This window comes from Streptomyces sp. ACA25 (genome assembly GCF_028200735.1).
In the GTDB taxonomy this organism is placed as follows: domain Bacteria; phylum Actinomycetota; class Actinomycetes; order Streptomycetales; family Streptomycetaceae; genus Streptomyces.
The window spans coordinates 227800-284069 of sequence record NZ_JAQKPV010000007.1 but is presented as its reverse complement, the minus strand read 5'-3'; the positions used below and the strand labels follow the sequence as shown (position 1 = coordinate 284069).

55 protein-coding genes (2 of these 55 only partly in view) are annotated in these 56270 nt (G+C 71.5%); 36 read left to right on the top strand and 19 right to left on the bottom strand.

The genetic code is table 11. From position 1 onward, the window contains the following. Positions 1–1816: the 3' portion of a DNA polymerase III subunit alpha gene (dnaE, locus tag PJ985_RS13860; protein WP_271684021.1), read on the top strand. 1721 nt of this gene lie to the left of the window's left edge; 1816 of the gene's 3537 nt are visible here — the last part of the coding sequence; its start codon lies beyond the left edge, outside the window; it ends in the stop codon at positions 1814–1816. A gap of 90 nt (positions 1817–1906) precedes the next feature. Here the strand turns inward: dnaE and PJ985_RS13855 are convergent, their stop codons facing one another. Further along, positions 1907–2080, bottom strand: coding sequence for a hypothetical protein (locus PJ985_RS13855; RefSeq protein ID WP_271684020.1), 174 nt, complete (start codon positions 2078–2080; stop codon positions 1907–1909). A gap of 170 nt (positions 2081–2250) precedes the next feature. On the opposite strand from PJ985_RS13855, the gene PJ985_RS13850 reads away from it, so the two are divergent. From PJ985_RS13850 to PJ985_RS13835, 4 genes are all read left to right on the top strand, one after another. Then, a complete protein-coding gene (locus PJ985_RS13850; protein WP_271684019.1) occupies positions 2251–3483 on the top strand; it encodes an NYN domain-containing protein in 1233 nt (410 codons plus the stop codon). 144 nt (positions 3484–3627) lie between these two features. After that, positions 3628–4599 carry an ABC transporter ATP-binding protein gene (locus PJ985_RS13845; protein WP_271684049.1) on the top strand — a complete coding sequence of 324 codons (972 nt, stop codon included), beginning with the start codon at positions 3628–3630 and terminating at the stop codon, positions 4597–4599. Further along, positions 4596–5411 carry an ABC transporter permease gene (locus tag PJ985_RS13840; RefSeq protein ID WP_271684018.1) on the top strand — a complete coding sequence of 272 codons (816 nt, stop codon included), beginning with the start codon at positions 4596–4598 and terminating at the stop codon, positions 5409–5411. The genes PJ985_RS13845 and PJ985_RS13840 overlap by 4 nt, the downstream gene beginning before the upstream one ends. Before the next feature lie 71 nt (positions 5412–5482). Continuing rightward, positions 5483–6178 carry an ABC transporter permease gene (locus PJ985_RS13835; RefSeq protein ID WP_271684017.1) on the top strand — a complete coding sequence of 232 codons (696 nt, stop codon included), beginning with the start codon at positions 5483–5485 and terminating at the stop codon, positions 6176–6178. Here PJ985_RS13835 and ybaK read toward each other — a convergent pair. Together ybaK and PJ985_RS13825 are read right to left on the bottom strand one after the other, a co-directional pair. Next, complete coding sequence (gene ybaK, locus PJ985_RS13830) at positions 6156–6656, bottom strand: Cys-tRNA(Pro) deacylase (RefSeq protein WP_271684016.1); 501 nt, start codon at positions 6654–6656, stop codon at positions 6156–6158. The two genes, PJ985_RS13835 and ybaK, sit on opposite strands and share 23 nt — an antisense overlap. Before the next feature lie 68 nt (positions 6657–6724). Continuing rightward, complete coding sequence (locus PJ985_RS13825) at positions 6725–7471, bottom strand: LON peptidase substrate-binding domain-containing protein (RefSeq protein WP_271684015.1); 747 nt, start codon at positions 7469–7471, stop codon at positions 6725–6727. 92 nt (positions 7472–7563) lie between these two features. Here PJ985_RS13825 and hisD point away from each other — a divergent pair, with 92 nt between their 5' ends. The 8 genes from hisD to hisF all read left to right on the top strand — a co-directional run bounded on the left by hisD (position 7564) and on the right by hisF (position 13529). Further along, complete coding sequence (gene hisD / locus PJ985_RS13820) at positions 7564–8886, top strand: histidinol dehydrogenase (protein WP_271684014.1); 1323 nt, start codon at positions 7564–7566, stop codon at positions 8884–8886. Next, entirely contained in the window at positions 8883–10007 is a 1125-nt protein-coding gene (locus PJ985_RS13815; protein ID WP_271684013.1) for a histidinol-phosphate transaminase, read from the top strand. The genes hisD and PJ985_RS13815 overlap by 4 nt, the downstream gene beginning before the upstream one ends. Next, entirely contained in the window at positions 10004–10594 is a 591-nt protein-coding gene (gene hisB / locus PJ985_RS13810; RefSeq protein ID WP_271684012.1) for an imidazoleglycerol-phosphate dehydratase HisB, read from the top strand. The genes PJ985_RS13815 and hisB overlap by 4 nt, the downstream gene beginning before the upstream one ends. 152 nt (positions 10595–10746) lie before the next feature. Next, positions 10747–10911: a hypothetical protein gene (locus PJ985_RS13805; protein WP_271684011.1), complete on the top strand. Its 165-nt coding sequence runs from the start codon at positions 10747–10749 to the stop codon at positions 10909–10911. Next, complete coding sequence (gene hisH / locus PJ985_RS13800) at positions 10908–11555, top strand: imidazole glycerol phosphate synthase subunit HisH (RefSeq protein WP_271684010.1); 648 nt, start codon at positions 10908–10910, stop codon at positions 11553–11555. The genes PJ985_RS13805 and hisH overlap by 4 nt, the downstream gene beginning before the upstream one ends. Further along, positions 11555–12277 carry a bifunctional 1-(5-phosphoribosyl)-5-((5-phosphoribosylamino)methylideneamino)imidazole-4-carboxamide isomerase/phosphoribosylanthranilate isomerase PriA gene (gene priA, locus PJ985_RS13795; protein ID WP_271684009.1) on the top strand — a complete coding sequence of 241 codons (723 nt, stop codon included), beginning with the start codon at positions 11555–11557 and terminating at the stop codon, positions 12275–12277. The genes hisH and priA overlap by 1 nt, the downstream gene beginning before the upstream one ends. A gap of 35 nt (positions 12278–12312) precedes the next feature. Next, positions 12313–12762: a Rid family hydrolase gene (locus PJ985_RS13790; RefSeq protein WP_271684008.1), complete on the top strand. Its 450-nt coding sequence runs from the start codon at positions 12313–12315 to the stop codon at positions 12760–12762. Next, complete coding sequence (hisF, locus tag PJ985_RS13785; RefSeq protein ID WP_271684007.1) at positions 12759–13529, top strand: imidazole glycerol phosphate synthase subunit HisF; 771 nt, start codon at positions 12759–12761, stop codon at positions 13527–13529. Before PJ985_RS13790 ends, hisF begins: the two co-directional genes overlap by 4 nt. Positions 13530–13545: 16 nt before the next feature. On the opposite strand, the gene PJ985_RS13780 is transcribed toward hisF, so the two are convergent. From PJ985_RS13780 to PJ985_RS13770, 3 genes are read right to left on the bottom strand one after another with little or no spacing between them, the layout of a single operon-like run. Then, positions 13546–14304: a succinate dehydrogenase/fumarate reductase iron-sulfur subunit gene (locus tag PJ985_RS13780; RefSeq protein WP_271684006.1), complete on the bottom strand. Its 759-nt coding sequence runs from the start codon at positions 14302–14304 to the stop codon at positions 13546–13548. Then, positions 14301–16283 (bottom strand): fumarate reductase/succinate dehydrogenase flavoprotein subunit, encoded by a 1983-nt coding sequence (locus PJ985_RS13775; protein ID WP_443033481.1) that lies wholly within the window; start codon positions 16281–16283, stop codon positions 14301–14303. The genes PJ985_RS13780 and PJ985_RS13775 overlap by 4 nt, the downstream gene beginning before the upstream one ends. A gap of 1 nt (position 16284) precedes the next feature. After that, on the bottom strand, positions 16285–16992 hold the full coding sequence (locus PJ985_RS13770) for a succinate dehydrogenase cytochrome b subunit (protein WP_271684005.1): 708 nt from the start codon (positions 16990–16992) through the stop codon (positions 16285–16287). Between the two features lie 84 nt (positions 16993–17076). Between PJ985_RS13770 and PJ985_RS13765 the strand changes: the two genes are divergently transcribed. Beyond that, on the top strand, positions 17077–17958 hold the full coding sequence (locus tag PJ985_RS13765; protein ID WP_271684004.1) for a LysR family transcriptional regulator: 882 nt from the start codon (positions 17077–17079) through the stop codon (positions 17956–17958). A gap of 34 nt (positions 17959–17992) precedes the next feature. Here the strand turns inward: PJ985_RS13765 and PJ985_RS13760 are convergent, their stop codons facing one another. From PJ985_RS13760 to PJ985_RS13735, 6 genes are all read right to left on the bottom strand, one after another. Continuing rightward, positions 17993–18556, bottom strand: a complete 564-nt coding sequence (locus tag PJ985_RS13760; protein ID WP_271684003.1) for a hypothetical protein — start codon at positions 18554–18556, stop codon at positions 17993–17995. Between the two features lie 5 nt (positions 18557–18561). After that, positions 18562–19467, bottom strand: coding sequence for a carbohydrate ABC transporter permease (locus PJ985_RS13755; RefSeq protein ID WP_271684002.1), 906 nt, complete (start codon positions 19465–19467; stop codon positions 18562–18564). Then, positions 19464–20426 carry a carbohydrate ABC transporter permease gene (locus PJ985_RS13750; RefSeq protein ID WP_271684001.1) on the bottom strand — a complete coding sequence of 321 codons (963 nt, stop codon included), beginning with the start codon at positions 20424–20426 and terminating at the stop codon, positions 19464–19466. The genes PJ985_RS13755 and PJ985_RS13750 overlap by 4 nt, the downstream gene beginning before the upstream one ends. Positions 20427–20467: 41 nt before the next feature. Next, positions 20468–21781, bottom strand: a complete 1314-nt coding sequence (locus PJ985_RS13745; protein ID WP_271684000.1) for an ABC transporter substrate-binding protein — start codon at positions 21779–21781, stop codon at positions 20468–20470. 523 nt (positions 21782–22304) lie between these two features. Beyond that, positions 22305–23495, bottom strand: coding sequence for an epoxide hydrolase family protein (locus PJ985_RS13740; protein ID WP_271683999.1), 1191 nt, complete (start codon positions 23493–23495; stop codon positions 22305–22307). 213 nt (positions 23496–23708) lie between these two features. After that, positions 23709–24686 (bottom strand): phosphotransferase family protein, encoded by a 978-nt coding sequence (locus tag PJ985_RS13735; protein ID WP_271683998.1) that lies wholly within the window; start codon positions 24684–24686, stop codon positions 23709–23711. Positions 24687–24798: 112 nt separating this feature from the next. Between PJ985_RS13735 and PJ985_RS13730 the strand changes: the two genes are divergently transcribed. Further along, on the top strand, positions 24799–25389 hold the full coding sequence (locus PJ985_RS13730; RefSeq protein WP_271683997.1) for an ArsR/SmtB family transcription factor: 591 nt from the start codon (positions 24799–24801) through the stop codon (positions 25387–25389). After that, positions 25386–26666: an MFS transporter gene (locus PJ985_RS13725; RefSeq protein ID WP_271683996.1), complete on the top strand. Its 1281-nt coding sequence runs from the start codon at positions 25386–25388 to the stop codon at positions 26664–26666. The genes PJ985_RS13730 and PJ985_RS13725 overlap by 4 nt, the downstream gene beginning before the upstream one ends. Positions 26667–26699: 33 nt before the next feature. On the opposite strand, the gene PJ985_RS13720 is transcribed toward PJ985_RS13725, so the two are convergent. Next, positions 26700–27335: a TIGR03085 family metal-binding protein gene (locus PJ985_RS13720; RefSeq protein ID WP_271683995.1), complete on the bottom strand. Its 636-nt coding sequence runs from the start codon at positions 27333–27335 to the stop codon at positions 26700–26702. A 101-nt stretch (positions 27336–27436) separates the two neighbouring features. Here PJ985_RS13720 and hisI point away from each other — a divergent pair, with 101 nt between their 5' ends. The 10 genes from hisI to PJ985_RS13675 all read left to right on the top strand — a co-directional run bounded on the left by hisI (position 27437) and on the right by PJ985_RS13675 (position 35400). Continuing rightward, positions 27437–27820, top strand: a complete 384-nt coding sequence (gene hisI / locus PJ985_RS13715; RefSeq protein ID WP_271683994.1) for a phosphoribosyl-AMP cyclohydrolase — start codon at positions 27437–27439, stop codon at positions 27818–27820. Positions 27821–27831: 11 nt separating this feature from the next. After that, on the top strand, positions 27832–29358 hold the full coding sequence (locus tag PJ985_RS13710) for an anthranilate synthase component I (RefSeq protein WP_271683993.1): 1527 nt from the start codon (positions 27832–27834) through the stop codon (positions 29356–29358). Beyond that, positions 29355–29957, top strand: a complete 603-nt coding sequence (locus tag PJ985_RS13705) for a TIGR02234 family membrane protein (protein WP_271683992.1) — start codon at positions 29355–29357, stop codon at positions 29955–29957. The genes PJ985_RS13710 and PJ985_RS13705 overlap by 4 nt, the downstream gene beginning before the upstream one ends. A gap of 98 nt (positions 29958–30055) precedes the next feature. After that, positions 30056–30337: an HGxxPAAW family protein gene (locus PJ985_RS13700; RefSeq protein WP_271683991.1), complete on the top strand. Its 282-nt coding sequence runs from the start codon at positions 30056–30058 to the stop codon at positions 30335–30337. Positions 30338–30435: 98 nt separating this feature from the next. After that, positions 30436–30849, top strand: coding sequence for a DUF2752 domain-containing protein (locus PJ985_RS13695; RefSeq protein ID WP_271683990.1), 414 nt, complete (start codon positions 30436–30438; stop codon positions 30847–30849). Positions 30850–31075: 226 nt separating this feature from the next. After that, positions 31076–31882 (top strand): indole-3-glycerol phosphate synthase TrpC, encoded by an 807-nt coding sequence (trpC, locus tag PJ985_RS13690; RefSeq protein WP_271683989.1) that lies wholly within the window; start codon positions 31076–31078, stop codon positions 31880–31882. A gap of 2 nt (positions 31883–31884) precedes the next feature. Next, positions 31885–32046 (top strand): tryptophan biosynthesis modulator TrpM, encoded by a 162-nt coding sequence (trpM, locus tag PJ985_RS23465; RefSeq protein WP_443033480.1) that lies wholly within the window; start codon positions 31885–31887, stop codon positions 32044–32046. 63 nt (positions 32047–32109) lie between these two features. Further along, the gene (gene trpB, locus PJ985_RS13685; protein ID WP_271683988.1) at positions 32110–33351 is read left to right on the top strand and encodes a tryptophan synthase subunit beta; all 1242 of its coding nucleotides are present in this window, start codon (positions 32110–32112) and stop codon (positions 33349–33351) included. After that, positions 33348–34172, top strand: a complete 825-nt coding sequence (gene trpA, locus PJ985_RS13680; protein ID WP_271683987.1) for a tryptophan synthase subunit alpha — start codon at positions 33348–33350, stop codon at positions 34170–34172. The genes trpB and trpA overlap by 4 nt, the downstream gene beginning before the upstream one ends. Positions 34173–34335: 163 nt before the next feature. After that, positions 34336–35400 carry an NAD-dependent epimerase/dehydratase family protein gene (locus tag PJ985_RS13675; RefSeq protein WP_271683986.1) on the top strand — a complete coding sequence of 355 codons (1065 nt, stop codon included), beginning with the start codon at positions 34336–34338 and terminating at the stop codon, positions 35398–35400. A gap of 67 nt (positions 35401–35467) precedes the next feature. Here PJ985_RS13675 and PJ985_RS13670 read toward each other — a convergent pair whose 3' ends face one another. Together PJ985_RS13670 and PJ985_RS13665 are read right to left on the bottom strand one after the other, a co-directional pair. Then, a complete protein-coding gene (locus PJ985_RS13670; protein ID WP_271683985.1) occupies positions 35468–36610 on the bottom strand; it encodes a sensor histidine kinase in 1143 nt (380 codons plus the stop codon). 92 nt (positions 36611–36702) lie between these two features. Next, positions 36703–37395: a response regulator transcription factor gene (locus tag PJ985_RS13665; protein WP_271683984.1), complete on the bottom strand. Its 693-nt coding sequence runs from the start codon at positions 37393–37395 to the stop codon at positions 36703–36705. A 123-nt stretch (positions 37396–37518) separates the two neighbouring features. Here PJ985_RS13665 and PJ985_RS13660 point away from each other — a divergent pair, with 123 nt between their 5' ends. Genes PJ985_RS13660 through PJ985_RS13650 form a run of 3 tightly spaced genes read left to right on the top strand, consistent with a single transcriptional unit; the run spans position 37519 to position 39520 of the window. Continuing rightward, positions 37519–38193 carry a glycosyltransferase family 2 protein gene (locus tag PJ985_RS13660; RefSeq protein WP_271683983.1) on the top strand — a complete coding sequence of 225 codons (675 nt, stop codon included), beginning with the start codon at positions 37519–37521 and terminating at the stop codon, positions 38191–38193. A gap of 5 nt (positions 38194–38198) precedes the next feature. Further along, on the top strand, positions 38199–38849 hold the full coding sequence (locus tag PJ985_RS13655; RefSeq protein ID WP_271683982.1) for a TIGR04282 family arsenosugar biosynthesis glycosyltransferase: 651 nt from the start codon (positions 38199–38201) through the stop codon (positions 38847–38849). Then, positions 38846–39520 carry a class I SAM-dependent methyltransferase gene (locus tag PJ985_RS13650; protein ID WP_271683981.1) on the top strand — a complete coding sequence of 225 codons (675 nt, stop codon included), beginning with the start codon at positions 38846–38848 and terminating at the stop codon, positions 39518–39520. Before PJ985_RS13655 ends, PJ985_RS13650 begins: the two co-directional genes overlap by 4 nt. Here the strand turns inward: PJ985_RS13650 and PJ985_RS13645 are convergent. From PJ985_RS13645 to PJ985_RS13635, 3 genes are read right to left on the bottom strand one after another with little or no spacing between them, the layout of a single operon-like run. Next, positions 39481–39915 (bottom strand): hypothetical protein, encoded by a 435-nt coding sequence (locus PJ985_RS13645; protein WP_271683980.1) that lies wholly within the window; start codon positions 39913–39915, stop codon positions 39481–39483. The two genes, PJ985_RS13650 and PJ985_RS13645, sit on opposite strands and share 40 nt — an antisense overlap. Continuing rightward, positions 39912–41057, bottom strand: coding sequence for a molybdopterin-dependent oxidoreductase (locus tag PJ985_RS13640; protein WP_271683979.1), 1146 nt, complete (start codon positions 41055–41057; stop codon positions 39912–39914). The genes PJ985_RS13645 and PJ985_RS13640 overlap by 4 nt, the downstream gene beginning before the upstream one ends. 7 nt (positions 41058–41064) lie before the next feature. Then, positions 41065–42480, bottom strand: coding sequence for a hypothetical protein (locus PJ985_RS13635; RefSeq protein ID WP_271683978.1), 1416 nt, complete (start codon positions 42478–42480; stop codon positions 41065–41067). 110 nt (positions 42481–42590) lie between these two features. Here PJ985_RS13635 and PJ985_RS13630 point away from each other — a divergent pair, with 110 nt between their 5' ends. From PJ985_RS13630 to PJ985_RS13605, 6 genes are all read left to right on the top strand, one after another. Continuing rightward, positions 42591–43346: a DsbA family protein gene (locus PJ985_RS13630; protein ID WP_271683977.1), complete on the top strand. Its 756-nt coding sequence runs from the start codon at positions 42591–42593 to the stop codon at positions 43344–43346. Positions 43347–43461: 115 nt separating this feature from the next. Then, complete coding sequence (lgt, locus tag PJ985_RS13625; RefSeq protein ID WP_271683976.1) at positions 43462–44577, top strand: prolipoprotein diacylglyceryl transferase; 1116 nt, start codon at positions 43462–43464, stop codon at positions 44575–44577. Positions 44578–44942: 365 nt separating this feature from the next. Further along, complete coding sequence (gltB, locus tag PJ985_RS13620) at positions 44943–49478, top strand: glutamate synthase large subunit (RefSeq protein ID WP_271684047.1); 4536 nt, start codon at positions 44943–44945, stop codon at positions 49476–49478. Beyond that, complete coding sequence (locus PJ985_RS13615; protein ID WP_271683975.1) at positions 49471–50931, top strand: glutamate synthase subunit beta; 1461 nt, start codon at positions 49471–49473, stop codon at positions 50929–50931. Before gltB ends, PJ985_RS13615 begins: the two co-directional genes overlap by 8 nt. 262 nt (positions 50932–51193) lie before the next feature. Then, positions 51194–52462, top strand: coding sequence for an ATP-grasp domain-containing protein (locus PJ985_RS13610; protein ID WP_271683974.1), 1269 nt, complete (start codon positions 51194–51196; stop codon positions 52460–52462). A 105-nt stretch (positions 52463–52567) separates the two neighbouring features. Beyond that, a complete protein-coding gene (locus PJ985_RS13605) occupies positions 52568–54592 on the top strand; it encodes a CocE/NonD family hydrolase (protein WP_271683973.1) in 2025 nt (674 codons plus the stop codon). A gap of 104 nt (positions 54593–54696) precedes the next feature. Here PJ985_RS13605 and PJ985_RS13600 read toward each other — a convergent pair whose 3' ends face one another. Beyond that, positions 54697–55224 (bottom strand): hypothetical protein, encoded by a 528-nt coding sequence (locus PJ985_RS13600; RefSeq protein WP_271683972.1) that lies wholly within the window; start codon positions 55222–55224, stop codon positions 54697–54699. Positions 55225–55425: 201 nt separating this feature from the next. Here PJ985_RS13600 and PJ985_RS13595 point away from each other — a divergent pair, with 201 nt between their 5' ends. Further along, positions 55426–56270: the 5' portion of a sugar ABC transporter substrate-binding protein gene (locus PJ985_RS13595; protein WP_271683971.1), read on the top strand. The gene runs 442 nt beyond the window's last position; only the first 845 of its 1287 coding nucleotides appear in the window; its start codon is at positions 55426–55428; its stop codon lies off the right edge, out of view.

Genomic DNA, 56270 nt, shown 5'->3' with positions numbered 1-56270 from the left:
GGGCCTGCTGAAGATGGACTTCCTGGGGCTGCGCAACCTCACGATCATGGATGACGCGCAACGGGCCATCAAGCAGAACAAGGGCATCGACACCAAGCTGCTCGACCTGCCGCTGGACGACCCGCCGACCTACGAACTGCTGTGCCGCGGCGACACCCTCGGCGTCTTCCAGTTCGACGGCGGTCCGATGCGGTCGCTGCTGCGGCTGATGAAGCCCGACAACTTCGAGGACATCTCCGCCGTCTCGGCCCTCTACCGGCCGGGCCCTATGGGCATGAACTCGCACATCAACTACGCGCTGAGGAAGAACGGCCAGCAGGAGATCACTCCGATCCACCCGGAGCTGGAGGAGCCGCTCAGGGAGGTGCTGGGCATCACCCACGGCCTCATCGTGTACCAGGAGCAGGTGCAGAAGGCCGCCCAGGTGCTGGCCGGGTACACGCTGGGCCAGGCCGACCTGCTGCGCCGGGCGATGGGCAAGAAGAAGCAGGAAGTACTCGACAAGGAGTTCATCCCCTTCCAGCAGGGCATGCGGGAGAAGGGGTACTCCGACGAGGCCGTCAAGGCGGTGTGGGACGTGCTGGTCCCGTTCGCCGGCTACGCCTTCAACAAGGCGCACTCCTCCGCCTACGGCCTGATCACCTACTGGACGGCCTACCTCAAGGCCAACTATCCGGCCGAGTACATGTCGGCCCTGCTCACCTCGGTGCGCGACGACAAGGACAAGTCGGCCGTCTACCTCAACGAGTGCCGGCGGATGGGCATCAAGGTGCTGCCGCCCGACGTCAACGAGTCCGAGGCGAACTTCACCCCGCGCGGTGACGACACGATCGTCTTCGGCCTCACGGCCGTGCGCAACGTGGGGCAGAACGTCGTCGACTCGATCGTCCGGTGCCGCAAGTCCAAGGGGAAGTACAGCTCGTTCCCGGACTTCCTCGACAAGGTCGAGGCGGTGGTCTGCAACAAGCGCACTGTCGAGTCGCTGATCAAGGCGGGTGCCTTCGACCAGCTCGGCCACACCCGCAAGGCGCTCACCGCGCACTTCGAGCCGATGATCGACAACGTGGTGCAGGTCAAGCGCAAGGAGGCCGAGGGCCAGTTCGACCTGTTCGGCGGCGGTGACGACACCGGGGACGACGGCCCCGGCTTCGGAATGGACGTCGAGTTCACGGAGGAGGAGTGGGACAAGAGCTATCTGCTCGCCCAGGAGCGGGAGATGCTCGGCCTGTACGTGTCGGACCACCCGCTGTTCGGTATCGAGCACGTGCTGAGCGAAAAGTCCGACGCCTCGATCTCCCAGCTCACCGGGGGAGACTACGGAGACGGCTCGGTCGTCACCATCGGCGGCATCATCTCCGGGCTCCAGCGGAAGATGACCAAGCAGGGCAACGCCTGGGCGATCGCCACGGTCGAGGATCTGGCCGGCTCCCTGGACTGCATGTTCTTCCCCGCGAGCTACCAGCTGGTCTCCACCCAGCTCGTCGAGGACGCCGTGGTCTTCGTCAAGGGCAGGCTCGACAAGCGGGAGGACGTACCGCGGCTGGTCGCCATGGAGCTGATGGTGCCCGACCTGTCGGAGGCCTCGGCCAACGCACCGGTGACCATCGTCATCCCGACCGTGAAGGTCACCCCGCCGCTGGTGGAGCAGCTCGGCGAGGTGCTCGGGCAGCACCGCGGCAGCACCGAGGTCCGGGTGAAGCTGCAGGGCGCGCGCAGCACGACGGTGCTGCGTCTGGACCGGCACCGGGTGCAGCCCGACCCGGCGCTCTTCGGCGACCTCAAGGCTCTGCTGGGCCCCACCTGCCTGGCCGGCTGACACCGCCGCACGCCCCGCCGCCGGGCGGACCGGTCCTGCCGGCCCGCCCGGCGGCGGCGCGTCCACTGCGGGAGGGCTGCCGGGGCCCGGTCAGTTGTGGCCGAAGCGCTTCTGCCGCTTCTTGTGGGCCATCCGGGGCATCGAGGCCGGGCCGTCCGGGCCGTCCGGCGCGCTGGTCGCTGTCTCGTCCTGCGGTCCGGGCTGCTCCCCCGCGGTGGCCCGGCCGTTCTGCGCCTTCTGTTGGGAATTCTTCGCTTTGCCCATGATGCCTCCTGGATTCGTGGAACTCAGGACGGAATCAGCGTGGCATATCCTAGCAAAAGGTGCATTTCGGGCAGTGGTTGGCACCGCCACGCCGATGATCGACATCGGGCCCGATAAGAACCGCGGCGTCGGGCAGACTCAGGGGAAAGCTCCGGTGAAAGAGGTGCAACGTGGACCGCTGCGTCGTCCTGGTGGACGCCGGATACCTGCTGGGCGCCGCCGCGAGCCTCCTGGCAGGTGATCCGGCCCGCTCCAGGATCAGCGTCGACCACACCGCGCTCATTCAGGGTCTGCGGGAGCGCGCCGAGGAGGACACCGGGTGCCATCTGCTGCGCATCTACTGGTTCGACGGCGCTCCGGACCGGGTGCCCCAGCCCGAGCATCGCCGACTGCGGGTGATGCCACGGGTCACCGTCCGGCTGGGAGCGCTCACTCGCAGCGACGGACGCTGGGCGCAGAAGGGCGTGGACGCCGCCATGCACGCCGAGCTCACCGAACTCGCGCGGAACCGCGCCTGCGCCGACATCGTGCTGGTCACCGGTGACGGGGACCTGCTGCCCGGACTGATGTCCGCCAAGGAGCACGGCGTCGCGGTCCATCTGTGGGCCGTCCAGGCGGCGGACGGCGACTACAACCAGTCCGAGGACCTGGTCGCGGAGGCCGACGAGCGGCGGGTGCTGGACCGTGCCTGGATCACCCGCGCGATGCGGGTCCGCGAGATCCCGGCATCCGATGCGCCGCAGCCCGTCCCCCGCCCCGAGATCGCGGCGATCCTCTCCGCCCCGCTGCCCGATCCGGCAGGCGAGCACCCGGAGGGCACCGACCGCGCGGCCCAGAACGGTTCCGCACCGCGGAGCGAACCGGAGATCCAGGCCGAGCCCGAGCGCCCGGCCGAGGAGCCCGCGGAGGACGGCGGTGCGGCCAGAGGGGTGCCCACGCCCAAGGACCTGGCCTCGCTCGGGCGGCCCGCGCAGCCGCCGTCTCCGGCCACGCTGCGCTGGTCCTCCGACAAGGGCTGGATCGAGCGCGCCGGCCCTGCGGAGTCCGCGGAGTCCGCCGCACTGCCGATGCTCTCCCAGCTCACCACCGCCGAGCAGCGCTGGGCGGACCGCGAGGAGGACATCACCGCCGTGAGCGGCGACCCCTTCGAGGTGGGGCAGGTGTTCGCCCGCCGTTGGGTCGAACGGCTCATTCCGCCGGCCAGCCTCGAGCTGTTGTCCAAGGAGTACCCCCGTATTCCGCACCGCATCGACGGCGAGCTGCTGCGTTACGCGGCTCGCTTCGGTCTGCTGACCCACAAGGACGACCAGATCGACGAGCACGACCGGTACGCCATCAGGGCCGGTTTCTGGCGGGAGATCGACCACCGCACCTCGGCGGGTATGACGTCCTCGGACAGCTGAGCTCCACCTTTCCGGTGCCCCGGGGCCCCGGTAACCCCATCGCGCCGCGTACCCTCGTGAACCGTGCCACTGCCAACCGCGCGGGCCGGATGCCGGGCCGCCCCCACCCAGCAAGCAGCGACCGGCGAGTCCGCCGGGCCCGCTGTGCTGGTCGTCGACGACCTGGTCAAGACCTATCCGGCCCCGCGGGCCCGCCGCGGTAGCGCCCCGACCGCCCCGGTCCGGGCCAGCGACTCCCTCACCCTGCGGGTCGGCCGTGGAGAGATATTCGGTCTGCTCGGGCCCAACGGCGCGGGGAAGACCACTCTCGTCCGTCAGCTCACCGGGCTCCTGCGGCCGGACTCCGGCCGTATCTCCCTGCTCGGCCACGACCTCGTCCGGCACCCGCGCCGCGCCGCCCGGCTGCTGGCCTATCTCGGGCAGGAATCCAGTGCCCTGGACGAGCTGACCATCTCCCTGGCCGTCGAGACCACCGCCCGGCTGCGCGGTCTGACCGCGGCAACGGCCCGCCGGGAAGGCGAGGCCGTCCTGGAGGAGCTCGGGCTCGCCGCGCTGGCGGACCGGCCGCTCATCAAGCTGTCCGGCGGCCAGCGCCGCATGGCGTGCGTGGCCGCCGCACTCGTCGGTTTCCGCCCGGTACTGGTACTGGACGAGCCGACCGCCGGCATGGACCCGGTCGCCAGGCGGGCGGTATGGGCCGCCCTGGACCGGCGCCGGACCGAGCACGGCGTCACCGTCCTGCTCGTCACCCACAACGTGCTCGAAGCCGAGACGGTCATGGACCGGGTCGCTGTCCTCGACAGCGGGCGGGTCATCGCCTGTGACACGCCCGGTGGGCTGAAATCCCTGGTCGGTGACGATGTCCGGCTCGACCTCGTCTGGCGGGACACCCCGCCTCTCGAGGTGCCCGAGATCGCCGCCCTGCGGCCCGGCGCCACGGTCTCGGGCCGGCGCTGGACCCTCCGGCTGCCCCCCGAGGCCGCCCGCGCGGCGGTCACCGCGGTCACCTCCGGCCCGGCGTTCACCGCGCTCGACGACTTCACGCTGGCCACGCCGAGCCTGGAGGACGTCTGCCTCGCTCTGGGCGGCAGCGGGGAAGGGCTGGTCAAGTCATGACGACCACGACCACCGCCTCCGGAACCGACGGAGCCGCCACCCCCGAGACCCCGGCTGCTCTTGCGCCGTCGGCCCGGCTGTGGCCCGCCCTGGGTGCCGTCTACCGCGCCCAGCTCTCCCGGGCCCGGGTCGCCCGCATCCCGCTGCTCTTCGTCGCCACCTTCCAGTCCATCGGCATCATGGTCCTCATGCGCGGGGTCGTGGACGGCGGCACCGGGGAAGAGGCCCGGGCCGTCGTCGCGGGATCCACCGTGCTCATCGTGGCCTTCGTCGGACTCAACACGCTCGCGCAGTATTTCGGCCGGCTCCGGGCCGACGGCGGCCTGGACCACTACGCCACGCTTCCGGTGCCGCCGGCCGCGGTGGCGCTCGGCACCGCCGCCGCCTACGCCTCGTTCACCGTCCCCGGAGTGCTGGTCACCGCCGTCACCGGCTGCCTGCTCTACCAGCTGCCGGTGAGCGGCCTGTGGGTGCTGTTCGCGCTGCTGCCGGTGGCCGGAGCCGCGCTCGCCGGGCTCGGCGCGGCTCTCGGCCTGCTCGCGCCCCGTCCCGAGCTTGCCACCCTTCTCGGCCAGCTCGGCATGTCGGCCGCGCTGCTGCTCGGGGTGCTGCCCCCCTCGCGGCTCCCCGAGCCGGTGCAGTGGCTGCGTGACCTGCTGCCCTCCACCTACGCGGTCGACGCCCTCGCGGAAGCCCTCGGTCCCGGCCCCTCCTGGAGCTCGGTGGCCGCCAACCTGGCCGTCTGCACGGTGGTCGGTGCCGTCGCGCTGGTACTTGCCACCTGGGCCTACCGGCGGGCCGCCGTCCGCTGAGCCGGATCCGACGCGCCCGAGCGGTTGTCCCCGGGGCCCGGGCAGGGTCCCGGTGCTGGCAGGATGGCGGGGTGACCGCACCCCAGCCCTCCCCGTACAACAGCGGACCCGCCATGGGCGGGCACGATCCGTGGGGCGCCCCGCCCCGGACGGCCGGCGGCTCGCCCGGCCGGGCTGAGCCGGGAGGCCACCGGGCACCGGACCGGGAGCTGCGCGCCGGAGCTGTCCTGGTGCTGCCGGTGGCCGCGCTCACCGGCCTGCTGCTCGGGCTGCTGTGGCCGTGGCTGGCTCCCCGGGTGCCCCTGGTCTCGGACGGGGAGGCCGTCTACCTGGAGAACTCCGAGAGCCAGGAGGCCATCGCCGCCGACGGGACCTTCCTCCTCCTGGGCCTTGCGGTGGGCGCGATCGCCGGGGTCCTGGTGTTCCTCCTGCGCCGCCGCGGCGGCGTGCCCGTGGTGCTCGGTCTGGCCCTGGGAGCGCTCCTCGGCGCACTGGCGGCCTGGCGGCTCGGCGTGTGGCTCGATTTCCCGCAGGACGTGGCGGAGCAGGCCCGTTCGGTGGGTGAAGGAGTGGTCTTCGACGCCCCGCTGGAGCTGAGCGCCAAGGTGGCGCTGCTGGGACTGCCCTTCGGGGCGGTAGCCGGGTACCTGGCCTGCACGGCCCTGTGGGGCCCGAGGGACCCCGAAGCGCCACCCGCCCCCGTCCTGCCGTGGAGCCAGGACGGGAACGGGCGGGCCGGCGGCTTCAGCGGGCGATCGGGGCGATGAGCGCACCGGTGAGCGCCACCAGATCGGCGGGGGCCAGCTCGATCTCCAGTCCTCGCCGGCCGGCCGACACCCACACGGTCGGATGCTCCGTGGCCGAGGCGTCCAGCACCGTGGGCAGCAGCTTGCGCTGCCCGAGCGGAGAGATGCCGCCCCGCACGTAGCCCGTCACCCGCTCCGCGGCTGCCGGGTCCGCCATCACCGCCCGCTTCCCGCCGACCGCCGAGGCCAGGGCCTTGAGCCCCAGGGAGGACGGGACAGGCACGACGGCCACCGTCAGCACCCCGTCCACCTCGGCCACCAGGGTCTTCAGGACCCGGGCCGGGTCCGCGCCGAGGGCGTGCACCGCCTCCTCGCCGTACCGCCCGGCGGCCGGGTCGTGGACGTACGCGTGCAACCGGTGGGTCACCCCCGCCGCCGAGGCGGCCACGGTGGCCGGCGTTCCCCCGGTACCGGGACCGGACCGCTTCTTCTTCCCCATCCGCCGCTCCGCTCAGCTGCACCACCGGCGGGCTCCGCCGCCCGCCGTGCGCGGCGCCCGCGAAGGCCTCAGTTCAGGCTGACCGGCCGGAGCAGGTGGTCCGCCGCAGGCACCGACGGCAGCTTACTGATCAGCGTTGTCTCCCGCCGGAGCAGGGCAAGCTCCTTCAGCAGCCGGGTCACCGCGTCCGGCGCCTCCAGCAACCGCTGGCGGTCCGAGGTGGCCAGCACAGTCGCGGCCGCCACCAGATAGGAGACCACCAGCGGCTCGTCCGGGAGCTCCTGCTCCGAGGTCATGGTGCGCTCATGGGCCTCGGCGAGCCCTTTCTGATAGGCGCGGAACGCCCGCAGCACGCCGGTGGCCACAGCGCCCGCGCCCTCGCCCGCCTCCTCGGGAAGCTCCTCGATCTCGCCGATGAGGTACGGCCCGCCGGTGTCCACCGAGAGGAGGCGGAACCTGCTGGTTCCGGTGGCCAGCACCTCGTAGCCCCGGTCGGTGCCGCTGCGCTCCCGAACGGTCGAGGCATCGGCGATGCAGCCCACGTGGTGGAGGGTCCGCATCGGGTCGGGCCCGAAGCCGTCCGTGGGACCGGCGTCCGGCGGGGGGGTGCCGTCCGGAAGTCCGAGTCCGGTCCGCGCCACCTCGCGGCCCTCCCGGATGGCCACCACCCCGAACGGACGCAGCCCGTCCTCGGGCAGCTCCAGCAGGTCCCGCAGCAGAGCCCGGTAACGTGCCTCGAAGACGTTCAGCGGCAGCACGAGCCCGGGAAACAGCACGGTGTTGAGAGGGAAGAGCGGCAGGCGCGTGGTCGTCACAGTGCGGGAGCCTATCGGCTGGCACCCCGGTACCCGTTTCACGCAGTGAAACAGTGACCGGGGGCGCGGTGGCGGTCTGAGAGACTGGAGTGGTGCTGAACCGAATCGACCTGCGGGGTTCCTCCCTCACCGGGGGCGTAATCGACCGCGACCTGCTGCCGCGTGCCGAACTCGACGTGGAGGCCGCCCTGGAAAAGGTGCGGCCCATCTGTGAGGACGTGCATCATCGGGGCACCGCGGCGCTGATCGACCTGGCCGAGCGCTTCGAGGGAGTGCGGCTGGAGCGCATCCGGGTTCCCGCCGAGGCGCTGAGCACGGCCCTGGCGGAGCTGGACCCGGCGGTGCGCGCCGCCCTGGAGGAGTCCATCCGGCGGGCCCGCCTCGTGCACCGCGCACAGCGCCGTACCGACTCCGTCGTCGGTGTCGTGCCCGGCGGCACCGTCACCGAACGCTGGGTGCCGGTGGACCGGGTGGGGCTCTATGTTCCGGGCGGCAAGGCCGTCTATCCGTCCTCCGTGGTGATGAACGTGGTCCCGGCACAGGAGGCCGGTGTCGCCTCGCTGGCTGTCTCCTCGCCGCCGCAGCGGGACTTCGGCGGACTGCCGCACCCCACGGTCCTCGCCGCCTGCGCGCTGCTCGACGTGGACGAGGTCTACGCCGCCGGCGGTGCCCAGGCCGTCGCCATGTTCGCCTACGGCACCGACGAGTGCCGGCCCGCCCAACTGGTCACCGGCCCCGGCAACATCTGGGTCGCGGCAGCCAAGCGGCTGCTCAAGGGGCGGATCGGCATCGACGCGGAGGCCGGCCCGACCGAGATCGCGATCCTCGCCGACGACACCGCAGACCCGGCGCACGTCGCCGCCGACCTGATCAGCCAGGCCGAGCACGACACGCTCGCCGCAGCGGTGCTGGTCACCCCCTCCGAGCAGCTGGCCGCGGCGGTCGACGCCGAGCTGAAGGTACAGGTGGCCGCGACCCGCCACCTGGAGCGCATCACCGAGGCGCTCACCGGCCGGCAGTCCGGCACGGTCCTCGTGGACGACCTGGACCAGGGCCTGGCCGTCGTCGACGCCTACGCCGCCGAGCACCTGGAGATCCAGACGGCGGACGCGGCGGCTGTGGCCGCCCGGGTCCGCAACGCCGGAGCGGTGTTCGTCGGTCCGTACGCCCCCGTCTCGCTGGGGGACTACTGCGCCGGCTCCAACCACGTCCTGCCCACCGGTGGCTGCGCCTGCCACTCCTCCGGGCTCTCCGTGCAGTCCTTCCTGCGCGGCATCCACGTCGTCGACTACAGCCGCGACGCCCTCGCCGAGGTCGCGCACCACGTCGTCACGCTCGCGGAGGCGGAGGACCTTCCCGCACACGGCGTGGCGGTGAAGGCGCGGTTCGACGGGAAGGTGCCGAACGCCTCGTGACCGGAATCGACGACCTCTCCCTCCGGGACGAGCTGCGCGGAAAGTCCCCGTACGGAGCCCCTCAGCTCGAGGTGCCTGTGCGGCTCAACACCAACGAGAACCCGTACCCGCTGCCCGATGAGCTGGTCGCACGGATCGCCGAGCGGGTCGCCGAGGCGGCCCGCACCCTGAACCGCTACCCCGACCGCGACGCGGTCGAGCTGCGTGCCGGGCTCGCCGGATATCTCACGGCGAGCACCGGTCACCGGGTGGACACCGCCCAGGTGTGGGCGGCCAACGGATCCAACGAGATCCTGCAGCAGCTGCTCCAGGCGTTCGGCGGTCCGGGGCGCAGCGCGATCGGTTTCGACCCGTCCTACTCCATGCACGCCCTCATCGCGCGCGGCACCGGCACCGGCTGGGTCTCCGGCCCGCGCCGGGAGGACTTCACGATCGACGTGGCGGCAGCCGAGCACGTCATCGGGGAGCAGGCGCCGGACGTGGTCTTCCTGTGCTCCCCGAACAACCCGACCGGCACGGCGCTGGCGGCGGGCACCGTCCTCGCCCTGTACGACGCCGCGCAGCGGGCGGCCCGTGACCGGGGCAGGCGGGGCGCGCTGGTGGTGATCGACGAGGCGTACGCCGAGTTCAGCCACCGCCCGTCGCTGCTGCCGCTCCTGGAAGGGCGGCCTCACCTGGTGCTCTCCCGCACCATGTCCAAGGCGTTCGGCGCGGCCGGGCTCCGGCTGGGCTACCTCGCGGCCGACGCCGCGGTGGTCGATGCGGTGCAGCTGGTGCGCCTGCCCTATCACCTGTCCGCGGTCACGCAGGCCACCGCGCTCGCGGCCCTGGAGCACACCGATACGCTGCTGGGGTACGTCCAGCAGCTCAAGGGCGAGCGGGACCGGCTCGTCGCCGAGCTGACGGCGCTGGGTTGCGAGGTGACGGAGTCCGACGCCAACTTCGTGCAGTTCGGCCGCTTCGCCGACGCCCGTGCGGCGTGGCAGACCCTGCTGGACCGGGGTGTGCTGGTGCGGGACAACGGCGTACCGGGCCGGCTTCGGGTGACCACGGGCACCCCGGAAGAGAACGACGCGTTCCTCGATGCGGTGCGCGAGCTGATGAAGGAGAACGAGCGATGAGCCGCGTGGGCCGTGTGGAACGCACCACCAAGGAGACCGCCGTCGTCGTCGAGATCAACCTCGACGGCACCGGCAAGGTCGAGGTGTCGACCGGGGTCGGCTTTTACGACCACATGCTCGACCAGCTGGGCCGGCACGGTCTCTTCGACCTCACCGTGAAGACCGACGGCGACCTGCACATCGACAGTCACCACACCATCGAGGACACCTCCCTCGCCCTGGGCGCGGCCTTCCGGGAGGCGCTCGGCGACAAGCGGAGCATCGTCCGGTTCGCCCACGCGTCGGTGCCGCTGGACGAGTCCCTGGCCCAGGTGACCGTCGACCTCTCCGGCCGTCCGTACCTGGTGCACACCGAGCCCGAGGGCATGGCCCCGATGATCGGCTCCTACGACACCACGATGACCCGGCACATCCTGGAGTCGTTCGTGGCCCAGGCGCAGATCGCGCTGCACGTGCACGTCCCGTACGGACGCAACGCGCACCACATCGTGGAGTGCCAGTTCAAGGCCCTTGCCCGGGCGCTGCGCTCCGCCAGCGAGATCGACCCCCGTCAGCCGGGCATCCCCTCCACGAAGGGCGCCCTCTGAGGCTGCCGGGCGGTTGCCCGGTATGAGGCCGGTGCGTCGCCGCGGGGCGGAGAAGCGAACGGAAGGACGCGGTGAGCGACGCGGGCTGCCGGGCGGTTGCCCGGTGTGAGGCCGGTGCGTCGCCGCGGCGGAGAAGCGAACGGAAGGATGCTGTGAACATCGCCTTTACCCTGTGGGTCGCGGCCGGTCTCTTCCTGGCGGGAGGTGCTTACTCCTGCTGGAAGCAGAAGCTGCCCAGCGGTGTGGTCACGCTCCTGGGCATCTGCAGCGCGGTCCTGCTGACCGCCGGCGTTCTGCGGCTGGAGATGTGGCAATGAGCAGTGGTGCGGGGAAGTCCGTCGTCGTCTTCGACTACGGCTTCGGCAACATCCGGTCCGCCGAGCGGGCGGTCGCCCGGGCCGGGGCCCGGGTGGAGATCACCCGGGACTACGACCGGGCAATGGCCGCGGACGGCCTGCTGGTACCCGGCGTGGGGGCGTTCGCCTCCTGCATGCAGGGCCTGCGGGAAGCCCGCGGCGACTGGGTGGTGAGCCGCAGGCTGGCCGGGGGCCGCCCGGTGCTCGGCATCTGTGTCGGCATGCAGATCCTGTTCAGCCGGGGCATCGAGCACGGCGTGGAGGCCGAGGGCATGGACGAGTGGCCCGGCACGGTCGGACCGCTGCGAGCCGAAGTCGTCCCGCACATGGGCTGGAACACCGTCCGGGCCCCTGCCGGGTCCCAGCTGTTCGCCGGTCTGCCGCCCGAGGAGCGCTACTACTTCGTGCACTCCTACGCGGCGCACGACTGGGAGCTCGCGGACACCAGCCCCCGGATGCGGCCACCGCAGGTCACCTGGTCCACGCACGGTGAGCCGTTCATCGCCGCCGTGGAGAACGGCCCGCTGTGGGCCACCCAGTTCCACCCCGAGAAGTCCGGCGACGCCGGTGCCCACCTCCTCTCCAACTGGATCGAGACGCTCTGATGACCACGCTGGAACTTCTGCCCGCTGTCGATGTCCGGGACGGTCAGGCCGTCCGGCTGGTACATGGGGAGTCCGGTTCCGAGACCTCGTACGGCGACCCGCTGCAGGCCGCCCTCGCCTGGCAGCGGTCCGGCGCCGAGTGGCTGCACCTGGTGGACCTCGACGCCGCGTTCGGCACGGGTGACAACCGGGACCGGATCACCGAGGTCGTCGGGGCCATGGACATCAAGGTGGAGCTCTCCGGGGGCATCCGTGACGACGACTCCCTCGCCGCCGCGCTGGCCACCGGGTGCACCCGGGTCAACCTCGGCACCGCGGCCCTGGAGAGCCCGGAGTGGGTCGCCAGGATCATCGCCGAACACGGTGACCGCATCGCGGTGGGCCTCGATGTGCGCGGGACGACGCTGCGCGGCCGGGGCTGGACCCGGGACGGCGGCGATCTCTACGAGACCCTGGACCGGCTGAACGGCGAGGGCTGCGCCCGCTACGTCGTCACCGACATCGCCAAGGACGGGACCTTGCAGGGCCCGAACCTGGAACTGCTGGGCAACGTCTGCGCCGCAACCGACCGGCCGGTCGTGGCCTCCGGCGGAGTCTCCTCGCTCGACGATCTGCGGGCGATTGCCGCGCTGGTGCCGCAGGGCGTCGAGGGCGCGATCGTGGGCAAGGCCCTGTACGCCGGGGCCTTCACCCTCGAAGCCGCCCTGGAAGCGGTGTCCTGACCCTGAGACCGTCCGACGAGAGAGGACCCGGTGCCATGCCGATCGAGCGTGTGCGGGGCGACAGCCCCTGGGAAGAGGCGATCGGTTTCGCCGGCGCGGTCGCGGCCGGGGACCGGGTCCTGGTGGCCGGGACGATGCCGATGGCCGACGGGCATCCGCCCGCGCCCGCCGACCCCTATGAGCAGGCCAGGTCCGCCCTGGTCAACGCCGTGGCGGCGCTGAAGCCCTTCGGGCTGGGCGCGGAGTCCGTGATCCGCACCCGCCTGTACGTGGTGCACGCCCGCGACGTGGACGACGTGGCGCGTGCGCACAAGGAGGTGTTCGGCACCATCCGGCCGGCCGCCACTCTGCTCGTGGTGTCGGGCTTCGTCGACTCCCGGGTGCTGGTCGAAGTCGAGCTGGAAGCCTACCGGGACCCGAGCGCCTCCCCGGATGCCGCAGAACTCGGCACCGGCCCGTCCCGTTCTACCGAAGGAGCCCCGTGACCCTCGCCGTACGAGTCATTCCCTGTCTTGACGTGGACGCCGGACGGGTCGTCAAAGGCATCAACTTCCAGAACCTGAGGGACGCCGGTGACCCGGTGGAGCTGGCCAAGACATACGACGCGGAGGGCGCCGACGAGCTGGTCTTCCTCGACATCACCGCCTCCTCCGGCAACCGTGAGACCACGTACGAGGTGGTGCGCCGCACCGCCGAGCAGGTCTTCATCCCGCTCACCGTGGGCGGCGGGGTCCGCTCCACGGAGGACGTGAACCTGCTGCTCCGCGCGGGCGCCGACAAGGTCGGCGTCAACACCGCGGCCGTCGCCAGACCGGAGCTCATCCAGGAGATCGCCGAGCGCTTCGGCCGGCAGGTCCTGGTGCTTTCGGTCGACGCCCGCCGGTGCGCCGAGGGCACCGGCACGCCGTCCGGCTTCGAGGTCACCACGCACGGCGGCCGCCGCGGTACCGGCATCGACGCGGTCGAGTGGGCGCACCGGGCGGCAGAACTCGGGGCGGGGGAAATCCTGCTGAATTCGATGGACGCCGACGGCACCAAGGACGGCTACGACACGGCCATGATCGAAGCGGTCCGTGCCCGGGTCACCGTCCCGCTGATCGCCTCCGGCGGCGCGGGCGAACCCGCGGACTTCCCGCCCGCCGTCGCGGCGGGTGCCGACGCCGTTCTCGCCGCCTCGGTGTTCCACTTCGGCGACCTGCGGATCGGCGAGGTCAAGGACACTCTGCGCGCGGCGGGCCACCCCGTTCGCTGATCCGCCCGCCGGTCGTTCAGCCCTCGCCGCGTCCCGGCCCGCCGCGTGCCGCGCGCAGGAACTCCCGGTTCATCCGGGCGATGCTGAGCAGCGGGATGCCCTTCGGGCAAGCGGTGGCACATTCCCCGGCGTTGGTGCAGCCACCGAAGCCCTCGGCGTCCATCGTGCCGACCATGTCCAGGACCCGGGCCTCGCGCTCCGGCGCGCCCTGCGGGAGGGCGTTCAGATGGGTGACCTTGGCGGCGGTGAACAGCATGGCCGAGCCGTTGGGGCAGGCGGCCACGCAGGCGCCGCAGCCGATGCAGGCGGCGTTCTCGAAGGCCGCGTCCGCCGTGGGCTTGGCGACGGCGGTGGAGTGGGCTTCGGGGGCGCTGCCGGTGGGGGCCGTGACGTAGCCTCCGGCGCCGATGATCCGGTCGAACGCCGAGCGGTCCACCACCAGGTCCTTGATCACCGGGAACGCGGCTGCCCGCCAGGGCTCGACGTCGACCGTGTCACCGTCGGCGAAGTGCCGCAGGTGCAGTTGGCAGGCGGTGGTCGGCTCCGGGCCGTGCGCCTGCCCGTTGATGACCATTCCGCAGGCTCCGCAGATGCCCTCCCGGCAGTCGTGGTCGAAGGCCACGGGCTCCTCGTCGTCCCCGGCGAGCCGCTCGTTGAGGGTGTCGAGCATTTCCAGGAAGGACATGTCGGGGGAGAGACCGTCGAGGTCGTACGCCGTCATGGTGCCTTCGGCGTCGGGGCCGGGCTGCCGCCAGACGCGCAGGGTGAGTCTCATGCGTAACTCCGCTTGGTGGGATGGACGTGTTCGAAGGCCAGCGTTTCCCGGTGCAGCACGGGGGAGCGGCCGGAGCCGGCGAACTCCCAGGCAGCGACGTAGGAGTACTCCTCGTCGCGGCGCTCGGCCTCCCCGTCCGGGGTCCGGCTCTCCTCGCGGAAGTGCCCGCCGCAGGACTCGGCGCGGTGCAGCGCGTCGCGGCACATCAGCTCCGCGAGCTCCAGGTGGTCGGCCACCCGGTTCGCCTGTTCCAGGTACTGGTTGAGCTGCTCGCCGCCGCCCGGCACCCGGATGCGCCGCCAGAACTCCGCCCGCAGCTCGGGTATGCGGTCCAGGGCCTTGCGCAGCCCTGTCTCGTTGCGGGACATTCCGCACTCCTCCCACAGCAGTTCACCCAGCTCCCGGTGGAACGAGTCCGGCGTGCGGTCACCGTCGTTGCCGAGCAGCGTGTCCAGCCGGTCCGTGACCGAGCGGACGGTGTCGGTGACCGCGGGGTGACCGGTGGCGATCTCCTCGTGCGGATGCCGTGCCAGGAAGTCCCCGAGCGTGACCGGCAGCACGAAGTAGCCGTCCGCCAGGCCCTGCATCAGCGCGGACGCACCGAGCCGGTTGGCGCCGTGGTCGGAGAAGTTGGCCTCCCCGATGGCGAACAGCCCCGGCACGGTGGTCTGCAGGTCGTAGTCGACCCACAGCCCGCCCATGGTGTAGTGAATGGCCGGGTAGATCCGCATCGGCACCCGGTAGGGGTCCTCAGCGGTGATCCGCTCGTACATCTCGAAGAGGTTGCCGTACTTCTCGGCCACGGCCCTGCGGCCCAGCCGGGCGATGGCGTCCGCGAAGTCCAGGTGGACGCCCTGTCCACCGGGCCCGACGCCGCGGCCCTCGTCGCACACCTGCTTGGCCGCCCGGGAGGCGATGTCCCGGGGCACGAGGTTGCCGTAGGCCGGGTAACGCCGCTCCAGGTAGTAGTCCCGCTCGTCCTCCGGGATGTCTCCGGGGGGCCGGGTGTCACCCGCCGCGGCCGGCACCCAGATCCGGCCGTCGTTGCGCAGCGACTCGCTCATCAGCGTCAGCTTCGACTGGTGGTCACCGGAGCGCGGGATGCAGGTGGGGTGGATCTGCGTGAAACACGGATTGGCGAAGTACGCGCCGCGGCGGTGCGCCCGCCACACCGCGGTGGCGTTGGAGTTCTTGGCGTTCGTGGAGAGCCGGAAGACGTTGCCGTAGCCGCCGGTGGCCAGCACCACGGCATCACCGACATAGGTGCCGACCCGGCCGGTGACCAGATCGCGGGCAACGATGCCCCTGGCCCGGCCGTCCACCACCAGGAGGTCCAGCATCTCGGTGCGCGGGTGCATCTCCACGTTTCCGGCGGCGATCTGCCGGGAGAGCGCCTGGTAGGCGCCGAGCAGCAGTTGCTGGCCGGTCTGCCCGCGGGCGTAGAAGGTCCGAGACACCTGGACACCGCCGAACGAGCGGGTGTCCAGCAGTCCGCCGTACTCGCGGGCGAACGGCACTCCCTGGGCCACGCACTGGTCGATGATCGCCCCGGACACCTCGGCCAGCCGGTGCACGTTGGACTCGCGGGCCCGGAAGTCCCCGCCCTTGACTGTGTCGTGGAACAGCCGTCGCACGGAATCGCCGTCGTTGCGGTAGTTCTTCGCGGCGTTGATGCCGCCCTGGGCGGCGATGGAGTGCGCCCTGCGCGGTGAGTCCTGGTAACAGAACTGCACGACCCGGTAGCCCTGTTCGGCCAGCGTCGCGCCGGCGGCGCCGCCGGCCAGCCCGGTGCCGACGACAAGCACGGTGTGCTTGCGCCGGTTGGCCGGGTTCACCAGCTTCGCCTCGAAGCGGCGCCGGTCCCAGCGTTCCTCCACCGGCCCGCCGGGGGCCCGGGTGTCAGCCAGCGGCTCGCCGACGCGGTAATCGTCGTCCGGGCCGGCGGGGTGGTCCGGGTGGTGGGTGTGGTGCGAGGTCACGTCAGCTCACGACTCCTGTCATGACGGCGAGGGGGACGGCGAGGAAGCCGGCGGTCAGGACGAGCGCCAGCACGTTCGCCGTGGCCCGCAGCGTGGCGTTGCGGCGCGGATGGTTCAGCCCGAGCGTCTGGGCGGCGCTCCAGAAGCCGTGCCGGATGTGCAGGCCGACGGCGAGCACGGCCGTGATGTAGATCACGTTGCTGTACCAGGTGCTGAAGCTCGCCACGACGTTCTCGTACGGCCGCCCGGCCTCGAACTCCGGGTTCACCGTGCCCGTCGTCAGGTCCAGGAGATGCCATACGACGAACAGGGCGATGATCACCCCGCCCCAGCGCATCGTCCGGGTCGCGTAGCTGCTGCGAGCCCTGCGGTGCGCGTACCGCACCGGTCGGGCGGTACCGGCCAGCCGGCTGAGCCGGTACGCGGACACCCCGTGCAGGATCACCGCACCGAGCAGCACCACCCGGGTCAGCCACAGAAGCCACTCGTGGCGCAGCACGGGCTCCCCGACGGTGCGCAGCCAGTGCGCGTAGCCGTTGAACTCCTCGGGGCCGAAGAAGATCTTCAGGTTCCCCAGCATGTGCACCACCAGGTACAGCAGCAGAATCCCGCCGGTGACCGCCATGACCGTCTTCTGACCGATGGTCGACCGCCACAGCGTGCCCGGCAGGGACGGCCGCCGGTCCGTAACTACTGTCCGCAGCGCCATGGGGCCCGAGGCTAGGGACGCTGCCCCCCATCAGTCCAAGACATGATGCGGCTGCATTCCATAGGCACTGTCTATGCTGGGTTCATGCAGCTGCAGCAGCTCCGGTACTTCGCGGCAGTCGCCGAGACCCGGCACTTCACCCGGGCAGCGCACCGCGAACACGTCTCCCAGCCCTCCCTCTCCCAGCAGATCCGGGCACTGGAACGGGAGCTGGGTGCCGACCTCTTCCACCGGGCCCGGGGCCACATCGCCCTCACCGACGCGGGGGAGGTCCTCCTGCCGCTCGCCCACCGGATCCTCGCCGACACCGAGAGCGCCCGCCGGGAGGTCCAGGAGGTGGCCGGGCTGCGCAGCGGCCGGATACGGCTCGGCGCGCCGCCCAGCCTGTGCACCAGCCTGGTTCCCGATGTCCTGCGGATCTTCCGTGACCGCTACCCGGGGGTGGAGCTGCTCGTGCGGGAGGACGGTTCGCAGGACCTGGTGCGGGTTCTGGCAGCCGGGGAGCTGGACCTCGCTCTGGTGATCACCCCGCTGTCCGGTCAGGCACCCGCCCTGACCACGACGGAGCTGCTGCGTGAGGAGCTCGTGGTGGTCTCACCTCCTTCCGAGCCCTCTCCCGTGGCACGGGACCGGATCCGGGTGCACGAGCTGCGGGACCGGCCGCTGGCCATGTTCCGCCGCGGCTACGACCTGCGGGAGTTCACTGTCGCGGCGTGCCGGGAGGCGGGCTTCGAACCGGTCTTCGCGGTGGAGGGCGGGGAGCTGGACGCGGTGCTGGGCTTCGTCCGTGCGGGGCTGGGTCTGGCGGTGGTGCCGGCCATGGTCGCGGCCCGGTCCGGGCTGCGGACGACTCCGTTCGCGGAGCCCGGCATGCACCGGACGGTGTCGGTCGCGCACCGCGGCGACGTCACCCCGCCGCGGGCGGCCCGTGAGCTGCGGCGCATCCTCGCCGAGCGGGTGGCCTGAGCTCCCGCGCCCCGCACCGCCCCCCGGGGGCGGGTCAGGCCGGGCGGCGGTGCTCCACGGCCACGACGGCCAGCACCAGCAGACCGCCGGCCAGCAGGAGAAGGGGCAGCAGCATCCAGCCGAAGACCAGGCACATGCCGGCCGCCAGCACCAGCAGCACCGACCCGGAGGGATCGCGCCAGGTACGTGCGGCGGCCGTCCGGACCGCGCCCACGGGGCCGCAGCCGGGACGCCAGGCACCGGCCGTGCGCAGCATCAGCACGGAGAGGAGGGCGAGCAGCCCGGCGCTGCCTGCCAGCACGCCCGCCGAGCCGGGGATCACCCCGGCCTCGGCGAGCGTCAGGTTCCACAACAGGAGCAGGCCCAGGCCGGTGCCCACGAGCGCGGCCGGCCACAGCCCGCGCCAGGCGGCGGTGAAGTCCCGCAGCAGGTCGCCGGTCCGCGCGCTCTCGCCGGAGACATGGCGCCGCATGTGGGTGCTGCCTGCCGCCAGAGCCGGGAGCGCCGTCACCAGGGGGACGGAGAGCAGGGCTACGAGCACTCCGACGATCACGGTCTCGCCGAACAGGGCGAACCCCGCGCCCTTCGTGCCGCGCATCCGTATCAGCCCTTCAGCCCTTGGGTGGCCACTCCGTCGACGATATAGCGCTGGAAGAGGATGAAGAACAGCAGTACGGGCAGCAGGGCCAGCACGGCGGTGGCCATCTGTGCGCCGTAGTCGGAGATCGACGTCTGGTCCACGTACTGGCGCAGTGCGATCGGCAGGGAGTAGTTCTCCGGGCTGCGCAGGTAGATGAGCGGGGCGAGGAAGTCGTTCCAGCTCCAGATGAACGCGAAGATCGACGCGGTGGCCAGCACCGGACGCATCAGCGGCATCATGATCGACCAGTAGATCCGGAGGTGCCCGGCGCCGTCGATCCGGGCCGACTCGTCCAGCTCCCGGGGCAGATTGCGCATGAACTGCACCATGAGGAACACGAAGAATCCCTCGACCGCCAGGAACTTGCCGATCAGCAGCGGGAAGAACGTGTCGACCAGCCCCAGTTCGTTGAACATGATGAACTGCGGAATGATCACCACGTGGAACGGCAGCAGCAGCGTCGCCACCATGATGGCGAAGTAGATTCTGCGGCCCGGGAATTCGATGCGCGCGAACGCGTAGGCGGACAGGGACGAGGAAAGCGCGATCCCCACCACTGCCCCGACGGCGAGGATCATCGAATTCATGAAGAAGGTCCAGAACGGAACTCCGCCGATACCGTCGAAGGACCGCAGGAAGTTGTCCAGCGTGGTGTTGTCGGGAATCAGGCCCGTCTCACCGATGATCTGGTTGGAAGGGCGGAAGGACGACAGCAGCATCCAGGCGCCGGGATAGAGGATCACAAAGCCCATGGCCCAGATCGAGCCGTGGAACAGCACGGTCCGCAGCCGCCGGCGCTGCCTGTCCCGCTGTCGTGCCCGGCGGGCCTCGGCGGGCAGGTCCTGTACTTCAGGGGCGGTGGTACTCATGCGCGCTCCCCGTTGTAGTGCACCCAGTACTTGGACGTCTTGAAGAAGACCAGCGTGATGATGCCGACCACGACGACCAGCACCCAGGCCATGGCTGCCGCGTAGCCCAGCTGACCGTCACCGAAGCCGCGCAGGTACAGGTACAGCGTGTAGAACATCGTGGAGTCCGCCGGCCCGCCGGTGCCGCGCGAGATGATGAAGGCGGAGGCGAAGACCTGGAAGGAGTTGATGGTCTCCAGCACCAGGTTGAAGAAGAGCACCGGTGAGAGCATCGGCAGGGTGATCTTCAGGAACTTCCGTACCGGACCGGCCCCGTCGACCTCGGCGGCCTCGTAGAGCTCGCTCGGGATCTGCTTGAGGCCGGCCAGGAAGATGACCATGGGGGCGCCGAACTGCCACACGGCCAGGAGGATCATCATCGGCATCGTCATGGACGGGTCCCCGACCCAGCCGCCGGGCGGCAGCCCGAAGAACTGGCCGACGTCGTCGACAACGCCCTGGTCGTTGAACATCGCCCGCCAGACGATGGCGATCGACACGCTGGCCCCGATCAGCGAGGGTGCGTAGAAGAGCGAGCGGTAGACGCCCTGGCCGCGGCGCCGGCTGTTCAGCAGCATGGCCACGGCCAGCGCGGCGGCCAGCTTGATCGGTGTGCCGACGACCACGTAGGTGACCGTTACCTCCACCGACTTCAGGAACCGGTCGTCGGAGAACATCCGGGTGAAGTTGTCCCAGCCGATCCAGTCGGAGCCGCGGACCGGGTGGTAGTTGGTGAAGGCCAGATAGAGCGAGGCCACCATGGGCCCCGCGGTCAGCGCGATGAAGCCCAGCAGCCAGGGGGCGAGGAAGGCGTAACCGGCCCGGGTCTCGGAGGACCTCCGCGACGGCCGCTTGGGATGCGGCCGTCGCGTGGGCCCGCCGGCCTCAGGAGCCTTGGACGCCTCACGGGTGAGTGTCACGGGGAGCTTCCGTTCGGTGCGTCAGCGGTGGTGCGCGAGGATCACTGCTCGAGGTGGTAGGGCGCCTCGCTGAACCAGCGGTCGACGAAGGAGTCGACATCGATCTGACCGTGCGAGAACTCGTCACCCAGGTTGTTGGAGTACTCGTTCTCCACGGACCCGAAGCCCGGCACCGGCCTCGGCACGACCGCCGTCATGTAGCCCGCCTCGGAGACCGCCTCCTCGTACGCGATGACCCGGGCGTCGACGCTGCCCTCCTCGAGGTCGAGGGAGTCCCGCTGACTCTGGGAGGACGGCACGCCCATGTCGGTGCCGAAGATGGCACCGGCCTCCGGGTCGTTGATCAGGAAGTCGATGAGGAGCGCGGCCTCCTCGGGGTGGTCGCTGTTCGCCCCCATCGCCAGCTGCATGGTGGGCTTGAAGAACATGTTCTTCTGCCCGTCCGCGCCGCCGGGCACCGGCATCAGGCCGAGGTCGTCGACTCCGAGCTCGTTGGTGTAGCCCGCGAGGAAGTTGTCCCAGTGGAACTCGACGGCTGCCTCACCGGCGGTGAATCCGCTCAGCGGATCCAGCTGCTCTGCCCGGGTGATCGGGAAGGTGAGGTTCACCGGTTCGCGGATGTCCTCGGCGCTCGCGAGCCAGTCCCGCATGTCGTCCTCGGAGAAGTTCATCTCACCGTCCTCACCGAACGGCTCGATACCCTCTTGGACCAGCCCCTGCATGAACAGCCACCAGACGGTCGTGTAGTCGTCGCCGCCGTGGACCGCCGGGCTGCGGTCGGCTCCCGCCTCGGAGACCTCCGCGAGGAAGCTCCGGTAGTCCTCCCAGGTGTAGTCCCAGTCGGGCAGGTCGACGCCGAGGTCTTCGAGCAGGCCGGGGTTGTACAGCAGCGCCAGGGTGTTGGTGCCGGTGGGAATGGCGAACAGCCCGCCGTCGACTTCGCCGGAGGACACCAGCTCCTCGTCGAGTCCGGACAGGTCGATCCGGTCTTCGGTGTGGTCACCGAGATCGGCGAGCAGGCCGTTGCCGGCGAAGTCCCACAGGTAGGACAGGTCCATCTGCAGCACATCCGGCAGACCGCCACTGGTGGCGTCGGTGTTCCGCAGATTCCAGTAGTCCTCGAAGTTGTTGAAGCTGGTCTGGACCCGTATCCCCGGGTGCTTCTCCTGGAAGAGTTTGACGGCCGCGTCGTACCTTTCGGCACGCTCGTCCGAGCCCCACCAGGTGAAGTTGAGGGTGACATCGCCGCCGCCGTTGCCGCTGCCGCCGTCATCCCCGGAACCGCAGGCCGTGAGGGCCAGCGAGCCGGCTGCCGCGACGGCGATACCGCGCATTGTGGCTTTCCTGATTGACATCCAAGCCTCCCTGCTCTGTTCAATGCTTGCGGTGAGTCCGCAAGCGGTGTCTCGTCGTTCGCAGCCCTCGGTGACACCTGGAGTGAATCGTTACAATACAGCTGGGGTCCGCTGCGTGAACCCGGTGGTGTGTAACTTTTGGGAAACGCCGTGGTGATCCTCGCGTTGCACGCCGGCGGCCTTTTCGCGGGTTCGCGCAGGGTCCGTGAAAGGCTCTTTCGGTGAGGTGCCGACTTCCGGTGGTATCCCCTCCTGCGGGGAGGGGGGTGGGTTTCCGGGGGTGTCGCCGGTTTCCTCACGTGCATGCATGAATCGATTCATTTCCGGCCCGGAGTGCTGCCTCCGACAGGCGGGAGCGGCAGGATGAGGCGCGGAACGGTGCGGGTGCCTCCGTTGCCGGGGAGTCTCGCAACGGACGGAGGAGCGCGTCAAGGGTTCGGCGGGAAGTAACGGAATACGTTCGACGGCCGGCCGGGGAGCGGTCGGTGCCCGGCCGGCCCGCCCCGGGCCGGCCGGGCACGTGTCACCGCAGCGTACGGAAGAACGTCCGCATGTCCTCGGTGAGCAGGCCGGGAGCCTCCAGCGCGGCGAAGTGGCCACCGCGCCGGAACTCCGACCAGTGCGTGACGGGCAGGATCTTCTCGGCGAAGCGCCGTACGGAGATGTCCGTGGTGAAGACCGCCACGCCCATCGGCACGGTGGAGGGTTCCTTCTCCGCCCACTGGGCCGGGTCGTTGTACCGCTCGAAGTAGGTGTGCGCGGAGGATCCCGCGGTCCCGGTGAACCAGTAGACGCTGACGTTGGTCAGCAGACGGTCACGGCCCACCGCATCCTCGGGGAGGTCCGCGGACGGGTCGGACCACTCGTGGAACTTCTCGGCGATCCAGGCGAGCTGGCCGGCCGGTGAGTCGGTGAGGGCGTGTGCGAGGGTCTGCGGCCGGGTGCCCTGCAGCTGGAGGTAGGCGGACTGATGGGCCTGCCACTCCTCCATCATGGCCAGCCGGTGGCGCTCGCCGTCGGTGAGCCCGGTGAGCCCGGCCGGGTCGCCGTCGGGGAACGTGACCAGTGAGTTGACGTGCACACCGATCACCTGGTCCGGGACCAGGCGGGCCATCGCCGGGGCGAGGAAGGCGCCCACGTCACCGCCCTGCAGGCCGTACCTCCGGTACCCCAGACGCTGCATCAGCTCCACCAGCGCCCTCGCGGTGCGGGTTTCGGTCCACCCCGCCTCGCCGAGGGGCCCGGAGAAGCCGTACCCCGGCAGTGACGGGATCACCAGGTGGAAGGCGTCCGCGGGGTCGCCGCCGTGCGCCGCCGGATCCGTGAGCGGGCCGATGACGTCCAGGAACTCCACCACGGAGCCGGGCCAGCCGTGCAGCAGCATCAGTGGCGTAGCGGTGGGCTCCGTGGAACGGACGTGCAGAAAATGCAGATCGGTGCCGTCGATCGCGGTCGTGAACTGGGGGTGTGTGTTGAGCTCCGCTTCGTGTTTCCGCCAGTCGTAGCCGGTCGCCCAGTACTCGGCCAGGTCCCTGAGGTAGGCGGTGGGAACCCCCCGCTCCCAGCCGGTGTCCGGCAGGTCGGGGGACCACCGGGTGCGGCCGATCCGCTGCCGGAGGTCGTCGATGTCCGCCTGCGGGATGTCCACGCGAAAGGGGCGGATTTCCGTACCGGGGACCGGCCCGGGCGCCGCGGTCTGCTGAGGAGTGCTCATGCGGTTACTGTTCATGACCCTCACGTTACGGACAATTGGTGTCAGTTCGGGGCACCGAATGGTCCAACGCGCCGTCAGGACCGCTTGCGACTGGCAGACATCTGCTGCTGAGGACATGCGGCGGGGCATCGGCCAACGGCGGAGGGCCCGGCCGGGCTCGCCGGCGTGTACGGTCACGTGCTCCCGGTGGCTCGTTCCGCGGCACCGGTCCGGTCAACGGCCCTCCCGCTCCGGCCTGCCCCGTGGCCGGGAAGCTGGCAGGGGGTGGGCGTCCAGCAGGCCCTGGAGGTAGTCCTCCAGGCGGGCTGCCGCCAGGGACGCCGTGAGGTCCGGGCGGCCGCACTCACGCCAGGGGCCGGCGACCTTCTCCGCGTCCGGGGCGAAGCCCAGCGCGTCGAGCAGCCGCCAGTAGAGACGGTCGTCCGGGTCCGCGGCCTGCTGCCCGCCCGCTGACGCGTAGAGACCGGGGAAGCGCAGCCCGGCGGCTGCCCCGTGGAGCAGGGCCAGAGCTGTCGCGCAGTGCGAAACATCCAGGTCCGCCGGCCCCCAGGAGGTCTCGACCCAGTCGACGACCCCGCTGATCCGTACCTGCCCTGACGGGTCCCGGTGGAACAGGACGTTGCCCGGATGGAAGTCGCGGTGCAGGAACCGGCCCTGATGAGCGGGCGCGTCCCGCCGGATGACGTCGACCGCCCGCCGCCACAGCGCCGGACGCCGGGTGGCCTCCGGGATTCGCACCCGGTCCGGCGCACTCCACGCCTGGTAGGCGCGTGGGCGGTCGCCGGTGCTCACCGGAACCGAGTGGATGTCCACCAGTTGCTGGGCGAGCAGGACCGCCCGGGCGTCGGCTCCCTCATCGGTGAGGCGCAGCGTGCCGGGAAGACGGGTCATCAGCAGCGACGGGTGGGTGCAGTGTTCCCCGGTGGTGTCCACGGCCACCAGCCCGGCCGCCGCGATGCCGGTCCCGGCCAGCAGGGTGAGGACGTCCGCCTCCCGGCGGAGCAGGCCCGGAGCATGCCGCCGGAAGAACGCGGTCTCGAAGGAACGCAGCACCAGGTCGCGTGCGCCGTCGGGGCCCCTGACCCCGAACCGGCGCATCGACGAGGTCCATCCGCCGCGCAGTGGCTCCTCGGACACCACCCTTTCACCCGGCCTCAGTTGTGCGTGCACCCAGGCCAGAGTCCGGTCCATGCGGCCAGGCTACGGGGTGCCCCGGGGGCCGCCGGGCACGGGTCTTCGCGGGGGCGGAAAAGTACGCAACATATATTGTGCAATTTTAGTTGCGTTTTATATCGTGGGGGTCATGACTGAAGAACCGACCCGCGTCACCGACCTGGAGGCCCTCAAGGTCTTCACCCACCCGCTGCGCATCAAGCTCTACCGGCAGCTGTACGCCGCACAGGGTCCCGCCACCGCCTCGCAGCTCGCCGACCGGGTGGACGAGGCTGTCTCCCTGGTGAGCTACCACTTGCGGAAGATGGCCGCCCACGGCTTCATCGAGGAAGCCGCGGGGCACAGCAGCGACGGCCGTGAACGTTGGTGGCGTGTCGCCGGGAACGGCGGATGGAGCGTGCGCGCCTCGGACTTCACCGGCACTCCGGAAGGCGCCGCCGTGGTCGGGCAGCTGACCCGGCAGGTGCTGGCCGCCCGGATGGAGCAGTACCAGGCGTATCTCGACCAGCAGCACAGCTGGGGGAAGGAATGGAGCGACGCGGCTCTCAGCATCGACCACCAGCCGCGACTCACCGCGGCGGAGCTCCAGCGGATGGGCGAGGAGTTGCAGGCCGTCCTGTTGCGCTGGACCGAACACGGGCGGGCGGCCGACGAGGCCGGTGACCGCGAGGGCCGTGAGTTCACGCCCGTCCAGCTCTACGCGTATCCGGTCCGGCCGTGACGGCCGCGGGCAGCACGGGCACGGCGAGCAGCCCCGGCCCTGCCCCTGCCGGCCCGCCCGCCTACCGCGACGGCAATGTTCTGCGCTGGCTGGCGGCCTTCATCGCCACCATGATCGGCGAGGGTGTCTACTTCCTCGCCCTCGCCTGGGCAGCCCTGGAGACCGGCGGTCCCGCGCAGGTCGGCCTGATCATGATGGTCGGCGCCCTGCCCCGGGCCGTGCTCATGCTCGGTGGGGGAGTGCTGGCCGACCGGTTCGGGCCCCGCCCCGTGGTCATCGGAAGCGACGCCGTGCGCTGCGCCGTCATCCTCGGGGTGGCGGCCGCCCTGCACCTGTCCGCGCCCGGCCTGTGGCTGCTCCTCACCGTCGCACTCGTCTTCGGCGCGGTCGACGCCCTGTTCATGCCGGCGATCGGCGCGCTCACTCCGAGGATCGCCCCCGCGAGCCAGCTTGCCCGCATCCAGGGCATGCGCAGTCTCGGCATGCGACTGGGGAACACGGCCGGTCCCCCCGTCGGTGGCGCGGCGATGGCCCTCGGTGGGCTGGAGGCAGCGTTCGCGGTGGCGGGCCTGCTGTTCGCCCTGTCCTTGCCGTTCCTGCTGAGTCTGCGCGTCAGTCCGCTGCCCGCCCCGCACACGGGTGCGCAGGAAGCGGAGCCGACAGCCGGCAGCGCGTGGGCGGATCTCCGTGCAGGACTGCGGTATCTCGGTCGGCACCGGCTCCTCCGCCCGCTCGTGCTCACCGGCGTCCTGGTCGAACTCGCCCTGGCCGGACCGCTGAACGTCGGGCTGGTGCTCCTGGCCGATGAGCGGGGCTGGGGCGCGGCGGGCATGGCCTGGGTGATCAGTGCTTTCGGGCTCGGCGCTGCGGCGAGTGCCCTGCTGCTCACCGCCCGGGGCCGGCTGCCGCGGGCCGGCGCGCTGGTCCTCGCTTCGATCGCCGTGGCGGCCGTCGCGCTCACCGCTGTCGGACTGCTGCCGTCGGTGCCCGCCGCAGCCGCGGCGGCCGGGACGGCAGGGCTGGCCGCCGGACTCTGCGGCGGGCTGGCACTGGCGCTGACGCAGACGTCCGCCGACCCGCGCTACCTCGGGCGGGTCATGTCGGTGCTCGCGCTCGGCAACATCGGCCTGGCCCCGCTCACCTTTCCGATGGTCGGTGCCGCCATCGGGCTCTGGGGCACCGCCCCCGTCTACCTGGCCGCCGGGTTGCTCGGCCTGGCCGCCGCCGCGGTGGGGTCGGCCTCCGCGGAGCTGCGCCGGGCCGAGCTGCCGGGGTGACCGGCGAGCGCTGCCCGGCTCCCGGGGCGGGGTTCAGGTCAGCCCGAGCTTCGCTCCGCGCAGCAGCTCGACGGCCGCCTCGTCGCCGTCGAACTCCACCTTCGCCGCGTCCTGCCGTCCGTGCGCGAAGAGCTGCAGCTCACCGGGGTCCCCGGTGACGGTGACCACCGGAGTGCCCTTGTGGGCCACCACGGTCTGACCGTTCGGCCGCCGCAGAACGAGCCCGACCGGGGACTTGCGGCCCAGGATCCGTCCGGCGGTCTCCAGCCGCTTCCACAGCACGTCGGCGAAGACCGGGTTCAGCTCGCGCGGCTGCCAGTCCTGCCCGGCCCGCCGGACATCCTCGCCGTGGATGAAGAACTCCACGGTGTTCGCGCCCTCGTCGATCTGCTTCAGGTTGTACGGGGACCACTTCGCCGGACCGGTGCGGATCATCTGGATCAGCTCGTCGTAGGGCTTCTCGGCGAACTCCTTCTGCACCCGTTCCAGACGGGCGGCCAGCGGCTTGAGGATGATGCCGCCCGCGGCGTCCGCCCGGCGCTCCCGGACCACGACGTGGGCGGCCAGATCCCGGGTCCGCCAGCCCTCGCACAGGGTGGGCGCCTCCGGACCGGCGTTCTCCAACAGATCGGCAAGCAGCAGGCGTTCGCGCTTCGCATGGGTAGACATACCTCCCACCCTAGGCCGTGACCACCAGGAATCCCGGGAACGGCCGCTCCCGCGGCCCGGCAGCCGTCCGCCCGGCGCTCGCCAGGAGGCAGAATGCGGGTATGGCCAGCACTCCCGCACCCAGCACGCCGCCCGCCGGCTCACCGCTCGATCCGGCTGTCGCCGCCCGTCTGCGGCGGAACGCCGAGGGCCTGTTCCCCGCCGTCGCCCAGCAGTACGACACCGGTGAGGTCCTGATGCTCGGCTGGATGGACGACGAGGCGCTGCACCGGACGCTCACCACAGGCCGCTGCACCTACTGGAGCCGCAGCCGCGGCGAGTACTGGGTCAAGGGCGACACCTCCGGCCACGTCCAGCACGTCAGAGCGGTGGCGCTGGACTGTGACGGCGACACGGTCCTGGTCCAGGTGGACCAGGTCGGCGCCGCCTGCCACACCGGGGAGCGCACCTGTTTCGACGCCGACCGGCTGCCGCTCGGGCAGTAGGCTCCGCAGGCATGACGACTGAGGACCTCGACACCTTCCGGGTACGGGCGAAGGACCGCCGGGTGATCCCGGTCACCCGGCGCCTGCTCGCTGACGGCGACACCCCCATCGGGCTGTACCGCAAGCTCGCCGCGGAACGGCCCGGCACCTTCCTGCTGGAGTCCGCGGAGAACGGGCGCACCTGGTCCCGCTACTCCTTCATCGGGGTGCGCAGCGCCGCCGCGCTCACGGTGCGGGAAGGCCGCGCCCACTGGCTGGGCACCCCGCCGGTCGGGCTGCCCACCACCGGCGACCCGCTGCAGGCGCTGCGGCAGACCGTCGAGGCACTGCACACCCCCCGCGACCCCAGCCTGCCCCCGTTCACCGGCGGCATGGTCGGTTACCTCGGCTACGACGTGGTGCGCCGCCTCGAACGGATCGGGGAGAGCACCGTTGACGATCTGCGGCTGCCCGAAATGACCATGCTGCTCGCCACCGACCTCGCGGTGCTCGATCACCGCGACGGGACCGTGCTGCTGATCGCCAACGCCGTCAACCACAATGACCTGGACACCGGGGTCGACGAGGCTCATGCCGACGCGGTGGCCCGGCTCGACGCCATGACCGCCGACCTCGCCAGGCCCTCGCCCGGCGGCGCCGCGGCGCTGCCTCCCTCCGAGGTGCCGGACTTCACCGCCCGCTGGGGCGGGGAGGCGTTCCGGGAGGCGGTCGACGACATCAAGGAGCGCATCCGGGCCGGCGACGCCTTCCAGGTCGTCCCCTCCCAGCGGTTCGAAACCCCCTGCGAGGCCAGTGCGCTCGACGTCTACCGGGTGCTGCGGGCCACCAACCCCAGCCCTTACATGTATCTGTTGCGGCTGCCCGGTGAGGGGGGCCCGGACAGTGAGGGAGGGTTCGACATCGTCGGCTCCAGCCCCGAGGCGCTGGTGAAGGTCGACGACGGGCAGGCGCTGCTGCACCCCATCGCCGGCACCCGGCCGCGGGGTGACACTCCGCAGGAGGACGCCGCCCTCGGTGAGGAGCTGATGGCCGACCCCAAGGAGCGGGCGGAGCACCTCATGCTGGTGGATCTCGGCCGCAATGACCTGGGCCGGGTCTGCCGTCCGGGCAGCGTCGAGGTGGTCGACTTCATGTCCCTGGAGCGCTACAGCCACGTGATGCACATCGTGTCCACGGTGACGGGCCGGCTCGCGCCGGGCCGCACCGCGTTCGACGCGCTGACCGCCTGTTTCCCCGCGGGCACCCTCTCCGGGGCACCCAAGCCACGGGCCCTGCAGATCATCGAGGAGCTGGAACCGACCCGGCGCGGGGTCTACGGCGGCTGCGTCGGCTACCTGGACTTCGCGGGCGATGCCGACACCGCCATCGCCATCCGCACCGCCGTGCTGCGGGACGGCACCGCCTACGTGCAGGCGGGGGCCGGGGTGGTTGCCGACTCCGACCCGGTGGCCGAGGACACCGAGTGCCGGAACAAGGCCGCGGCCGTCCTGAGGGCGATCGGCACGGCCCGGAAGTTGCGCGGTAGCGTGGACGGGTGACCCGCGAGCCCTCCTCCCGCAGCCCCCGCGCCTCCCGTCGTGCCCTCGGCCTCGCGCTGCTCTGCGGAGCGTTCGGGGCCGCGGCCGTGCTCATCGCGGCCGGCCAGACCTGGGCCGAGGGGACGGCCACGGCCACCGGTGGTGAACTGCGCGTCACAGCCGACGGCAGCGCCGTCTCCGGGCTCCCCAGCGCTCTGGCCCTGGTGGGTCTCGCCGCCCTGGTCGCGGTGTTCGCCGTGCGCCGGACCGGTCGGCGGGTCGTCGCCGCGGTGCTTGCCCTGAGCGGTGCCGGTATCCTCGCCGCCGCTCTGCGGGACCTCGGCGACACCGCCGCTCTGGAGCACCGTGCCGCCGAGGCGACCGGCCTGGCCTCGGCCGCGGTCACCGGGGTGAGCCACACCGGCTGGCCGTGGGTGTCCGCCCTCGGCGGCGTGCTGCTGCTCTGCGCCGGTCTGCTGGCCCTCGTGTACGGCCGGCACTGGCCGGCGATGTCCAGCCGGTACGAGCGCGCGGAGCGCCGTGCCCCGCGGGGCGGGAGCGATCCGGACAAGCCCGAGGACCTCTGGAAGGCCCTGGACCGCGGTGAGGACCCCACCTGACCGGGAGGTCCGGTGCAAGGGCCGCGAAACGGGTGTGCACAATGGTTCCGGCGCATCCCGGCGCGCACCCCGTTAGCCGAACCACCGAGGAGCACATCATGGCGGGCAACAGCCACGGTCACGGAAACAACCCTGCTGCCTGGACCTGCGTCATCATCATCCTGCTCGGCTTCACCGTCGGTGCTGTCTTCATGGTGATGGCCGAACCCCTCGGTGTCGTGGCCGGGCTCGTGGTGATCGTCCTCGGGGTCGTCGTCGGTCTGGTGATGAACGCCATGGGTCTGGGGGAGCCGAAGGCCGTGCGGGAGGGCCGTCCGCAGCCGGCCGAGGAAGGCCCCGACACCGGATCCGACCGGATCGTGGTCACAGCCCGCGACTGAGATCCTTCTCTCGCGCGGCGGCTTTCGGCGCGGTACCCGCTCACCCGATCGGTACCGCGCCTTTTGCCTGTCCCCGTTCCGTGGACGAGGCTGGGACCGTGCGTGCGGCCCGTGCGGCGATCACCCGGCTCACCGCACCGCTGGCGGCGCTGGCCGCCGCCGGTGCCGCCACCGCGTGGGTTGCCCTGACGGACCCGAACGAGCCGGGTGGTTACCCGGCCTGCCCCGTTCCGGCTCTCACCGGTGTGTTCTGCCCCGGCTGCGGAGGTCTGCGCAGTGTGCACGCCCTCACCCGGGGGGACGCGGCCGCTGCCCTGAGTGCGAACACCCTGGTGGTGGCGGGGTGCGCGGTACTCGCGGTCGTGTGGGCCGGCTGGCTGGTGCAGGCCGTTCGTGGCCGGCCGCTCGCGCTCCCCGACCCGCGACCCGTCCACTTCTGGCTGCTGGGCGGGCTGGTGATGTTGTTCACAGTGCTGCGCAATCTCCCGGGCGGAGCGGCGCTGGCACCCTGAACCGCTTCGCCCCCCATGTCCGGTATATGGGATACCGTCCGGGTGGGTGCGGGACCTCGGTCCGGCGGCGGATACCATCATGGGTGAGGGACCGGGTACGGATCCGGAAGACCGGCCGAGGACTGGGCGGTCACCGGAGCCGCCGACGGACCCGATCGTCTCCTGTATGTTCCCGCGCTTCGCGGGCCGTACGTCACCGGAACTCGAACAGGAAGGGGCCGCTCGCGTGAGTGTTCTCGACGAGATCATCGACGGAGTCCGCGCCGACCTTGCCGAGCGGCAGGAGCGTGTCAGCCTCGACGATCTCAAGCAGACCGCCGCGAAGGCCCCGCGGCCGAGGGACGGCGAGGCCGCTCTCCGCAGTGACGGCGTCACCGTGATCTGCGAGGTCAAGCGGTCCAGCCCGTCCAAAGGTGCGCTGGCCGCCATCGCCGACCCGGCAGGGCTCGCCGCCGACTACGAGGCGGGCGGCGCCGCCGTCATCTCCGTGCTCACCGAGCAGCGGCGCTTCGGCGGCTCCCTCGCCGACCTCGAAGCGGTCCGGGCCCGGGTGGACATCCCGGTGCTTCGCAAGGACTTCATCGTCACGGCCTACCAGCTGTGGGAGGCCCGTGCGCACGGCGCGGACCTGGTCCTGCTGATCGTGGCCGCTCTGGAGCAGGAGGCACTCGTGTCGCTCGTGGAGCGGGCCGAGTCCCTGGGGCTGACTCCGCTGGTCGAGGTGCACGACGAGGAGGAAGTGCAGCGGGCGGTCGACGCCGGGGCGCGGATCATCGGGGTGAACGCCCGCAACCTGAAGACGCTCGAGGTGGACCGCGGCACGTTCGCCCGGGTGGCCCCGGAGATTCCCGACCACCTGGTGAAGATCGCCGAGTCCGGTGTCCGCGGCCCGCACGACCTGATCGCCTACGCCCACGACGGTGCGGACGCGGTGCTGGTGGGCGAGTCGCTGGTGACCGGCCGCGACCCCCGGGCCGCCGTCGCCGACCTGGTCGCCGCCGGCACCCACCCCGCCCTGCGATCGGGGCGCTGACCATGAGGACCTGCCCCGCGGTGGATCCGGCTTTCGCGCGCCTGGCGCGCGGCTGCCGCCCGCGGGGCTGCCGTGCGCCCGCCCGCCGGGTGCGGGGGCGCCGGGTGCGCTATCACATCGGCTCCGAGCCCGGGCAGATCAACGGGATGCGATGGCATCGCTGAGCCGGCCGCTCAGCACCGCCCCGTCACCGTCCGCTTTTCCTTTCCTGCCCGAAGGGCTGCCGCATGTCCGAAAGCTTCTTCCTGCCCGATACCGAAGGCCGGGTTCCCACCGCAGAGGGCTACTTCGGTGCCTTCGGCGGGATCTTCGTCCCGGAGGCCCTGCGGGCCGCCGTGGAGGAGGTCGCCGCCGAGTACGACAAGGCCAAGAACGATCCTGCCTTCGCCGCCGAGCTCAATGACCTGCTGGTCAACTATTCCGGCCGTCCGACCGCGCTCACCGAGGTCCCGCGCTTCGCCGAGCACGCGGGCGGCGCCCGGGTCTTCCTCAAGCGGGAGGACCTCAACCACACCGGCTCGCACAAGGTCAACAATGTCCTCGGCCAGGCCCTGCTCACCCGCCGGATGGGCAAGACCCGGGTGATCGCCGAGACCGGGGCCGGCCAGCACGGCGTCGCCACTGCCACCGCCTGCGCCCTGTTCGGCCTCGAATGCGTCATCTACATGGGCGAGATCGACACCGAACGGCAGGCCCTGAACGTGGCCCGGATGCGGATGCTCGGCGCCCGGGTGGTGCCGGTGACCTCCGGCAGCCGCACCCTGAAGGACGCCATCAACGAGGCGTTCCGGGACTGGGTCGCCAACGTCGACCGCACCCACTACCTCTTCGGCACGGTTGCCGGTCCGCACCCGTTCCCCGCACTGGTCCGTGACTTCCACCGGGTGATCGGCACCGAGGCCCGCCGGCAGATCCTGGAGCGCGCCGGGCGGCTGCCGGACGCGGTGGCCGCCTGCGTCGGCGGCGGTTCGAACGCCATCGGCCTGTTCCACGCGTTCATCCCCGACGAGAACGTGCGGCTGGTCGGCCTGGAGGCCGCCGGGCACGGCGTCGCCTCGGGGGAGCACGCCGCCACCCTGACCGCCGGCGAGCCGGGCATCCTGCACGGCTCGCGGAGCTACGTCCTGCAGGACGACGAGGGCCAGATCACCGAGCCGTACTCCATCTCGGCCGGGCTCGACTACCCCGGCATCGGCCCCGAGCACGCGTACCTCAAGGACAGCGGGCGCGGTGAGTACCGCCCCGTCACCGACGAGGAGGCGATGCAGGCGCTGCTGCTGCTGTCCCGCACCGAGGGCATCATCCCCGCGATCGAGAGTGCCCATGCGCTGGCCGGCGCCCTCGACCTGGGCCGTGAGCTCGGCCCGGAGGCGCTCCTCCTGGTCAATCTCTCCGGGCGCGGCGACAAGGACATGGACACCGCGGCCCGCTATTTCGGGCTGTACGACGGCGAGGGGGACGCGAAGTGAGCGACGGACACGGCAGTATCGAACTGCTGCGGAGCACCCTGGCGAATGCCAGGCGCGAGGACCGGGCCGCCCTCATCGGCTATTTCCCGGCCGGGTTCCCCACCGTCGACGGTGGTATCGCTGCCGTCACGGCGATGGTCGAGGGCGGCTGCGACATCATCGAGATCGGCCTGCCGCACAGCGACCCGGTGCTCGACGGCCCGGTCATCCAGACCGCCGACGACATCGCCCTGCGCGGCGGTGTGCGGATCGCCGACGTCCTGCGCACGGTCCGGGAGGTGCACACGGCAACCGGCGCGCCCGTGCTGTGCATGACCTACTGGAACCCGGTGGACCGGTACGGGCCGGAGCGCTTCGCCGCCGAGCTGGCCGAGGCCGGGGGAGCGGGCTGCATCCTGCCGGACCTGCCCGTGGAGGAGTCCGGCGACTGGCAGAAGGCCGCCCAGCTGCACGGCCTGGCCACCGTCTTCGTCGTCGCCCCCAGCAGCCGGGACCAGCGGATCGCCACGATCACCGCGGCGGGCAGCGGATTCGTCTACGCCGCTTCCCTCATGGGGGTCACCGGCACCCGGGAATCGGTCAGCCACGAGGCCCAGGACCTGGTCCGGCGCACCCGGGCGACCACCGGCCTTCCGGTCTGTGTGGGCCTGGGAGTCTCCGACGCCGGACAGGCCGCCGAGGTGGCCCGGTTCGCCGACGGGGTGATCGTCGGCACCGCTTTCGTGAAGCGGGTGCTCGACCATGCCGACGATCCGGAGGCCGGCCGGCGTGCCGTCCGTGAGCTTGCCGGGGAGCTGGCCGCGGGCGTCCGCCGGACCTGACCGCCGGCCCGGCCGGAATCCCGTGCACTGCGGACTCCGGCCGGGCGCACGCACCGTCGGACCGGCGCCCGCCCGGCCGCGGGCCGGTCCGCCGCACCGGAAGCCGGCCGGCCGCACGGCGCGGCCCCCACGGATCGGCCCTCCAGGCACTAGCGTTGCGGGCATGCGCGTACTGGTCACCGGAGGAGCCGGCTTCATCGGCTCGCACATCGTCGACGCCCTGCTGACCGCCGGTCACGTACCGGTGGTGCTGGACACCCTCCCCCGCAGCCACCACCTGCCGGACGTCCCCTGGTTCCAGGCGGACGTCCGGGACGCGGAGCTGGTGGCACGTGCCCTGGCCGGGGTGGACGCGGTCTGTCATCAGGCGGCGATGGTGGGCCTGGGGAAGGACTTCGCGGACGCCCCCGCGTACGTGAGCTGCAACGACCTGGGCACCGCCGTCCTGCTGGGCGCGATGGCCGAGGCGGGCGTCCGCGATCTGGTGCTGGCCGGCTCCATGGTGGTTTACGGGGAGGGCCGTTACGACTGCCCGCGGCACGGCGTCGTACGTCCCGGCCCGCGGGACGTCGCCGACCTGGCGGCGGGCCGTTTCGAGCCGCTGTGCCCGCACTGCAAGGAGCAACTGGTCCCCGGTCTGGTGGGCGAGGACGCGCCGACGGACCCTCGCAACGTCTATGCCACGACCAAGCTGGCGCAGGAACACCTGGCCGCCTCCTGGGCGCGCTCCACCGACGGGCGGGCCGTCAGCCTCCGCTACCACAATGTCTACGGCGACCGGATGCCACGTGACACACCGTACGCCGGGGTCGCCTCCTTCTTCCGGTCCGCCCTGGAGCGGGGCGAAGCGCCGCAGGTTTTCGAGGACGGGGCGCAGCGCCGGGACTTCGTGCATGTGGAGGACGTGGCAGCGGCGAATGTGGTGGCGCTCGCCGCCCTGCCGGAGCGGCCGGCGGGCACCCTGCGGGCGTACAACACGGGCAGCGGTGATCCGCACACCGTGGGCGAGATGGCGCGTGAGCTGGCGGTCGCTCACGGCGGCCCGGAACCGCGGATCACCGGTGAGTACCGGCTGGGGGACGTGCGGCACATCACCGCCTCCTCCCAGCGGCTGCGCGAGGAGCTGGGCTGGCGGCCCCGGGTCGCCTTCGCCGAGGGCATGGCCCGCTTCGCGCTCGCACCGCTGCGCGGCGAGGAGCCGCGACGCGGGATCACCGGGGCGTCCTGACGGTCCGCCGTCGTGGCGCGAGCGGTCTTCTGGTCTGACCAGGGTCGGGACCCCGGTCTCCCCCGGGTCAGTGGCGGGCAAGGTCCGGGCGGGCGGCGGGCAGCGTCACCTCGAAGCGGCAGCCGCCCGGCACGTTGCGGACTCCGGTGGTGCCGCGGTGCGCCTCGACGATGCCGCGCACGATGGCCAGCCCGAGCCCTGCCCCGGCCGGCGGGGTGCGGGCATCCTCCCCGCGCCAGCCGGGGTCGAACACCCGGGGCAGATCCTTCGCCGGTATGCCTCCGCAGCCGTCCGTGACCGACAGCACGACGGAGTCTCCGCGGCGGCCCGCCGCCACCGCGACCGTCCCGTCCGCTGGGGTCCGGCGGATTGCGTTGACCAGCAGATTGGCGAGTACCCGGCTCATCTCCCTGCCGTCCACCTCCACCGGGACCGGCTCCACCCCGCGGTCGGCGAGCAGCACCCCGCGTTCCCGCGCCAGCGGGTCGGCCCCGGCTATGGCGTCGCTGATCAGGTCGTAGACCGACATCCGGGCGGGCGTCAGCGCCAGCGACCCGGCCTGGATCCGGGACAGCGCGAACAGGTCTCCGACCATGTCGCTGAGCCGTTCCACCTCGCTGCGGATCTGCTGGTGGTAGCGGTCCGGGTCCTCGGCGATGCCGTCCTCCAGCGCTTCGGCCATGGCGCGCAGCCCGGCCAGCGGTGAGCGCAGGTCGTGGGAGATCCAGGCGACCAGCTCACGGCGGGAGGACTCCAGAGCCTGCTCCCGCTCCCGGGAGCGGGTCAGCTGGTCATGAGTGACGGTCAGCTGCCGGGCCAGAGAGGCCAGCTCCGCGGGCATCGGTACGCTGGGCAGGGCGAACCCGCCGCCCTCACCGAGGGTCCGGGCTGCCCGTTCCAGCGCCCGGTGTCCGGTGCTCACCCAGCGCCCCAGCAGTAAGGCGGTGACGGTGGCGGCCAGCGCGGCCACCGCACCGACCGTGGTCACGACGGCCAGATCGTGCCGGGAGAGGAACATCGACCGGGCCACCGACAGTGTCCCCGCGAGCATGGCGCCGACGGTGACGGCAGTCAGGACGGCCAGGGACACGGCGACCGGACGCCGCCGCACGGCCAGCAGCACCAGTGCGCCCGCCGCTCCGGCGGCGGCTGCCCCGACCGCGGCGTGCAGGGCGATCACCAGCAGCTCGCGCGCCGCCTGTTCGTTCACGGCCCTCCCTCTTGCTCCTGCATGTGCCTCCGGATACCTGAGTACCTGTGTACCGCACTCAGGGAAAGCCGCCCGCCATCGGTGCTCCCTGGTCAGCCCTCACCGTCGAAGCGGTAGCCGACCCCCCAGACCGTGGTGATCAGCCGGGGTCGTGCGGGGTCGTGCTCGACCTTGTGCCGCAGCCGCCGCACATGCACGGTCACGGTCGACAGGTCACCGAAGTCCCACCCCCAGACCGTGGTCATGAGCTCCTCACGGCTGAAGGCCCGGCCCGGGTGCCGCAGGAAGTGGGCCAGCAGATCGAACTCACGGAGCGTCAGCGTGAGCAGTCCCCGGGCGTCCCGGGCGTACCGGGCCGCCGGGTCCAGCGTGATGCCCCCGCCGTGCAGCAGCTCACCCCCCGGTGCTGCCGGACCGGTGCGCCGCAGCACGGAGGCCACCCGCAGCACCAGCTCGCGAGGGCTGAAGGGCTTGGTCACGTAGTCGTCCGCCCCCACCTCCAGCCCGAGAATGCGGTCCTCCTCGTCGCCACGGGCGGTCAGCATGACGACCGGCACCGGTCCCTTGGCCCGCAGCCGCCGGCACACCTGCAGGCCGTCCAGCCCGGGCAGCATCAGGTCGAGCACGACCAGGTCCGGAGGCGTGGCAGCAGCCCGGTCCAGAGCCCCGGGCCCGTCCGAGGCACGGTCCACCAGGAAACCCGCCCGGTCGAGATAGGTGGTGACCACCTCGGTCACCGTGGGGTCGTCGTCCACGACGAGGACGCGCTGCTGCGGCTGATCCATGCGGCGAGTCTCACCTCAAGAGCTGGGGAAAATCCGGACATGCGCGGCGCCGGATGCGACGTCAGAATTCCGTAAGATGCTAGCGTCCCGTTATGTTCCTGTTGTCTTCGTAGGGTAAGGGGAATGACTCACTCCCCACCTGAACACGGCCACCTCGGCGACATCGTGCTGCCGTGCCTGAACGAGTCGGAGGCCCTGCCCTGGGTGCTCAACCGGATTCCGGACGGCTGGCGGGCGGTGGTCGTGGACAACGGCTCCACCGATGGATCGGCCCGGATCGCCGAACGGCTCGGCGCGACGGTCGTCCACGAGCCCCGCAAGGGATTCGGCTCCGCCTGCCACGCCGGCCTGCTGGCCGCCGAGTCCGAACTCGTCGCCTTCTGCGACTGCGACGCCTCCCTCGACCCTTCGGAGGTGGCGCGGGTGGCACAGCCGGTGGCGGCAGGGGACGCCGACCTGGTGCTGGCCAGGCGCCGCCCCACCGGCCGGGGTGCCTGGCCGCTGCACGCCCGCGCCGGGAACCTCGCCCTCTCCGTGCTGGTCCGCCGGCGCACCGGTGTACGGCTCCGCGACCTCGGACCGATGCGGGTGGCCCGGCGAAAGGACCTGCTGGGCCTGGAGCTTACGGACCGGCGCAGCGGGTACCCGCTGCAAATGGTGGTCCGGGCTGCGGACTCAGGCTGGCGTATCGAGGAGACAGAAGTGCCCTACCGACCGCGGACCGGCCGGTCCAAGGTGACCGGAACCTGGCGGGGAACCTGGCAGGCCGTTCACGACATGCGGGCGGTGCTCAAGTGAAGGCCGTGGCTCCCCGGGGAGCCACCACTCTCCTCGTGATCGCCAAAGAGCCGCTCCCCGGCCGGGTCAAGACCCGGCTCACCCCGCCCTTCAGCCCGCAGCAGGCGGCCCGGCTCGCGGAGGCCTCGCTCGCCGACACCCTGGACACCGTGCTCCGGGTGCCCGCCGCCCGCCGCGTCCTGGTACTCGAGGGCCGCCCCGGCCCCTGGCTCCCCCCGGGGTTCGAGGTGGTCCCGCAGGCCACCGGCGGCCTGGACGAGCGGATCGCCGCGGCGTTCGCCGGCTGCGCCGGACCAGCTCTGCTGATCGGCATGGACACCCCGCAGGTCACGCCCGCGCTGCTCGCCCCGGCCACCGGCCCCGGCGGCTGGCCGACCCCCTGCACCGCCTGGATCGGCCTTGCCGAGGACGGCGGCTTCTGGGCTCTCGGGATGGCCCGGCCCGATCCGGCACTGGTGCGCGGCGTCCCGATGTCCACCTCCGTCACCGGCCGGGAGCAGCTGCGCAGACTGACCGGGGCCGGGCTGGACGTGCACCGGCTGCCCGAACTGCGGGACATGGACACCGCCCAGGACGCCGCGGTCATCGCCCGGATCGCGGTCGGCCGGCGGTTCCCCGCAGCGCACGCAGGCACCCGGGAGGGCGCCACCACATGACCCTCACCCCATCCCGGGCTCCCGACCGCCCGGCGCCGGCCTGGGCCGCCGACCCCTACACCGAGGCCCTGCTGGCCGGCCGCGGCCCGCTGTACCTCGAGCGGGCCGACGGCTGGCTGCTGCCGCTGGACGTGTCCCGTTGGTGTGCCGGCCCGGACCCCGCCGACCGGTCCGTGCTGCGGCGCTGCCGGGGCAGCGTGCTGGACATCGGCTGCGGGCCCGGCCGGATCGTCACCCATCTGGCCCGCCGGGGCCATCAGGTGCTCGGCATCGACGTGACCCCGGCGGCCGTCGAACGGACCGTCAGCAGTGGCGGCAGCGCGCTGCTCGCCTCGGTCTTCGAGCCGCTGCCGCGCGAAGGCCACTGGACCAGCGCGCTGCTGCTCGACGGCAACATCGGCATCGGAGGCGACCCCGGTGCCCTGCTGGAGCGGATCCGGTCGGTGACCGCCCCGGGCGGTGCGCTGTTCGTCGAGGCCGCAGCCGCGGAGGTCGACGAACGGGTCGAGGCCCGGCTGGTCAATGACCGCGGTCACCGGGGCTCGGCATTCCGCTGGGCGCGGGTCGGCCTCCGCGCGCTGAGGGCCCACGCGGGGCGCGCCGGGTGGACCGAGACGGGTCAGTGGACGGCTCACGGCCGCCCTTTCGTGGAGCTGCGCTGCCCGCGCTGACCGCCGCGCCGTACCTCCCGCCACCACAGCACGGCGGTGACCAGGGCGATTCCCGCGAGCACCAGCGTCAGGTTCCGGGGGTAGTCCAGCGGGAGTGCGGTCGGATCGCGCGGCGGGCCGGGCCGGAGGAGCGCCGGCAGCGTGATCAGGGTCACGCAGCCGGCCACCAGCAGCCCGCCGCGCACCGGCCGCCCGGCCGGCAGGCGCCACAGGGCCCAGCCCGCCAGCAGGACCAGCGGGGCCAGCAGCAGGTCGTGCAGCACCACCACGCCCGCCAGCCAGGGCACCACCCGCAGGGCCGCCGTCACCTCCCGGCCGCCGTCCGTCAGGTACCAGGCACCCAGCCCCATCAGCAGGATGCCCACCGACCCCAGCCCCAGGCGCAGCACCCTCACGGCAGCACCTCGATCCGGGTGACCCACTTGGTCTGCCACACCCCCGGCCGGTTGGGTGCGATGATCCGGGCCGGAAATCCGTGATTCGCCGACAGCGTCTCGTCGTTGACCCGCAGGGCCAGCAGGGTCAGCGGATCCCGCGCGTAGCCGGGTCCCATCTCCATCACCGAGAAGGCGCCCCTGGTCTGCAGGGACACCACCCGCACGAAGGCGTCGGCCGGGGCGCCCGCGAGGTCCAGCAGGTCCCGGATCCGCACCCCGTCCCACCGGGCCGAGGCACTCCACCCCTCCACGCAGGCGATGGGCAGCCGTTCCCGGTGGGACGGGAGTGCGCCGAGTTCCGCCAGCGACAGCTCGTAGGCCCGCGGGCCGTCCACCCGCAGCCGCCAGGTGTCCGTGGCCACCGCCTCCCCGGTGACGCCTGCGGCGGCTGCCGTGCGGTTCACCGGCAGCCCCTGCTCGGTGTGGTCCGGATGCCGGGGGGCCAGCAGGTTCAGGGGCCGCAGCGGCGCGGCCGACTGCCCCGCGGTCAGCAGGGTCACCGTGCCCACCGCCGCCCCCATCCCCAGCAGCAGGGAGCGGCGGTCGCCGGCGTCCGCCGCCGGCAGTTCCCGGCTGCCGGGGCCGTCCTTCCGCCAGTGCGCGGTGATCTCCGGGGCCTTCACCGCCAGGTGCAGCAGCAGGGCGCCGACCAGTACCCAGGCGAGCGCCCAGTGCACCGGCCGGAAGGAGAACGGCCAGGGGTACCACTGCACGATGTTGACCAGGCCCAGGACCACCTCGAGCAGTGCCGCGGACACCAGGACGGCCACCGACAGCCGTTCCAGCGCGTGCCGCACCGAGCGGACCGGAGGCCGCACGAACAGCCGTGGATACACCGCCCACAGCTTCACCAGCAGCAGCGGAACCAGCGCGATGCCGGTGGCCACGTGCAGCCCCTGGGTCACCCGGTAACCCGACACCGGACGGGACGGCAGCCGGGGCGCCAGCCAGCCCGGCGGGGTCTGCAGGAGGTGACTGATCAGCCCGGTCACGAAACACACCAGGACGCCGGCGGCCAGCCAGCGGCCGACGGCGGTGGCGGTGCGGGGTTCGTGCAGTCTGCCGCGGAACCGCGGCCACCACCGTGTCACCACGGTCACCGGGATCTCACCACCCGGTGAAGAGCAGATGGTTGACGGTGAGTGCCACCGCTGCCTGGGCGGCCAGCCACCCCCGGTGCCAGCCGCGCGGCAGCAGGGCGGTGGCGGGCACGGCCCAGAGGACGAAAGGGAGCCAGATCCGTTCCGTCTCCGCCTTGCCCATACCGGAAAGACTCGCCAGCAGCATGATCAGCACGGCGGCCGAGACCAGCAGGATCAGCGCGGTGCGGCCGGAGACCGGACGGCGTTCCCGCCACAGCGACCGCACCCCCTCCCGGGCGGTGTCCGGCAGGGCCACCGCGGCCCGGCGCAGGCCGACGACGGTCGCGGTCCCGGCGGTCACCACCTGCGTGGCCAGGTTGGCCCACACGAAGTACTCGTACGGACGCAGCCGGGCCGCCCCCTGGTAGTAGCGCTCGACCAGCAGGAAGTACCCGTCGAACCACCAGAAGCCGGCCGCGGTGAACACCGCGACCCAGGCCAGCACGCCGAGCACGAGCCACGGCAGCGGACGCCAGGTCCGCGCCGCCAGCAGGACTGTCAGCCCCAGCAAACCCATGAGTACCAGCCCGTAGGACAGGTAGAGCAGGAGCCCGAACAGCAGTCCGGATCCGAGCGCCGCAGCGCGCGGCCACCGGGTCCGGCCGGTGGCCGACAGGGCCAGCAGGGCGATCGCCCAGGCGGCCACGGCGGCGAACCAGGCGTCGGCCGACACCCCCATCCACACCGCGGCGGGTACCAGGACCATGAAGGGCGCCGCCCTGCGGGCGAGATCCTCCCCGGCCAGGGTGCGCACGGTGACGAGCACGGCCGCCGCGGCGGTGGCGGCGGTCACCAGGACGAACATCGCGGCCCAGGCCCCGCCGCCCAGCCCGATCCGGTCCAGGCCGGAGAAGGTCAGCAGCGCGGCCGGCGGGTGCCCGGCCACATGCACCGGCCAGTTGTCCGGCGAGGTGAGCAGGATGTGGTCGGTGTAGGTGCGCAGGAAGTGCCCGACGTCCTCGGTGCGGTCCACCGCCGCCAGGTATTCGTGGCGGGCCTCCAGACGTCCGGCGATCCCGCGCTGCCAACCGTCGATCATGGCCAGGGAGAACATCCAGGCCAGCGAGCCGGCGACGGAGACCCCGAGCAGCCGGCCCCAGCTGAGCCGCTGTGCGAGGGAGGGCCCGTGGAGGACCGTCACTCCCGCGACGACCAGCGCCATCGGGGTGCCGGGGCCCAGATGCGGATCCCACCACGCGTACAGCGGCGGCCAGTGCAGAAAGAGCCGGCCGTCGGTGTTGACGGCGACACCGACGACGGCCGCCGTCGCGAAGAGCAGCACCGCCACGGACGCGGTGATCAGGTCGGCCCGCAGCCCGGTGGGGCCCGGCTCGTGGTCGGCCGGGTCCGGGGAAGCCTTCGGAGTCGTCGGAACGGTCACCTGTCTCAGGCTAGGCCGCCGAGGCGTGCCCGGGCGGCGGCGACGGGCCGACGTCACCACATCGTCAGATCTCCCGTGTCCTGATCAGGGCGGATTCGTTGATCCAGTACATGAGCGAGAACACTGGTGAGGGCAAGCGGACCGCCCGGGAACGGCTGCACGCGGAGCGGGAGCGCGAGGAAGCCGCGCGCAAGCGGCTGCGCACCGTCAAGGTGCTGGGGGCGGCAGGGTCCGTGGTGGTGCTGGCCGGGATCGTCGGCTATGTGGTGGCCGGTGCGGGCGGTGACGGCGAGGAGAGCAGCCTGCCGGCGGCGTCCCCCATCTCCCAGGGGCAGGCGGAGGCCCCGGCGACTCTCACCGTCTACGAGGACTTCCGGTGTCCGGCCTGCGCCCAGTTCGAGGGGGCGTTCAAGGACACCATCCGCGACCTGGAGAAGGAGGGGAAGCTGAGGACCGAGTACCACTCCGTCACCATCATCGACGAGGGCCGGGGCGGTACGGGCTCGATGAACGCGGCGAATGCCGTGGCCTGTGCCCGGGACGAGGGCCGGTTCACCGAGTACCACGACGCGCTCTTCGCCCACGAGGCCGACGAGGCCGCCGACCCGTTCGCCGACAAAAATTTGCTGCTGGAGCTGGCCGGCGGGGTCGAGGGCCTCGACACCGACACGTTCCGCGGTTGCGTCATGGACGGCGCGCACGAGGGCTGGGTGGAGCGCCTGCACGAAGACTTCCTGGAGGCCGGACATGCAGGCACTCCCACTATTCTGCTGAACGGCGACAGCATCTTCGGCGACCCCGCCGACCCGCTGACCCCGGACCGCCTCCGTGAGCGTGTCGAGAAGATCGCCGCCGACGCCTCCTGACCGGTCCGGCTCCGGCAGCTGCGCCACGGTGGTGACAGCTGCCGGAGCCCCGACGGCCCCCGATGCACCGGCGGGATTCCATGGGGCGGGTGGGGCGCGGTAGCGTCGGGGCATCATGGAGATCCTTGCCTCAATTCCGAGCCCGGGCACGAGTGAGATTCATCTCGGGCCGCTGCCGTTGCGCGGCTATGCCGTGTGCATCATCGCGGGTGTGTTCCTCGCCATCTGGCTCGGCGGACGGCGGTGGGTGGCGCGGGGCGGGAAGCCTGGCACCGTCGCCGACATCGCGGTGTGGGCCGTGCCGTTCGGGCTGGTCGGCGCCCGGGTATACCACGTCGCCACGGACTACCAGCTGTACTTCGGCGAGGGGCGGGACTGGGTCGACGCTTTCCGTATCTGGGACGGCGGGATCGGCATCTGGGGCGCCATCGCGGGTGGTGCGCTGGGCGCGTGGTTCGCCTGCCGCCGTCGCGGCATCCCGCTGCCCGCTTTCGCCGACGCGGTCGCTCCGGGCATCGCGTTCGCCCAGGCGATCGGGCGCTGGGGCAACTGGTTCAACCAGGAGCTGTACGGCCGCCCCACGGATCTGCCGTGGGCGCTGGAGATCGACACCGCCCTCGGTATCGAAACCTTCCACCCCACGTTCCTCTACGAGTCGCTCTGGTGCATCGGGGTCGGAGCCCTGGTCATCTGGGCCGACCGCCGGTTCCGGCTCGGCCACGGCCGGGCGTTCGCGCTGTACGTCGCCGCCTACACGGTGGGCCGGTTCTGGATCGAGTACCTCCGGATCGACGAGGCCCACGAGGTGTTCGGGCTGCGGCTGAACAACTGGACCGCCGTCGCGGTCTTCCTCGCCGCGGTCGCCTACTTCGTGCTCTCCGCCCGCAGCCGCCCCGGCCGGGAGGACGTGGTCGAGCCCGGCGCGGGTGACGAGGCCCCGGACACCGGTGGTGAGCAGGCCGCCGACGCGGACGACAGCGGCAAGGGCGAGGCAGGTGCTGAGAGCTCCGGGAAGGCCGGGAGCGGCGAACCCGCCGGGGCCACGGCCGTCGACACCGTGGCGGCACCCGCCGGTACCAAGGCCGCCGCGGACACCGAGGAGGCCGCTTCCGGCGACGGCGACGGAGCCGCCGGCACCGCTTCCGGCACCGGGAAGGACACCGGCCCCGCCACGGACACCCGGAAGGACGCGGGGGACTCCAGCGGCGGCAAGGACTCCCGGGAAAGCTGACAGCAGTCCCACCTCACCGGTTGGGAGGTACCGTTTGTATGACGACGGTGCGTCCCGACCGGTGATTCTTGTTACCCGGCGGTTTCAAACCGCCGTCACGGGGCATATGCTCCCAGCCCGCGGGCAGTGAGGCCCGCGTCATTCCTACTCTCCGTGCGGTGTGAAACCGCCGGTTGCCCGTGTGGTTCGCGTGGTCTCGTCCGAAATGTGGACGCGAGTATCCCGCTTCGTGGGTGCTGAGCCATCGTGTAATCTGCACGAAAATTTTCGCGCCAGGGCCAACGTCGTCCCTGGGCAATCACCATTTGCCACAGACGACGACGGGAGAGCCGATGCGTTCTGCGTCCCATCCGGCCAAGCAGGGGATGTACGACCCGGCCAACGAGCACGACGCCTGCGGTGTCGGCTTCGTCGCCACTCTCACCGGTGTCCCCACCCACGAGCTCGTGGACCAGGCGCTCACCGTGCTGCGCAACCTGGAACACCGAGGTGCCACCGGCAGCGACCCCGACACCGGTGACGGTGCGGGCATCCTCCTGCAGGTCCCGGACCTCTTCCTGCGCGAGAACGTGTCCTTCCGGCTGCCGGCCGCCGGTGGCTACGCGGTCGGCATCGCCTTCCTCCCGGCCGCCCCCGGTGAGGCCGCAGCCGCCGCCGAGCGGATCGAGGCCATCGCCGCCGAGGAGCACCTGACGGTGCTCGGCTGGCGTGACGTCCCCGTGGCCCCGGAGCTGCTCGGCGCCGCCGCCCGGGAGGTCATGCCCGCGTTCCGGCAGCTGTTCGTCGCGGACGCCGAAGGTGAGCGGGAGGGCTTGGCCCTGGACCGCTTGGCCTTCGTGCTGCGCAAGCGCGCCGAGCGCGAGGCCGGGGTGTACTTCCCCTCGCTCTGCGCCCGGACCATCGTCTACAAGGGCATGCTCACCACCGGCCAGCTCGAGCCCTTCTTCCCCGACCTCTCCGACCGCCGACTGGCCTCCGCGGTCGCACTGGTGCACTCCCGGTTCTCCACCAACACCTTCCCCAGTTGGCCGCTGTCCCACCCCTACCGGTTCGTCGCCCACAACGGTGAGATCAACACCGTCAAGGGCAACCGCAACTGGATGCGGGCCCGGGAGTCCCAGCTGGTCAGCGACCTCTTCGGGGACCAGCAGGCCCTGGAGCGGACCTTCCCCGTCTGCACCCCGGAAGCCTCCGACTCCGCCACCTTCGACGAGGTGCTGGAGCTGCTGCACCTGGGCGGCCGGTCGCTTCCGCACGCCGTCCTGATGATGGTCCCCGAGGCGTGGGAGAACCACGAGTCGATGGACCCGCAGCGCCGTGCCTTCTACCAGTTCCACTCCACCGTCATGGAGCCCTGGGACGGACCGGCCTGCGTCACCTTCACGGACGGCGTGCAGGTCGGCGCCGTCCTGGACCGCAACGGTCTGCGCCCGGGCCGGTACTGGGTCACCGACGACGGGCTGGTCGTACTGTCCTCCGAGGTCGGAGTCCTGGACATCGACCCGGCCCGGGTCGTGCGCAAGGGCCGGCTCCAGCCGGGCCGGATGTTCCTCGTCGACACCGCCGAGCACCGCATCATCGAGGACGACGAGATCAAGGCCGGGCTCGCCGCCGAGCACCCCTACGGCGAGTGGCTGGAGACCGGTCTGATCGGCCTGGCCGACCTGCCCGAGCGCGAGCACATCGTGCACACCCACGCCTCGGTCACCCGCCGCCAGCAGACCTTCGGCTACACCGAGGAAGAGCTGCGGGTGCTGCTCGTCCCGATGGCCAAGGCCGCCATGGAACCCATCGGCTCCATGGGCACCGACACCCCCATCGCCGTCCTCTCGGACCGGCCACGGCTGATCTTCGACTACTTCACCCAGCTGTTCGCGCAGGTCACCAACCCGCCGCTGGACGCCATCCGGGAAGAGCTGATCACCTCCCTGCACTCCTCCCTGGGCCCGCAGGGCAACCTGCTCGAGCCCACCGCGGCGTCCTGCCGCAGCGTCAACCTGCCGTTCCCGGTGATCGACAACGACGAGCTGGCCAAGCTCATCCACGTCAACGCCGACGGCAACCTCCCGGGCTTCGAGTCCACCACCCTCTCCGGTCTGTACCGGGTGGCCGGCGGAGGCCGGGCGCTGGCCGACCGCCTCGCCGAGATCTGCGCCGAGACGGACGCCGCGATCGCCGACGGCGCCCGCATCATCGTGCTCTCCGACCGGCACTCCGACGCCGAGCACGCCCCCATCCCCTCGCTGCTGCTCACCTCCGCGGTGCACCACCACCTGATCCGGACCAAGCAGCGCACCCAGGTGGGCCTGCTCATCGAGGCCGGTGACGTCCGCGAGGTCCACCACGTCGCGCTGCTCATCGGCTACGGCGCGGCCGCCGTCAACCCGTACCTGGCCATGGAGTCGGTCGAGGACCTGGTGCGGGCCGGCACCTTCTTCCAGGACGTGCCCGGCCTGGAGCCCGAGGCGGCCATCCGCAACCTGATCAAGGCGCTCGGCAAGGGCGTGCTGAAGGTCATGTCCAAGATGGGCATCTCCACCGTCGCCTCCTACCGGGGCGCGCAGGTCTTCGAGGCCATCGGGCTGGACGAGACCTTCGTGGACACCTACTTCCAGGGCACCACCACCAAGCTCGGCGGCATCGGCCTGGACGTGGTCGCCAAGGAGGTGGCCGCCCGGCACGCCAAGGCATACCCCTCCTCCGGCATTGCCCCGGCGCACCGGAACCTGGAGATCGGCGGCGAGTACCAGTGGCGGCGTGAGGGCGAGCCCCACCTGTTCGACCCGGACACCGTCTTCCGGCTCCAGCACGCCACCCGGGAACGCCGCTACGACATCTTCAAGCAGTACACCGAGCGGGTGAACGAGCACTCCGAGCGGCTCATGACGCTGCGCGGGCTGTTCGGCTTCAAGGCGGGCGAGCGCGCCCCCGTCCCGCTGGCGGAGGTCGAGCCGGTCAGCGAGATCGTCAAGCGGTTCTCCACCGGCGCGATGAGCTACGGCTCCATCTCCCAGGAGGCCCACGAGACCCTCGCCATCGCCATGAACCGGCTCGGGGCCAAGTCGAACACCGGGGAGGGCGGCGAGGACGCCGACCGGCTCCACGACCCGGAGCGGCGCAGCTCCATCAAGCAGGTGGCTTCCGGACGGTTCGGCGTCACCAGCGAATACCTGGTCAACTCCGACGACATCCAGATCAAGATGGCGCAGGGCGCCAAGCCCGGTGAGGGCGGCCAGCTGCCCGGCCACAAGGTCTACCCGTGGGTGGCGAAGACCCGGCACTCCACCCCGGGCGTCGGCCTGATCTCCCCGCCCCCGCACCACGACATCTACTCCATCGAGGACCTCGCCCAGCTCATCCACGACCTGAAGAACGCCAACCCCGCGGCGCGCATTCACGTCAAGCTGGTCTCCGAGGTGGGTGTCGGCACCGTGGCAGCGGGCGTTTCCAAGGCCCACGCCGATGTCGTGCTGATCTCCGGACACGACGGCGGTACCGGCGCCTCCCCGCTGACCTCGCTCAAGCACGCGGGCGGCCCCTGGGAGCTGGGCCTCGCCGAAACCCAGCAGACCCTGCTGCTCAACGGTCTGCGGGACCGCATCGTGGTGCAGACCGACGGTCAGCTGAAGACCGGCCGGGACGTGCTCGTCGCGGCCCTGCTGGGAGCGGAGGAGTTCGGCTTCTCCACCGCCCCGCTGGTCGTCTCCGGCTGCGTCATGATGCGGGTGTGCCACCTGGACACCTGCCCGGTCGGCATCGCCACCCAGAACCCGGTCCTGCGCGAGCGCTACGCGGGCAAGGCCGAGCATGTCGTCAACTTCTTCCAGTTCGTCGCCGAGGAGGTCCGCGAACTGCTGGCCGAGCTCGGGTTCCGCAGCCTCGAGGAGGCCGTCGGCCACGCCGAGCTGCTGGACACCAGCCGCGCGGTGGACCACTGGAAGGCCGCCGGCCTGGATCTGGCCCCCCTGCTGCACGTGCCCGAGCTGCCCGAGGGCACCGGCCGTCACCACAGCACCAGCCAGGACCACGGTCTGGAGAAGGCGCTCGACAACGAGCTGATCAAGCTGTCCCAGGACGCGCTGGCCGCACCGACCGCGGAGGAAGCCGAGCCGGTCCGCGCCCAGGTCGCGATCCGCAACATCAACCGCACCGTCGGCACGATGCTCGGGCACGAGGTGACCAAGCGGTTCGGCGGCGCCGGGCTGCCCGAGGACACCATCGACATCACCCTCACCGGCTCCGCGGGTCAGTCCTTCGGCGCCTTCCTGCCGCGCGGCGTCACGCTGCGCCTGGAGGGGGACGCCAACGACTACGTCGGCAAGGGCCTCTCCGGTGGCCGGCTGGTGGTGCGCCCGGACCGCAACGCCGATCACCTGGCGGAGTTCTCCACCATCGCGGGCAACACCCTCGCCTACGGTGCGACCGGCGGTGAGCTGTTCCTGCGCGGCCGGGTGGGCGAACGGTTCTGCGTCCGCAACTCCGGCGCCACGGTGGTCGCCGAGGGCGTCGGTGACCACGGCTGCGAGTACATGACGGGCGGCGCGGCGGTCATCCTCGGTGACACCGGCCGCAACTTCGGCGCCGGCATGTCCGGTGGCGCCGCCTACGTGCTCGACCTGGACCAGGGCAACGTCAACCCCGGCAACCTGGAGGCGGTCATCGCGCTGGACGATGCCGACCGGGAGTGGCTGCACGACGTGGTGCAACGCCATCAGCAGGAGACCGGCTCCACCGTCGCGGCCACGCTGCTCGCCGACTGGGAGACGGCCGTCGGACGCTTCAGCAAGATCACTCCGCTCACGTACAAGGCCGTGCTCGCCGCCAAGGAAGCCGCCGAGCGGGCCGGGCTCAGCGAGTCCGAGACCCACGAGAAGATGATGGAGGCGGCGACCCATGGCTGACCCGAAGGGCTTTCTCACCACCGGGCGCGAGGGCGCCCGCTCCCGCCCCGTCGAGGAGCGCGTCAAGGACTGGAACGAGGTCTACGTCCCCGGCTCTCTGCTGCCGATCATCAGCAAGCAGGCCGGCCGGTGCATGGACTGCGGTATCCCGTTCTGTCACAACGGCTGTCCGCTGGGGAACCTGATCCCCGAGTGGAACGACTACGCCTACCGCGAGGACTGGGAGGCCGCCAGCGAGCGGCTGCACGCCACCAACAACTTCCCGGAGTTCACCGGACGCCTCTGCCCGGCACCGTGCGAGTCCGCGTGTGTGCTGGCCATCAACCAGCCCGCGGTGACCATCAAGAACGTCGAGGTCACCATCATCGACCGGGCGTGGGAGTCCGGGAACGTCACCGCGCAGCCCCCGGAGCGGCTGTCCGGCAAGACCGTCGCCGTGGTCGGCTCCGGACCGGCCGGTCTGGCCGCCGCCCAGCAGCTGACCCGTGCGGGACACACCGTCGCGGTGTACGAACGCGCTGACCGCATCGGCGGGCTGCTGCGGTACGGCATTCCCGAATTCAAGATGGAGAAGCGGCACATCAACCGCCGCATCGAGCAGATGCGTGCGGAGGGCACCAAGTTCCGTACCGGTGTGGAGGTCGGCCGCGACATCGACGCGAACCGGCTGCGCAAGCGCTACGACGCGGTCGTCATCGCCGCGGGCGCCACCACGGCCCGTGATCTGCCGGTGCCCGGACGCGAGCTGAACGGCGTCCTCCAGGCGATGGAGTACCTGCCGCTGGCCAACAAGGTGCAGGAGGGCGACTTCATCACCTCGCCGGTCTCCGCCGAGGGCAAGCACGTCGTGGTCATCGGCGGCGGTGACACCGGTGCCGACTGCGTGGGGACGGCGCACCGCCAGGGCGCGGCGTCCGTCACCCAATTGGAGATCATGCCGCAGCCCGGTGAGGACCGCCCGGCCCATCAGCCGTGGCCGACGTTCCCGATGACCTACAAGGTCTCCAGCGCCCACGAGGAGGGCGGGGAGCGGGTCTATTCCGTCTCCACGACCCACTTCGAGGGCGACGAGAACGGCGACGTCCAGTGGCTGCACATGATCGAGGTCGAGTTCAAGGACGGGAAGCTGGAGCAGAAGCCCGGCACGGAGCGGAAGATCCCCGCCCAGCTCGTCACCCTCGCCATGGGCTTCACCGGCGTGGACCAGGAGAACGGTCTGGTCCAGCAGTTCGGCCTGGAGATGGACGCCCGCGGCAACATCGAGCGGGACGCCGACTACGCGACCAACGTCCCCGGTGTCTTCGTCGCCGGTGACGCCGGGCGCGGTCAGTCGCTGATCGTGTGGGCCATCGCCGAGGGCCGGGCCGCGGCCCGGGGCGTGGACCGTCTGCTGACCGGCCGCAGCGCCCTGCCTTACCCCATCCGGCCGACGGACCGTTCCCTGACGGTCTGATCCGGCCCGACCGACTGCCCGTACAGCGTCGTACGGACACCGCCGCGGCGCCTGCCACTCCCCGACCGGAGGCAGGCGCCGCGGCATGTCCACGACCGGGACTCCCGCCCCGGCTCCCTCCTCGTGCCTGACGGTGAGTCAGGAGTATGGGGGAGCCCACTGCTTGTCTTTCCCGTTGCGGTTTCGAGATTTATCCGTGATGTACGGGGTATTCGCAGGCACCAGAGCCGGAAGAACACGCAGTCGGACAGAGGAGAAGTGTATGAGCCGGGCGAACATCTTCGTTGTCGGAATGGACAAGGAAAATCTGGAGACCCTGGGTGACATTCCGTACGCGGAGGACTACCGATTTCATCCCCTGCTGAGCATTGAGGAACTCCAGCAGGGCGAAGTCGTGGTGCCCGAGCTGATCAGCAAGGCCCAGGCGAAGCTGGACGCCTTCGACGGAAGTATCGATGCCATCGTCGGGTACTGGGATTTCCCGGTCAGCACCATCGTGCCGGTGCTGTGCGAGCGCTACGGTCTGCGGAGCAACAGCCTGGAGGCCGTAGCAAAATGCGAGCACAAGTACTGGAGCCGGCTGGAGCAGCAGAAAGCCACCGACGCGCACCCGGCGTTCGCGCTCGTCGATCTCTCCGGAACACCGCAGCCCCCGGCGAACGTCGGTTTTCCGATGTGGCTCAAGCCCTCGATCTCCTACTCCTCGGAGCTGGCCTTCGGCGTCAAGGACGAAAGGGAGTTCCAGGAGGCGGTCACGCAGATCCGGGAAGGCATCGGCCGGGTGGGCCGTCCGTTCGAGTACATCCTCGACCGGCTGGATCTCCCGCCCGAGGTCAGCGCCGCGGGGGGCGAGGCCTGCCTGGCGGAAGAAGCCCTCACCGGCCGGCAGGTCGCGGTGGAGGGCTACGCGTACAACGGTGAGGTCACCGTCTACGGGGCGCTGGACTCCGTCAACCACCCGGACTCCTCCAGCTTCCTGCGCCACCAGTACCCGTCCGCGCTGCCCGGGCCGGTGGTGGCCCGGCTCCGCGACATCTCCCAACGGGTGATGCGGCAGATCGGGACGGACTCGGCCACGTTCAGCATCGAGTTCTTCTACGATCCGGAGACGGACGTGATCAAGCTGCTGGAGATCAACCCGCGGCATTCCCAGTCGCACGCCGAGCTCTTCCAGTTCGTCGACGGCGTCCCCAACCATCACTGCATGGTCAGCCTCGCGCTCGGCCGGAATCCCGAACTCCCGGACAAGCAAGGGCCGTACGAGGTGGCGGCGAAGTGGTATCACCGCCGCTTCGAGGACGGCCGGGTCCGCCGGGTGCCGACCGACGAGGAAGTGCACCGGATCGAGCAGGAGATACCCGGAGTCAGGATCCGCATCGTCCCCGAGGAGGGCCAGCGGCTTTCCGACCTGCCCGAGCAGGACAGTTACAGCTTTGAACTCGCCCAGATTCTCATCGGCGGGGAGAACGAGAAGAACATGCGTGACAAGTTCGACCGCTGCGTGGCGGCGCTGCGCTTCGTGTGCGACTGAGCGCACCTCCCGCCCGGCCCCCGAGCCGGGGGCCGTGTCCGCCCGCGCCCGCCCCGCACCGGCTGCCGACCGCAGGTGCGCACCAGGAGAGGAGCACGCCCGGCCATGCGCTGTGTGACCAACCTGCCCCACACCACCCGAGAAGAGGAACACGTCCTGATCCCCGTCTCCGACGGCACCCGCCTGGCAGCCCGGATCTGGCGGCCGGTGTCCTCGGACGACGAGCCGGTACCGGCGGTCCTGGAGTACATTCCGTACCGCAAGCGCGACCTGACCGCCGTCCGGGACTCCGTCCACCATCCGTACCTCGCCGGCCACGGCTACGCCTGCGTGCGGGTGGACCTGCGCGGTACCGGTGAGTCCGAAGGGGTGCTCCTCGACGAGTACCTGGAGCAGGAGCAGACCGACGCGGAGGACGTGCTCGCCTGGATCGCCGGGCAGCCGTGGTGCGACGGCCGGACCGGGATGATGGGCCTCTCCTGGGGGGCGTTCAGCGCGCTGCAGCTCGCCGCCCGCCGTCCGCCCAGCCTGCGGGCGATCGTCATCGCCTCCTTCACCGACGACCGGTACGCCGACGACATGCACTACATGGGCGGCTGCCTGTTGTCGGACAATCTGGCCGAGGCCGGCACCATGTTCGCCTACGCCACCTGCCCGCCGGACCCCGCGCTGGTCGGCGACCGCTGGCGGGACATGTGGCACGAGCGACTGGAGCACAGTGGACCCTGGGTCGCCGAATGGCTCCGCCACCAGCGGCGCGACGACTACTGGCGGCACGCCTCGGTGTGCGAGGACTACCGGGCCGTGCAGTGCCCGGTGCTCGCCTCCAGCGGCTGGGCCGACGGCTACTCCAACGCGGTGCTGCGCCTGCTGGAGAACCTGGACGTGCCGCGCAAGGGGCTCATCGGACCGTGGTCGCACAAGTTCCCCCACCTGGGGCAGCCAGGACCGGCGATCGGCTACCTGCAGGAGGTGGTGCGCTGGTGGGACCACTGGCTCAAGGACATCGACAACGGGGTGATGGAAGGCCCGGTCCTGCGCACCTGGATGCAGGAGAGCATGCCGCCCTCCACCTCGTACGAGGAGCGGCCCGGCCGCTGGGTGGGTGAGCCGGCCTGGCCCTCCCCGCAGGTGCGGGAGCTCACCCTGCCGCTCGACCGCCACCGCCTCGCGGCGCCGGAGGCACGCGCGAAGGAGGAGGAGCTGACCGTGCAGTCGCCCCTCTCGGTCGGGCAGTTCGCCGGCAAGTGGGCCTCCTACAACGCGCCGCCCGACCTTCCCTACGACCAGCGGGAGGAGGACGGCGGGTCGATGGTCTTCGACAGCGAGGTGCTCACCGAGCGCACCGAGATTCTCGGCTCACCCACCGTCTCGCTCGACCTGTCGGTCAGCGAGCCGGTCGCGATGGTGGCGGCGCGGCTGTCCGACGTGGCTCCGGACGGCAGCGCCACCCGCGTCACCTACGGCCTGCTCAATCTCACCCGCCGGGACAGCTTCGAGGCCCCGGAGCCCCTCGTACCGGGCCGGCGGTACCGGGCCGAGGTGCGGCTCAACGGCGTGGCCCAGGCGTTCCCGCCCGGACACCGCATCAGGCTGTCCCTGTCGACCTCCTACTGGCCGCTGGCCTGGCCGCCCCCGAAGCCGGTGCTGCTGAGCGTGTGCACCGGCGGCAGCAGCCTCACCCTGCCGGTGCGCGCGGCCGGCGCCGCACACGACGACGGCGCCCGGCCGTTCGAGAAGCCGGAAGGGACCGAACCGCTGCCGACGACCCAGGTCAGCCCGCCCGAGGAGCGCTGGAACGTCTCGCGCGACCTGGTGGGGTACCGGTCGGCCCTGGAGATCGTCAAGGACGGTGGCACGGTGCACCACGACACCATCGATCTCGACGTGGGCCGCCGCGCCTACGAACGGTACGACTCGGTGGCCGACGACTTCACCTCGGCGCGGGGTGAGTCGGCCTGGACGATGACCTTCTCCCGGGGGGACTGGAACGTGCGGACGGAGACCCGCACCGTGCTGAGCTCCACCGCGACCGAGTTCCTGCTGCACGCCACGCTCGACGGCTACGAGGGCGAGCAGCGGGTCTTCTCCCGGACCTGGAACGAGCGCTTCCCCCGGGACCTGGTGTAGCGGCGAGCGCCGGGCGCGGCACCCGCGGGGCGTGTTTCCCCGTCGGGAGAACCTCCCGGACGGGGAAACACGCCCGGTCTCCGCCCCGGACGTCAGCGACGGTCTCAGGGCAAGGAGGGGTAGTCCTCACCGAGCAGGTCCTGGCCGGTGGCCGCGTCCACCAGGGTGCGGTCGCCGAGCGCCTCGGACAGCTCCACCTCGACCTCGTCGAGCACCAGCATCTCGTTGCAGAACTCGACGTCCGGGTCCTCCTTCTCCCAGCCGGCCAGGATCACCAGGTCCGGGGTTTCCTCCAGCCAGGCCCCGAAATCCGCGGCGCAGTCGCTGTGGCCGACCGTCACGGTCACCACGCTGTCGGAGCTGTCCGGCTCCGCCGCGCCCTGGAGCGGCCGCAGGTCCTCGCTGCCCTCGGTTATCGGGTCCACGTCCGGCCACTCCTCGGCGATCTCACCGGCCCGGTCCTCGAACCGCTCCGGGGAAGCGTCCGGAGTCTCGCCTCCCGGCGTCTCGTCGGGGACCTCCGGCTCCGCCTCGCTGCCCGGTGGCTGCTCGACCACGGCCTCCTCGCCGCACCCCGTCGCCGCGAGCAGCACGGCCGCCGTCATCAGGGGCACCACCACGGTTCTGCGCATGACTGTCTCCTCAACTCCGTTGACTCCGCCGTACGCCGGTGGGACGGGACGGGCCGCGAGCCGGTTCCGCCACCTCAGTGGTCCAGGCCACTAACGGTGCTGTTCCGTGATGTCCCAGCATGGCTGAGCGCTGTGTTCGCTGTCACAATCTACGCGCAGTGCGGTCCGGAATGATCTTGAGGCATGCGGAGGAGACAGGTCATGGGGAGACGTCTGAGCGGCACGGCGGCGGCAGCGCTGACACTCGGCCTGCTCGCGGCCTGCGGTGGGGGAGGGGACGACGGCGGGGGAGGAGGTGACGCCTCCGGCAAGAGCCTCGAGGTCTGGATCATGGAGGGCACCTACCCCGACACCGGCACGTACTTCGAGGACCTCGAGGCGGCGTTCACCGAGCAGACCGGCGCGACGCTGAACATCCAGCTCGTGCCCTGGACCGAGGCGCACGAGAAGTTCACCACCGCCGCCGCGGGCGATACCCTGCCCGACGTCTCGGAGATCGGCACCACCTGGGTACCGGAGTTCGCCGAGGCCGCGATCCTCGCCGACCTGACCGACCGGATCGCCGAGGACGGCCTCGACGACGACCTCGTCGAAGGGCTTCAGCAGGCCGGCACCGTCGAGGACCGGCTGTACGGCATGCCCTGGTACGCCGGCATCCGCGCCCTCTTCTACCGTGCGGACGTGTTCGAGGAGCACGGGCTGGAGGTCCCCGAAACCTGGGACGAACTGCGCGAGGTGGCGCTCCGGCTCAAGGAGCTCGAACCGGACATGATTCCCTACCCCGTACCCGGTGGCAGCGAGTACTCCCTCTACCCCTTCATCTGGGGAGCCGGCGGCGAGGTCGCCGTCCCCGAGGGCGACGGCTGGGCCGCGGCCATCAACTCCCCCGAAGCGGTCGAGGGCATCACCTACCTCACCGAGCTCGCCACCGAGCACGGCCTGTCCGTCGCCGCGGCCGACACCTGGAACGAGGCCGACGCCCTCCAGAGCTTCCAGGACGGCGACGCCGCCATGATCATCAACGGCGCCTGGACCGTCGGGACCCT

What these genes read in the sequence shown, in the direction of transcription:
- PJ985_RS13855 (WP_271684020.1), bottom strand. Translation starts at nt 2,080, where the DNA reads ATGGGCAAAGCGAAGAATTCCCAACAGAAGGCGCAGAACGGCCGGGCC.
- PJ985_RS13840 (WP_271684018.1), top strand. Translation starts at nt 4,596, where the DNA reads ATGACGACCACGACCACCGCCTCCGGAACCGACGGAGCCGCCACCCCC.
- ybaK (WP_271684016.1), bottom strand. Translation starts at nt 6,656, where the DNA reads ATGGGGAAGAAGAAGCGGTCCGGTCCCGGTACCGGGGGAACGCCGGCC.
- hisB (WP_271684012.1), top strand. Translation starts at nt 10,004, where the DNA reads ATGAGCCGCGTGGGCCGTGTGGAACGCACCACCAAGGAGACCGCCGTC.
- hisH (WP_271684010.1), top strand. Translation starts at nt 10,908, where the DNA reads ATGAGCAGTGGTGCGGGGAAGTCCGTCGTCGTCTTCGACTACGGCTTC.
- priA (WP_271684009.1), top strand. Translation starts at nt 11,555, where the DNA reads ATGACCACGCTGGAACTTCTGCCCGCTGTCGATGTCCGGGACGGTCAG.
- PJ985_RS13790 (WP_271684008.1), top strand. Translation starts at nt 12,313, where the DNA reads ATGCCGATCGAGCGTGTGCGGGGCGACAGCCCCTGGGAAGAGGCGATC.
- PJ985_RS13780 (WP_271684006.1), bottom strand. Translation starts at nt 14,304, where the DNA reads ATGAGACTCACCCTGCGCGTCTGGCGGCAGCCCGGCCCCGACGCCGAA.
- PJ985_RS13770 (WP_271684005.1), bottom strand. Translation starts at nt 16,992, where the DNA reads ATGGCGCTGCGGACAGTAGTTACGGACCGGCGGCCGTCCCTGCCGGGC.
- PJ985_RS13765 (WP_271684004.1), top strand. Translation starts at nt 17,077, where the DNA reads ATGCAGCTGCAGCAGCTCCGGTACTTCGCGGCAGTCGCCGAGACCCGG.
- PJ985_RS13760 (WP_271684003.1), bottom strand. Translation starts at nt 18,556, where the DNA reads ATGCGCGGCACGAAGGGCGCGGGGTTCGCCCTGTTCGGCGAGACCGTG.
- PJ985_RS13755 (WP_271684002.1), bottom strand. Translation starts at nt 19,467, where the DNA reads ATGAGTACCACCGCCCCTGAAGTACAGGACCTGCCCGCCGAGGCCCGC.
- PJ985_RS13745 (WP_271684000.1), bottom strand. Translation starts at nt 21,781, where the DNA reads ATGTCAATCAGGAAAGCCACAATGCGCGGTATCGCCGTCGCGGCAGCC.
- PJ985_RS13740 (WP_271683999.1), bottom strand. Translation starts at nt 23,495, where the DNA reads ATGAGCACTCCTCAGCAGACCGCGGCGCCCGGGCCGGTCCCCGGTACG.
- PJ985_RS13735 (WP_271683998.1), bottom strand. Translation starts at nt 24,686, where the DNA reads ATGGACCGGACTCTGGCCTGGGTGCACGCACAACTGAGGCCGGGTGAA.
- PJ985_RS13730 (WP_271683997.1), top strand. Translation starts at nt 24,799, where the DNA reads ATGACTGAAGAACCGACCCGCGTCACCGACCTGGAGGCCCTCAAGGTC.
- PJ985_RS13720 (WP_271683995.1), bottom strand. Translation starts at nt 27,335, where the DNA reads ATGTCTACCCATGCGAAGCGCGAACGCCTGCTGCTTGCCGATCTGTTG.
- hisI (WP_271683994.1), top strand. Translation starts at nt 27,437, where the DNA reads ATGGCCAGCACTCCCGCACCCAGCACGCCGCCCGCCGGCTCACCGCTC.
- PJ985_RS13710 (WP_271683993.1), top strand. Translation starts at nt 27,832, where the DNA reads ATGACGACTGAGGACCTCGACACCTTCCGGGTACGGGCGAAGGACCGC.
- PJ985_RS13700 (WP_271683991.1), top strand. Translation starts at nt 30,056, where the DNA reads ATGGCGGGCAACAGCCACGGTCACGGAAACAACCCTGCTGCCTGGACC.
- trpM (WP_443033480.1), top strand. Translation starts at nt 31,885, where the DNA reads ATGAGGACCTGCCCCGCGGTGGATCCGGCTTTCGCGCGCCTGGCGCGC.
- trpB (WP_271683988.1), top strand. Translation starts at nt 32,110, where the DNA reads ATGTCCGAAAGCTTCTTCCTGCCCGATACCGAAGGCCGGGTTCCCACC.
- PJ985_RS13675 (WP_271683986.1), top strand. Translation starts at nt 34,336, where the DNA reads ATGCGCGTACTGGTCACCGGAGGAGCCGGCTTCATCGGCTCGCACATC.
- PJ985_RS13665 (WP_271683984.1), bottom strand. Translation starts at nt 37,395, where the DNA reads ATGGATCAGCCGCAGCAGCGCGTCCTCGTCGTGGACGACGACCCCACG.
- PJ985_RS13660 (WP_271683983.1), top strand. Translation starts at nt 37,519, where the DNA reads ATGACTCACTCCCCACCTGAACACGGCCACCTCGGCGACATCGTGCTG.
- PJ985_RS13650 (WP_271683981.1), top strand. Translation starts at nt 38,846, where the DNA reads ATGACCCTCACCCCATCCCGGGCTCCCGACCGCCCGGCGCCGGCCTGG.
- PJ985_RS13630 (WP_271683977.1), top strand. Translation starts at nt 42,591, where the DNA reads ATGAGCGAGAACACTGGTGAGGGCAAGCGGACCGCCCGGGAACGGCTG.
- lgt (WP_271683976.1), top strand. Translation starts at nt 43,462, where the DNA reads ATGGAGATCCTTGCCTCAATTCCGAGCCCGGGCACGAGTGAGATTCAT.
- gltB (WP_271684047.1), top strand. Translation starts at nt 44,943, where the DNA reads ATGTACGACCCGGCCAACGAGCACGACGCCTGCGGTGTCGGCTTCGTC.
- PJ985_RS13615 (WP_271683975.1), top strand. Translation starts at nt 49,471, where the DNA reads ATGGCTGACCCGAAGGGCTTTCTCACCACCGGGCGCGAGGGCGCCCGC.
- PJ985_RS13610 (WP_271683974.1), top strand. Translation starts at nt 51,194, where the DNA reads ATGAGCCGGGCGAACATCTTCGTTGTCGGAATGGACAAGGAAAATCTG.
- PJ985_RS13605 (WP_271683973.1), top strand. Translation starts at nt 52,568, where the DNA reads ATGCGCTGTGTGACCAACCTGCCCCACACCACCCGAGAAGAGGAACAC.
- PJ985_RS13600 (WP_271683972.1), bottom strand. Translation starts at nt 55,224, where the DNA reads ATGCGCAGAACCGTGGTGGTGCCCCTGATGACGGCGGCCGTGCTGCTC.